The following is a 57,671-nucleotide window of genomic DNA, read 5'->3' on the forward strand; positions in this document are numbered from 1 at the left end:
CTCAGCATATGAAGTTCTACAAACGGCACGTTCAAAAAGATTTGAATTTTTGAATCTGGTACAACTACATCCAACCACAGGGAGAAGACATCAATTAAGAAAGCATTTGGCAGGCATTGGGAATCCGATTTTAGGAGATCAACAATATGGAATTCCAAATTTAATTTTAACTGGGAAAGGCATGTATTTACATGCTGGAATTTTAGAATTTACACATCCTTTTACCAAAGAGCCAATGAGGATTGAAAAAGAGCTCCCAAAAGCCTTTACAAAAATAATATCCTCCAAATAAAACCGTTATCTTTTCATTGAAGAAATTTTGTAAAAACAGAGCACAATGGCTGAATACGAAAAATCAAAACTAAACAGGGTTCAAAGAGGTGCCAACAGAGCAAGTTATGATGTTGAACAAATACATCGCATTGTAGATGCTGGATTTATTGGCTATGTTTCCTATGTATATGAAGGGAAAGCAATTAGCCTTCCAATGGCATACGGCAGAAGAGACAATCGGATTATTCTTCACGGTTCTAATGCCAACAGAATGCTGACTTCGCTTCTAAAAGCCAAAGAAATGAGTATGACTGTGATGCATCTCGATGCCTTAGTTATGGCACGTTCCGGATTTCATCATTCTGTGAATTACCGATCCGCTACCCTCTTTGGCACACCAAAGAAAATTGAAGAAAAAAAGAAAAAAGCGATGCCTTGTTCTGTTTAATGGAACATCTTATGAAAGGACGATGGGATGGAATTCGCGAAATGACTGAAGAAGAAATCGATCGAACTTTAGTCATCGAAATGACCATCAAAACTGCCTCTGCAAAAATTAGAGATGAAGGTGTGGCTGACGAACCCGAAGATTATAATTTGAATATTTGGGCTGGATTAATTCCTATCAAACAGATTGCTGAATACCCTGTTGCTGATCAAGGAAAGCCTCAACGTATGGAGATTCCCAAACACATTCTAGATTATTATGAAGAAAACAAAAAATAACTTCAAAAAAGAATTAAATTCGCCCTTTAACTGAATTCCAGACAAATGAAATCGTTTTTTAAAATCATAGGTACTCTTTTACTCTTGTTGATCTTGGCAGGAGGAATTTTCTTTGCCATAAAAAACGAAGCACTTCCAATTGGAGAACAAGGAATCGAAGCAGATGCTTTGGCTACAAAAATGTTGAAGGCAATGGACGTAGAGGCTTTCAAGTCCACTGAAATTTTGGAATGGAATTTTAGAAATAAACATCATTACAAATGGTTTAAAAACAATGACAGTGTGTTGGTTTCATGGGGGGGAAATAAAGTACTCCTAAACCTCAAAAATCCACATAAAAGCAGTGTTAGTGTCAATACAAAAAAGGAAACTGATTCGGAACTTATTGAAACGGCAACTGCTTACTTTAATAACGATTCTTTTTGGCTGGTAGCCCCTTACAAAGTATTTGATCAAGGGACCGAAAGAAGAATTGTAAAACAAGAAGGAAAAGCGTCTCTTTTAGTAACTTATACTTCTGGAGGAACCACACCGGGAGACTCCTATCTATGGAAATTAGATGAAAATGGAATGCCAATTTCTTTTAAAATGTGGGTTGATATCATTCCAGTAGGAGGAATCGAAGCATCTTGGGATCAACTTAAAATGACCCAATCTGGAATTCAACTTCCCACATCACACACTTTATCATTGTTTGGAATGCAACTAGCTATAGGAGCAATTGCCGCCTACAATCCAAATGCTGATCAACTAGCAAAAGAAGTTTTAAAAGCCATTCATCACGAGGCATATCAAGAAACGACACATTTAGAATGGAGTTTTGGAGGAAGACGTTTCTATAATTGGAACAAAAGAGATCATATCGTCTCAGTACGATGGGACAGTATACAGGTAGTGCTCCATCCCAATGATATTGAAAAAAGCAGTTTGTTTATCAACACAAAAAGCACCCTATCCAAAAAGGAAGAACTCATTACACAAGCAATGCATTATTTTAACAATGATAGCTTTTGGCTGGTGGGACCTCATAAATTATTTGAGAAGGGAATTCAACGAAGTATTCGAAAAGAGAATGAACAAAATGCCTTGTATGTTAAATACACCACAGGAGGATCAACTCCAGGAGATGCATATCTTTGGATCTTGGATGAAAACCACCTTCCAAAAAGTTTTAAAATGTATGTTCCATCCATGAAGATGGAAGGAATTTCTGCAACTTGGGACGATTGGATCAAAACAGAAAGTGGTACGCTATTGCCAACAAATCATTCTTTTGGTAAGGGCAGAATATTGAACATGGGCAACGTAAAAGGAACACGACAATGAACGCAAAAATTATTTCAAACGGGATCTTAAGAGCACTTGCAATTGTAGTAGGAATAGGAATTTTTCTCTATTTACTCTATCAAATTCAATCGGTCATCGTTTATATCATTATTGCAGGAATCTTATCCTTAATTACAAGACCGATGACCTTATTTTTAAGAACAAAATTGCGATTTCCAAATTCTATTGCAGTGATGACGACCATGATCTTTATGCTCGCTTTGTTGGCGGGATTGATTGGGTTATTTATCCCCTTAATCGCAGAACAAGGAGACAGTTTGTCTTTATTACAAGTAGATAGCTTACAAAAAAACATTCAGGATATTTTCAACCAAATTAATTCCTATTTTTCTTCAAAAGGAATTGATGTACTCTCTGAAATTAAAAACATGGACATCCTGACTCAATTCAAAGAAATTCCAAACCTCTTAAATTCGGTTGTTGGTGCTGTAGGTTCGATTAGCGTAGGCCTGTTTTCGGTTTTATTCATTTCGTTTTTCTTTATGAAAGACAGTAAAATATTGAAAAATGGACTTCTTCTTTTAGTTCCAAGTACTACCAAAGGAAGATTTTCCGATTCGTTGGAAACCATTAACAGTTTACTCTCACGCTATTTTATCGGTTTGATTTTACAAATCAGCATCCTCTTTATTTTGTATACCATCATCCTCTTGATTTTCGGAATCAACAATGCTATTGTCATTGCTTTTTTGTGTGCCTTACTCAATTTGATTCCCTATGTTGGACCATTGATTGGTGCTGTTATTATGTTTATCCTATCAATGACCAGCAATATCGGTCAGGACTTTCAAACAGTCATTTTACCCACAACTACCTATGTGATGATCGGATATTTCATTGCTCAAATAATTGATAATTTTGTAAGTCAACCCAAAATTTTCTCTAAAGCTACCAAAGCACATCCTTTAGAAATTTTCTTGGTAATCATCATTGGAGGTCTTTTATTTGGAATTACCGGAATGATCACTGCAGTCCCAATGTATACAGCATTGAAAGTGATTTTAAAAGAATTTTTATCTGAAAATAATATTGTAAAAACACTCACAAAAGACCTATAACTTTCTTTGAATCCAGCAATTCTCCATCCAGAAGTACAGCAATTTATTTCAGAAAATACTGACTCTGAAATTACAAATCTAATTTTAAAAGGGAGTCCTTTTCCAGAAATTACAATTCAAGAATTGGCAAATCAGATTCTAGCCAAACAGAAAGCTGAAAAGAAACTTCCCACTTGGTTTGCTCACAATACTATTTATTATCCTGCGAAAATCAGCATAGAGCAAACTTCATCAGAAATTGCTGCTCGCTATAAATTAGAACTAGTCTCTGGGAAATCAATCATCGATCTTACTGGAGGTTTTGGAGTTGATACCTTCTACTTTTCAAAGCTATTTTCAAAGGTTGTTCATTGTGAAATCAATAGTGATCTTTCTGAAATTGTAGCACACAATTATCAACAATTAGGCATTAACAATGTGGAGTTTTTTTCGGGAAACGGGATGAACTATTTAAAACAAGTGCATCAAAAATTTGATTGTATTTATATCGATCCTTCCCGAAGAGACGATGTCAAAGGAAAGGTTTTTTTATTAAAAGATTGTTTGCCTTATGTACCCCCAAAAATTGATTTTTTGTTTGAAAAAGCTACGCAAATACTGATCAAAACCTCACCAATATTAGACATTAGTAATACGATCAATGATTTAAAAAACGTAGAAAAAGTAAGGGTATTTGCACTTAATAACGAGGTGAAAGAATTACTTTTTGTTTTGAAAAAAGACTATGTTGGCAAAATCTTGATTGAGGCAGTCAACGTTCAAAAAGAAGCAATTCAAAAAATAGAATTCGTTCATCAATCCGATACAACGTCCAGCTATGCCCCACCCCTCTCATTCGTTTACGAGCCCAATGCTGCCATCTTAAAATCTGGAGGTTTTCATGAAGTTGGGCAGCAATTTCAGCTTCAAAAATTACATCAACATTCGCATTTATATACCTCCGACAGCTTGGTTTACTTTCTGGAAGAGCTTTTTCTGTAACGCATTGCATTCCCTATGACAAAAAGAAAATCAGAAAATTGCTTCCTAATCAAAAAGCAAACGTTACCATTCGGAATTTCCCAAAAAGTGTTGCTCAAATTCGTAAAGAAACACGCATCAAAGAAGGAGGAACAGATTTCCTATTCTTCACTACTGATTGCAATAACAAGCACATTGTTCTTTTTTGTAAAAAAGTATAACCTTCCAGAACTTTGCCCAATTTTCATACTAATACAAGGACATTTTTAGTAAGTTTGTAGTAAATCCATTTCAGTAAAGATGCAGATCCTCAATTATCAAGGTTTACAAATCATCCAAAATTCTCATTACAAAAAGGAGGACGCCTTAGTGATTGAAGCAGCACTTCAAATCAACATCAACAATACTCCCTATACAGTGGTGATGCGAACACCAGACAACGACTTAGAACTTGTTAGGGGCTTATTGTATGCCGAAGATATTTACAAAAAAAGTACTCCTTTTATATTTGAAGTCGTTGAAGAAAAAGATAACTTTGAAAGCGTCGTAAACATTACCGTTCCTAAAGATCAACTCGGAAAAGGATATCTAAACAAACGAACCTTACTCTCGGTTTCTTCGTGCGGAATTTGTGGAAAAAAAGAACTAAAAGATCTGAATGTTTCAGGAGAAAAAATCAATCTTCCCGATGCAGTCCTAACTCAAAACATTCAAGCTATGTTTGGAATTTTGCATCAACATCAAGAGGCATTTAAAAGCTCTGGAGGAAGTCATGCCGCTGCACTTTTCAACCGAAAGAATGAGCTTTTGAGCATCAAAGAAGATATTGGACGACACAATGCAGTGGATAAAGTAGTGGGGGATTTATTACTCAAAGATCAATTGCAAGACGCTACTTTTATGTTGGTAAGTGGGCGGGTTTCTTATGAAATCGTTTCCAAGGCCTTTATAGCGAAAATCCCAATCATAGTAGCAGTATCAGCCTGTTCTTCCCTTGCTGTTGACTTTGCTAAAGAATTTGGAATTTGTTTAATCGGATTTGCCAGAGGAGAAAAAATGACCCTCTATGCCAACCCAAATTATCTGACAAAGTAATCATGGAAGACAAACCACAGGCACAAACCCCCACGACCCTGACTGGCATTGAATTGACAAAAATTCCCAGCTCAGCAGTGGGAGTCAAAGCTATTGCATCGGCACTATCGCATATCTCAAATGAGGTGGGCTTGATTAAGGGAATTGGTTTGCTCAAAAATATCAATCAAAAAAATGGATTTGATTGTCCAGGTGCGCCTTACCAGATCCAGATGCAAAGCGAGCCTTTCTCGCTGAATATTGCGAAAATGGTGCAAAAGCAATAGCAGAAGAAGCTACTAAAAACAAAGTTTCTCCTTTATTTTTCGCAACACATTCGGTAAAAGAACTTTCCAAATTATCTGATTATGAAATCGGAAAAAGTGGACGAATTACCCACCCCATGTATTTGCCACAAGGAAAAGATCATTACGAAGAAATTTCATGGAAAACAGCCTTTGAATTGATTGGAAAAGAACTAAATCAATTAGAGACTCCCGATGAAGCGATCTTTTACACCTCTGGAAGAACCAGCAATGAGGCGGCTTTTTTATATCAGCTGTTTGTTCGAGAATTTGGGACCAATAATTTACCTGACTGTTCAAACATGTGTCATGAATCCAGTGGAGCAGCACTTACAGAAACGTTAGGAATTGGAAAAGGATCAGTGACCCTAGATGACTTCAATCATGCAGACTTGGTCATTGTGATCGGTCAAAATCCTGGGACAAATCACCCACGTATGCTGAGCGCTTTGAGTGAAACAAAACTCAAAGGCGGAAAAATCATAACCATTAACCCCCTACCAGAAGTTGGGTTACTCAATTTTAAAGACCCACAAAATCCCTTGAAGTGGGTTGGCAAAGGACAAGATTTGACAGATCTTTATCTCCAAGTAAAAATCAATGGAGATGTAGCCCTGTTAAAAATCATTCTCAAATTGATGAAAGCCAAGGAGGAGGAAAACCCTAAGAGTGTTTTTAACCACGACTTTATCAACGAAAAAACAGAGGGAATAGCAGATTTTCTTTCTGATTTGGACAACTATACGATAGAAGACTTGATAGCTCAAACTGGTTTAAATTTGTCTGCTATTGAAAAAGCAACCGAGTTAATTATTCAGAATGAACGAATTATTGTCTGTTGGGCAATGGGATTGACCCAACATAAAAATTCTGTAGACAATATTCGAGAGATTGTAAATTTACTTCTTCTTAAAGGAAGTATTGGAAAAAAAGGTGCTGGAACCTGTCCTGTTCGAGGCCATTCCAACGTTCAAGGAGATAGAACTATGGGGATATGGGAGAAACCCTCTGAAGCATTTTTAGACCGATTAGAAAAAGAATTTTCTTTTAAAGCCCCTCGAAAACACGGTTTTGATGTGGTAGGAGCCATCGAAGCGATGCAGCAACAAAAAGCCAAAGTCTTTATCGGACTCGGAGGCAATTTTATTTCGGCAACTCCAGATACCGAATTTACAGTCAGGGCTATGCAAAATTGTAGTCTTACGGTGCAAATCTCAACTAAACTAAATCGTAGTCATCTCATTCACGGAAAAAAAGCATTGATCCTCCCCTGCCTAGGTCGTTCTGAGAAAGACATTCAATCCTCGGGAGAACAATTTATTTCAGTAGAAAACTCGATGGGAATTGTGCATCAATCCAAAGGACATTTGACACCGCATTCCACACAGCTGTTAAGTGAACCCACAATTGTTGCCCAAATGGCAGCTGCAACCCTACAACAGTCTGTCACAAATTGGTCTGAACTAAGTTCTAATTACGATTTGATTCGTTCTAAAATAGAAGCTACCATTCCTGGTTTTGAAAATTTCAATCAGCGTATTCGAATTCCAGGCGGTTTCTCTTTGCCAAATAACGCACGAGAAAACGACTTTCGTCCAACAAAAACAGGAAAAGCGAATTTCACACTCAACAAACCCTCTGAAATTCAATTGAAAGCCCATCAGTTTTTGATGATGACCATTCGAACACACGATCAATACAATACTACAATTTATGGATTGGACGACCGCTATCGTGGAGTATTGAATGAGCGTAGAATTATTTTTATGAACCCAAAAGATATGGAACGAGTAGGACTTCAGAAATTAGACAAGGTAGATCTTACCAGTCATTTTAAAGGAGAACAACGACATGCTTTGGGCTTTTTAGTTGTTCCATACAATATACCGAAGCAGTGCACTGCTACCTACTTTCCAGAAACTAATGTTCTAGTACCTCTTCAAAGCAAGGCAGATATCAGCAATACTCCAGCTTCAAAAACAGTGATTATAAGCCTTAAAAAAAGTTAGAATGAAAAGATACTTTTGGATTTTTTTATTGGCTCCAATTGGAATGGTCACCGCGCAAGAAATCCCAACCCAAAAAAACCAAAAAGTATTCGGACAAGTTGATTTTTTGTCGATTCATATGCCTGATACAACCATTCCTGATGAAGCAAATATGGGCTTTACAGGAATTCATTATAACTTAAAAATGAATGATTGGAGCTATGCAGGTGTTGCTATTTACGGCAGTGTTACAGGACAAAGAGGAGGCTTTTTTACTCTTGGCGCCAATCTTGGAATTCAAAAAAACATCTTCAAGAACTTCTTTATAGACAGTGGAATTCACTTTGGAGGTGGGGGTGGTGCAGCTGCACCCGACGGAGGAGGCGCATTTATATTGGGTCATGCCAATTTAGGATATCATTTTCCTTATTTCTCTATCACAGCGGGTTGGAGTGCCATTGATTTCTTTGATGGGGGGTTGATTCAAAATCAGCAATGGAATGCAGCGCTACAGGTCCCTCTTTCCTTTGACTTCGCTTCACATCGACCCCATGAAAAAGAGTATGCCATAAAAGCTTTTCAAGATACTCCTTGGCATCAAAAACCGAAGAAAATAGGACTGCTTTTGCATTTGAACAATTTACGAGTGGATGACAAGGTTGCCAATACAGAAAATGAATATTTGATCGGACAAACCATCCGTTTAGCAGGATTTGAATTTGATGTCTACCTTAATAAAAAATGGTTTGTATTTATAAAAGCAGATGGTGCTTATCACGGAATTCAAGCAGGATACATGGATGTCCTTATGGGTGGTGGTTATGAGTTTTCGATGAATAAAAACCGTACGCATCTTCTTGCCAAATTGGGCTTTGGTGCAGGGGGTGGTGGAGGTGTAGACACCCGAGGAGGTTTTTTACTCTATCCTGATGTATCAATAGAACAAAAAATCTCAAAGGGAATTTCTCTTAGTATTAACAAAGGATACCTCTTTACCCCTGACCGACATTTTTTTACTTCAACCTATGGAGTTGGGTTAAAGTATACTGCCCATGTAAATGGTTCTCAATCCAAAACAAAAACCTATACATCTGGAAAATTCAAAGGCTTTGAATTTTCGCTAAGCCAAGAGCTGTATTGGAATGCAAAAAGAGGTAGCAATCCTACTGAAAATTTACAACAAATATCCATGCAACTTAATGTAGAATTGAATCAGCACCTTTATATCGCGGGGCAAACCTCTTTTGCAAATTTTGGAAATGCAGGGGCTTATGCTGAGGGAATTGTTGGATTTGGTGTAAAAGTGACTCCATTCCCAGCACTTCAAACAAGTTTTTTCTCGCAAATTTTGACGGGTGCAGCTGGAGGTGGAGACATCAAAACCAAACAGGGATTGATTGTAAAGAGCAGTTTTGGAATCGATCAACCTCTTGGTGATACACTCTCATTTCAGCTGTCTGCAGGCTTTGTAAAATCTTTGGGTGGTGGACTCAACAGCCCACTACTAAATGTAGGTCTCAAGTACCGTTTTTCGTATTTACAATTGAAATAGTTCAGTGTGTACTCCTTCAACAGCAAGCATTGATTGAAACCAGTATCATACAACAAGCTACACAAAGCTATAAGTGATCATCTCAAAATTCACTTGGATTTTCTTGGAGCTCCTTAATTTAAAGGAAAGGGATTTTTTTATTGTTTAGTGTAATCGAAAAAAATAATTGGCTACTTGGGCAAAATATTTTTTTCATATTTATTGTGGATCATTATAATTGATAATCCAAAGAGAACAGCTGCAACGATTAAAATAGTACTTACTATTCCACTTACTCCAAAGGACATTCGGATTAAAATCGTTGAAACTATAAATCCAGAATTTCTAATTATTTTATGAAATTTATTTGTGTAAAAAAAGGAGATCAACAAGAGAACGACATCTACCAATATTAAAACTGTAAAAAATTCGTCAAAAAAGAGGTTATTAATTGTTTCAAAACTAGGTAAATTATTAGAGGTAAAAGAAATATCGGAAGCCCAATTAAAAAGAGTAACTACAGCCATTATAAAAAATATGGGAACAAGAACGATCGCAATTATCTTCTTTCTGCTAACAAATCGCTCAATTCTTGATTTACTCTCATCGGATGGTAGGGACTTCATGGCCCCTCGTTTTTCAAACTGATAAATAAGGTAGAAAAGAATGATTGAAGCCAAAATATCATAGGTAAATTGTAAATCTCCTTTAATCTCGAACCAATCTGATGACAATTCAATAGCAGATAAATCTTTAAATAATTTTCGAATAATTATGAGTGCTATAATTTCGTACTGTTTGGTAATGTAAGTAGTAAATGACTTCGGTAAATAATAAATTAATAAATAAACTTCATAAATAAGGATAAATGAAAATGGGGTGTAAATTGCCGATATTGGATTTTTAAATAAATCTGAGGCTAAATGAAAATTTAGAATATTAAATTTTGCTAAGGTAGATGAACATTAAGTGGATGAAAAATCCAAATAGTGCAACATAGAGTATTGTTTTTTCAATTCGCCTTTTGGCATTCTCAGATAGAAAAAATTGAAACAGTGTATTTGATAAATTCATATGCTAATTATTCTGATACCTCTAACCTAACATTGTTGTGGAAATTAGTTGTGTTATTAAACACTAAAGTTAACAAATTAAAACTGAACAGAAGAAACTCACGAGTTTGCATAAACAAAATAAAGACAAACAATAAGCGTTTAGTGGCGTCCGTTCAATTTTTTTTCTATGTTTATGCACTCCTTTGATGCATTCTTTTCTCTTTCATACAGAGGATGTTCTCCGATTTGTCAATAAAGGTAAATATTCAGTTCAAACATTCGAATTTCATCGAAAGGGTTAGAACCATATTAAATGATGGATCTATGAAACCTACAGATTTTTGGAAGTGAGAAATGTGATCTTATTTTTAAGAGAAATTCAAACTAGAAGAAGCCATTTGAAACCTGAGTTTTACCCAACAAAAAAGCCTCACATTTCTGTGAAGCTTTAAGTGAGCCCTGCAGGATTCGAACCTGCGACCGCCTCCTTAGAAGGGAGGTGCTCTATCCAGCTGAGCTAAGAGCCCGTAATTTTAGAGTTGTTACGACCAACTGTGTCGGGGTGGCAGGATTCGAACCTGCGACCTCCTCGTCCCAAACGAGGCGCGATGACCGGGCTACGCTACACCCCGAGTGCAATTTTCTTAGCGGAGAGACAGGGACTCGAACCCTGGCGACAGTTACCCGTCGACAGATTAGCAATCTGCTCCATTACCACTCTGGCACCTCTCCTTTTGACATCAAAAACAAGTTTGATATTAAAAATTGCGAGTGCAAATGTAGTATTACAATTGCACTTTTGCAAGGTTAATTTAATATATTTCGTATTTTTTTATTCGGGATATTCCACCCTCAAATGATAGATATTCAGTAACTTTTTCTTTATCACCTTCTTAATGATTTCAATCTCTCTAAAAGTAATGTCAGAATTTAAAAATTGACCATCATTCATCTGTTTATCGATAATTTTATTGATCAATTCATCTATTAACAAAGCCGAAGGTATTTTGATACTTTTTGAAGCAGCTTCTGAAGCATCACACATCATTAGAATTGCCGTTTCTTTCGAAAATGGAATGGGTCCTTTGTATTGAAATTTGGTCATATCTACATCTGGATTTTGTTCTTTCTCCTTCATATAAAAATAATAGGTAGTACTCGTTCCGTGATGGGTTCGTATAAAATCGATAATTCGATCTGGAATATTGTATTTTTTTGCCAATTCAATCCCCTTAATCACATGATCCGTGATGATTTTAGAACTATCCACTGGAGACAAATCACTATGTGGATTGACAGCTGTAGTTTGGTTTTCTGTAAAATACAAAGGGTTGAGTATTTTACCAATATCGTGATACAAAGCTCCTGTCCGAACCAACATCGAATTTGCACCGATTTCGTTGGCAGCAGCTTCAGCTAAATTTGCCACTTGCATTGAATGCTGGAAAGTTCCGGGTGCCTTTTCATTCAATTCTCGTAAAAGTTTACTGTTAGTGTTTGAAAGCTCTAGCAAGGTAACATCTGAAACCAATCCAAAAACCTTTTCGTAGACGTAGATAAAAAAGATGGATAAAAAAGATAAAACCCCGTTGGCAGCAAACATCATAAAATAATTTCCGTTTATTTGCGAAGCATCTCCTTCTTTGATAATAGAAAAGGCAAAATAGGTTAGCATGTAGATCAGGGTAATTTGCCCCACAGAAATAAACAAGTTGGCTCTTTTGTACAATTCTGAAACGGTAAGAATGGTTACTATCCCTGCAATAATATGTAAGTAAATAAACTCGAAACTATTGGGAACAATAAAGCCCAAGAGCAAAATGGTTAATACATGAGTAAACAAGCCCAAACGTGCATCAAAAAATGCTTTTAAAACAATTGGCAATACACTCAATGGCACCACATATAAAAAATCTGAATTGTATTTAATTACCAAAGTCTGAATAAAAATCATGAAAAAAACATTCAGATAAATAAAGGTGACCTTATTATTATTGTTAAATATTTCAATTCGATATTTATGCAAAAAAAGGAGCAACATTAACAATGCCAAAGAGACCAAGATAGTGTATCCGAACACAATCCAATTGTAATAAGAAGCTGTCCAAACTTTGGATTCAAATTCACTTTTTAATGAATTCAATATGGCTAGCTTTTCTCCCTCCACCAAATCTCCTTTCATGATGATCAGTTTCCCCTTAGACACCATTCCTTTGGTATAAGAAATGGCATCCATTTCGGTTTGTGTCATTTTTTTGGTAAAAACCTCATCAAAAGAAATATTAGGCTGTATAATTTCTGATAAAATATCTAAAACATTGTTTTTTACAGTACTATTTTGATCATCTTCTAATTCTTTTTTAATTTCTAAAAAGACACGATTGGAATTTAGGAAGCTCTTGTAGGGAACATCAGAGATTTGATTGTTCTTCTTGAGAATTACCATGCTATTCTCGTCTGTAACAACGCCTTCACTGGTCACTTCTAAAAAACCGTTGGCATATACATTTTGAATAATTTTTTCTCCTTTGTTTTTATAAAAACTAAGAACCGAATTGCTGATAGAATCTCTTATTGCGAGAGCAAGCATGCGATTATCAAATCGCCTCAATACCTCATCTTCGATTGTCGAATTACTTAAAAAATAAATCTTGGAATTGGTAAGAACCTGTTTCTTTTCCTGTTCAATTTCTGCTTTTGTTTTCTGAATTGCAAAATCAAAAGTCGCATACAGGTTTTCGTATTTCCATACTTTCCCATTGTTAAATTCATATTTAAACTGCCCCCCTTTTGGAAACAAGTACACAATTGCAAATGTGGTTACTAAAAACAGTAGTACTTTGTAGATTACTGTATTATTTTGATAAATTTTATTTATAAAATTTTGCATAGAAAAGAAATTTCAACAACAAACTTACTGTAAAAAAATCAAGCTTTAAAATTCACTGGGGCATATAAAAGTTAAATTCATTAAAAATGGTTATTTTAGCAGTAGTAAATATCCAAAAAATGTCTTGTTCATGAAAGAAGTAGTTATTGTCTCTGTAGCGAGAACTCCTATCGGTAGCTTTATGGGGAGTTTAGCTTCAATACCGGCAACAGAATTAGGTACTATAGCTATTAAAGGAGCTTTAGAAAAAATTCAATTAGACCCCAATTTAGTGGACGAAGTATTTATGGGAAATGTTGTTTCTGCAGGCTTAGGACAGGCTCCTGCAAGACAAGCAGCTCTAGGTGCAGGAATTCCCAATACAGTACCCTGCACTACAGTTAATAAAGTTTGCTCTTCTGGGATGAAGTCCATAATGCTAGCAGCACAAGCAATTGCAATTGGAGATGCTGACGTTGTTATTGCTGGAGGAATGGAGAACATGAGTCAGATACCCCATTATCAACATGCAAGAAATGGCAACAAATTTGGCCCCATTACCTTAGAGGATGGCTTGCAAAAAGACGGATTGGTAGACGCTTACGAAAAAGTAGCCATGGGGGTTTGCGCCGATGAATGCGCAACTAAATATGGATTTTCTAGGACTGATCAAGATGCTTATGCAATTCAATCATACAAACGCGCTGCTGCTGCTTGGGAAGCAGGAAAGTTTGCAGAGGAAATTGTTCCCGTGGAAATCCCACAACGTCGTGGAGCTCCAATTCTTTTTTCGGAAGATGAAGAATATAAAAATGTACACATGGAAAAAATTCCAGCATTGCGTGCTGCCTTTACAAAAGACGGTACTGTTACAGCTGCAAACGCTTCGACAATCAATGACGGTGGCGCTGCACTAGTATTAATGTCAGCAGAGAAGGCAAGCGAATTGAAGCTATCCCCTATTGCAAAAATCAGAAGTTATGCAGACGCTGCACAAGAACCAAAATGGTTTACGACAGCACCTTCAAAAGCAATTCCAAAAGCCCTTGAAAAAGCAAATCTTTCGATAGAAGAAGTTGATTTTTTTGAATTGAACGAAGCTTTTTCTGTTGTAGGTTTAGCAAATATGAAAATCTTAGAAATTACAGCTGATCGAGTAAATGTAAATGGAGGAGCCGTTTCTTTAGGACATCCTTTGGGAGTTTCTGGTGCAAGAATTGTAATTGCTCTCACCTCAATTTTGAAACAAAACAACGCCACTATTGGTGTTGCTGGAATTTGTAATGGTGGCGGTGGCGCAAGCGCAATCATTATTGAAAGACAATAAATATTACACTCATTAATACACGCCATTTGTTATACGGAATTTGTAATTTAAGCACAGTACCGCTTCGTCTGGAAGCCGCTGATCCATCAGAAATGGTGAACCAAATTTTATTTGGTGAACATTTTGAGATATTGGAGCAAGATAAAAAGTGGAGTAAAATTAGACTTTTCCACGATCATTACGAAGGCTATGTCGATAATAAGCAATTTGAACAAATTACAGAAGAAGTATTTAGACAACTCTCTGAAACAATGCATCAGTATTCAGGCGAATTTGTGGACTTTATCACCGATTCAAAAAATGAATTGACCACCATCCCTATCGGATCTTGTTTGCCTTTTTTTGAAAACAATTTTTTACAAATCAACGATACTCAATTTTCGTACGAAGGACGTGTTCTTAACAAACAATTACCCAAAGAAGAGCTTATTCAAAAAGCCTTTCTCTTTTTGAATGCTCCCTACTTATGGGGAGGAAGAACGCCTTTCGGAATTGACTGTTCGGGTTTTACACAAATGGTCTATAGACTCTGTGGACATTCTTTATTAAGAGACGCAAAAGAACAAGCATCTCAAGGAGAGGTGCTGAGTTTTATCGAAGAAAGTGAAGCGGGAGATTTGGCATTTTTTGACAACGAAGAAGGAAACATTACTCATGTTGGAATCATCATGAACGATTATCATATTATTCATGCTCACGGAAAAGTTCGTATAGACACCTTAGACCATAGTGGCATCTACAATGTAGACCTTCAAAAGCACACACACAAACTAAGAGTTATTAAAAAAATTATATAGACAAAAAAAAACCGAAACAATTGTTTCGGTTTTTTTTATCTCTAGGAGCTACTATTTCATTTCATTGTACAACGCTCTATACTCTTTCGATTTCTCATCCATTTCTAAAGTGTCATAGATGTTTAAAAGGGTTTTTACAGTATCGATAGATCTTTTGATTTGGTCTGCTTTTTCCAAGTAAGGCATTGCAGTTCTACAAACTTCTCTTTGCTTCTCCTCTAACTCATCGTATTTCTTAAAGTCATTCAAATTTGCATTCATTTCTTCAATGATTGCAACTCTTTCATTTAAGATAGAATAAGCAAGATTTAAATAAGCGTCTCTATATTCAGGATCTAATTCAATTGCCTTTTTATAATATCCTTCAGCAATTTTATTCTTTTTCTGGTTATAATTCACAACTCCTAAGTTGAAAAACAAGTTTGGGTTGGTTGGATCCATCTCGACTGCTTGCTCCATTAATTCTCCAAATAAATCCATTTTTTCCAATTTAATATACAATTCAGCTTCTGCTAACAGTAAATTTAAATCTTCTGGATTATCAGCTCTTGCTTCTTTAATAGCAATAATCGCTTCATCAACTTTCCCCTGATCTTTTAAAATCAAGGCGATGTTCTTAACAATAGTAGCTCTCTTTGACTCTGATACTTGATCTTCTGGATTGGTATAAGTTCCTAATTTCACAAAAAGATCTCTTTGACTTTTAGAACCAATATTTTCTACACCTCCAGTTTCCACATTGGTGGCTAAATATTCGGTAGTAATTCCTGTGTACCCACTATCTTTCAACTCTTTGTAATAAACCAACGCAGTATCAAAGTCTCTAGCTTGTGTAGCACTCACTGCTGCATTAAACATAAAAGCCGTATCAATTGGATTCAACTTGTAGGTTAAGTAAAAAAGCTTTGCTGCATTTCCATAATCTTGATCCGTATTGTATAATTGCAAGGCTTTTTCTGAAACTTCCGTTCTCAATTGATCTAAAATTGGTCTTGCTTTACTAGAGTATCTTTGTTTTCCGATTTCATCCTCGTAAGCAAAAAGTGTGCTAAAAGCATCAGCTGCTGCTGTATAATCCTTTTGTCCTGCATAAGCCTGCGCTTTGAAGAAATAAAATTTAGCTGTACTTTTTGCATCCATATTCCCCAACAAAGCTTCGGCAGCAGTAATAGCAGTTAGTGCATCTGCATACTGTTCTTTTTTAATGGCTTTTTCAGCTGCTTTTAATTCATTTTTTTGAGCGAAAACTCCTATCGACATCAATGCGAACGATAACGCTATAATTTGTTTTTTCATGATCTTAATTGTTAAATTCTATTTTTCTACTATTCTTGATTTTCGGTTGAATCATTTTCGGTTGAATCCTCTTCAATTTTTATGCCATCTTCATTTTGTGTTTCAGATAGCTCATCAGCATCCTCTTCAACATCTTCTTCATGCGCTACTTTGGCTACGGCAGCAATACTGTCTGAATCTTTAATATTAATCAACCGCACCCCTTGTGTTGCACGTCCCATTACTCTTAAATCTTCTACAGCCATTCTGATCGTTAACCCCGATTTATTGATGATCATCAAATCGTTGGAATCATCTACGTTTTTAATTGCTACTAAATTACCCGTTTTTTCTGATATATTTAAAGTTTTTACACCTTTTCCTCCTCGATTGGTAATTCTGTAATCTTCTAGTTTAGAGCGTTTTCCGTATCCTTTTTCTGAAACAACTAAGATGTTACTCTCCATGTCGTTTACGGCAACCATTCCAATCAATTCATCTTCTTCATTTTGTAAAGTAATTCCTCGAACACCAGATGCTGTTCTTCCCATTGGACGGGTTTTGGCCTCTTCAAAACGAATTGTTTTACCAGATTTCAAAGCCAACATCACTTGACTATCTCCTGTGGTCAATTTTGCTTCTAGCAGTTCATCACCATCCTTGATTGTAATTGCATTGATACCGTTTGTTCTTGGACGAGAATATTGTTCTAAAGAAGTCTTTTTAACTTGACCTTTCTTGGTTGCCATAATTACATAATGACTATTGATGTATTCTTCGTCTTTCAAATCTTGGGTTACTAAGAAAGCTTTAACCTTATCATCTTGCTCGATATTGATTAAGTTTTGCATAGCACGTCCTTTGGTGTTCTTTCCTCCTTCTGGAATTTCGTAAACTCGCATCCAAAATACTTTCCCTTTTTGCGTAAAGAACATCATGTATTGGTGATTCGTTCCAACAAACAAGTGCTCTAAGAAATCTTCATTTCTAGTAGTTGCACCTTTTTGACCTCTACCTCCTCTATTCTGAACTTTATATTCATCAAGATTCGTTCGCTTTAAGTACCCTGCATTCGAAATGGTAACCACTACTTTCGTATCAGGAATCATGTCTTCAATTCGCATGTCTCCTCCAGCGTATTCAATCACGGATCTTCGCTCATCACCGTATTTATCTTTGATCAATAATAATTCATCCTTGATAATTTGGTAACGTCTAGGCTCATTCTCTAAAATGTCTTTTAAATTTGCAATCGTAGCAATAATATCATCGTATTCTGCACGTAACTTGTCTTGCTCCAGACCAGTTAACTGACGCAAACGCATTTCGACAATTGCTTTGGCTTGAATTTCTGTCAATTCAAAACGGGCAATCAACGCTTCTCTTGCTTCATCTGCATTTCCACAAGCTCTTATAATTTTAATCACTTCATCAATATTGTCTGACGCAATAATTAATCCCTCTAAAATATGAGCTCTTGCTTCTGCTTTTTTCAATTCAAATTCAGTTCTACGAACGACAACTTCATGCCTGTGCTCTACGAAATAATGAATTAGTTGCTTTAAGTTTAATTGTTCTGGACGTCCTTTGACTAAGGCGATATTGTTTACGCTAAACGACGTTTGCAATTGAGTGTACTTGTATAATTTATTGAGAACGATATTAGGAATGGCATCTCTTTTTAAAATGTACACAATACGCATTCCATTTCGATCCGATTCGTCACGTATATTTGCAATTCCTTCTAATTTCTTTTCATTGACCAATTCCGCAGTTTTCTTAATCATTTCTGCTTTGTTGACCTGATAAGGGATTTCTGTAACAATGATACACTCTCTTCCCTTCACTTCCTCAATAATGGCTTTAGCACGCATTACAATACGTCCACGGCCAGTATGAAATGCGTCTCTTACTCCATCGTAGCCATAGATCGTTCCTCCAGTAGGAAAATCGGGAGCAGTGATGTGTTGCATGAGTTCATCAATATCAATATCTCTGTTTTCAATGTAGGCTATGGTTCCATTGATAACTTCTGTTAAATTGTGTGGCGCCATGTTGGTAGCCATCCCAACTGCAATCCCAGAAGCACCATTGACCAATAAATTTGGAATTCGAGTAGGTAATACGGTTGGTTCCTGTAAAGTATCATCAAAATTAAGTTGATGATCAACGGTGTCTTTTTCAATATCCGCCAACATATCCTCCGATATCTTCTGCATTCGGACTTCCGTATAACGCATAGCTGCAGGAGAATCTCCATCTACAGAACCAAAGTTCCCTTGACCATCGACCATCATATATCGTACGCTCCAGTTTTGAGCCATACGCACCATCGAATCGTAAACAGATGTATCTCCATGAGGGTGATACTTTCCTAAAACTTCCCCAACAATTCTTGCTGATTTCTTATACGATCCAGTTGCTTTAATTCCCAACTCATGCATTCCAAACAAAACTCTTCTGTGAACAGGTTTTAAACCGTCTCTTACATCGGGTAAGGCTCTTGAAACTATCACTGACATCGAGTAATCGATGTATGCAGATTTCATCTGCTCTTCAATGTTAATAGGAATTAACTTTTCTCCGTCTGCCATATCTAATCTATATAATTTTTAATCCTTTTTTTTAAACAAGGCAAGATACTATTTTTGATACTATCTACAAAGGTTTAAGTCTTTCTAATCAGGAAGAGTTATCAACATTTTTTAATAATTTTTAACCGTCTTTTATCTTACTGATTTTCAGCCTTTTTTAGCCCTTTTAAACAAGAAAATCCGATAGATTTTTGTGCTTCCTCATTTTTTTGTATTTTTCTACTAAATTTCCTCCAAAAAAAGGATTAAATTTACATGAATAAAGAAAGAATATATGGACGACAATTTTTCACCAAAGGTTAGAGATGTAATTACATTCAGCAAAGAAGAAGCGATACGCTTAGGGAACGATTTTATCGGTACAGAACATCTTCTCCTAGGACTGATTCGGAAAAAAGATGGGAAAGCGGTAGAAATTTTAACCTCTTTCGATGTCGACTTTATTCTGTTGCGAAAAAAACTAGAACAATTAAATCCTGCTGAGCCAACATTGTTGCCTCGCGAGGGTAAGAAAAATCTTCACCTAACTAGACAAGCCGAAAAAGCCCTTAAAACTACTTTTTTAGAGGCCAAATTATATCAAAGTGAATCGATCGATACTGCACATTTATTGTTATGCATATTGCGTAATGAAAATGACCCTGCTACAAAGTTACTTCATAAATACCATGTCAATTATGATGGAGCAAAAGCCTTGTACAAAGAATTGCATGTAAAGAAAGATCTTCCACAAAATCCGATTGCAGAAACTCCATCAGATGACGAATTTGAATCAGAAAAACCAAATCCGTTTGAACAACAAGCTTCTAAAGGAAGCGCACATAAAAAGTCGAAAACACCAGTGTTGGATAATTTTGGAAGAGATTTAACTGCGCTTGCCGAATTAGGAAAACTAGATCCTGTTGTTGGGCGTCAAAAAGAAATTGAACGGGTTTCACAAATCTTGAGTAGAAGAAAGAAAAACAATCCGATGTTGATTGGTGAACCTGGAGTTGGGAAATCTGCCATTGCAGAAGGTTTGGCATTACGTATTATAGAACGCAAAGTGTCTCGAATTTTATTTGACAAACGTTTGGTCTCTTTAGACCTTGCAAGTTTGGTTGCAGGAACAAAATACCGTGGTCAATTTGAAGAGCGTATGAAAGCTTTAATGAATGAGTTGGAGAAAAACGATGACATCATTTTATTTATTGATGAAATTCATACGATTGTAGGTGCAGGTGGAGCTACCGGTTCTTTAGATGCATCGAACATGCTGAAACCAGCACTTGCCAGAGGAGAAATCCAATGTATAGGTGCTACGACCCTAGATGAATTTAGAACGAATATCGAAAAAGATGGCGCATTGGAGAGACGTTTTCAAAAGGTTATTGTAGAGCCAACTTCAGTAGAAGAAACCATTCAGATTTTACAAAACATCAAAAACAAATACGAAGAACATCACCATGTCAATTATACAGACAACGCATTGGAAGCCTGTGTTAAATTGACCAATAGATATATGACCGACCGATACTTACCAGACAAGGCTATTGATGCTTTGGATGAAGCAGGGTCAAGAATACACATCACCAATATTGTGGTTCCACAACAAGTAATAGAACTTGAAACTCAATTAGAAACTATTCGTACCAACAAAACTAAAGCAGTAAACGGTCAGAAATATGAAGAGGCTGCCAAGTTACGAGATGACGAGAAAAATATAGAAGCAGCACTCAATTCTGCTCAAAAACAGTGGGAAGATGACTCGAAACTCAATCGGGAAATTGTTACTGAAGACAATGTCGCTGAAGTGGTTTCAATGATGACTGGAATACCTGTCAACAGAGTAGCTGAAGCAGAGAACAATCGTCTACACGACTTACCAAACTTGATCAAAGGAAAAGTTATAGGTCAAAATGAAGCCGTAACCAAAGTTGTAAAAGCCATTCAACGAAATAGAGTAGGTCTTAAAGATCCAAACAAACCAATTGGTTCTTTTATTTTCTTGGGACAAACGGGAGTTGGAAAAACACAGCTCGCAAAAGTATTGGCACGTGAACTGTTTGACTCAGAAGACTCTTTGATTCGAATTGACATGAGTGAATACATGGAGAAATTTGCTATTTCACGTTTAATCGGAGCACCTCCGGGATATGTTGGTTATGAAGAAGGCGGACAATTGACCGAGAAAGTTCGAAGAAAACCTTATTCTGTAATTTTATTGGATGAAATCGAAAAGGCACATCCTGATGTATTCAATATGTTATTGCAAATTTTAGATGATGGACACATCACCGATAGTTTAGGAAGAAAAATTGACTTTAGAAACACCATTATCATTATGACATCCAATATTGGAGCTCGTCAACTAAAAGATTTTGGCGGTGGTGTTGGCTTTGGAACTTCTTCCAAAAAAGAACAAGCAGAAGCGCACGAAAAATCAGTCATCGAAGGTGCCTTGAAAAAATCGTTTGCACCCGAATTTTTAAATCGAATTGATGATGTGATTATTTTCAATACCTTAGAAAGAGAAGACATTCACGCCATCATCGATATAGAATTGGGCAAGCTACTTCACAGAATCTCTGATTTAGGCTACACTTTGAATCTAAGCGACAAAGCCAAAGATTACATAGCAGACAAAGGTTTTGATAAAAAATACGGTGCAAGACCTCTTAAAAGAGCCATTCAAAAATACATTGAAGATGCCTTGGCAGAAGAAATTGTAAATTCTAAACTCTCGGAAGGAGATACCATTGCAATGGATTTAGACGAGGCCAAAAGCGAACTCACAATCAAAATTAAGAAAGGAAAGAAGAAAGAAGAAACTCGAACAGAAACAGAATCTTAATTCTACAAATACAATCCCAAACATTCGTTTGGGATTTTTTTTTCACTTCTACCCAAACAACTCTTTATTATCAATCTCTAAAGAATCGATAAATTTAGTCGCACTAACGATATCATAGTGGAGTATTCGATCTTCTTCTACAATCGAAACTTCTTCTCGAAACGAACGCACTATCGAAGCCAGAAAAGGAGATGTTTTTCCACTACCAAAACTCAAGGCTTGAGAAGCAGTAAACAATTCGATGGCTAAAATGGTTTGTAAATTATCGACAACCTTTTTACATTTTGTCGCTGCATTTGCCCCCATTGAAACATGATCTTCCTGTCCATTGCTCGACTCGATAGAATCTACACTTGCAGGAGTTGCATATTGTTTGTTTTGGCTGACAATACTGGCAGCTGTATATTGAGGTATCATAAATCCTGAATTCAATCCTGGGTTTGCTATTAGAAAAGGCGGTAAATGTCGATGTCCAGAAACCAGCTGATAGGTTCTTCTTTCAGAGATATTTCCCAATTCAGAGATGGCAATTGCCAAAAAATCCAATCCCAAAGCTAATGGTTGCCCATGAAAATTCCCCCCAGAAATAATCTCGTCTTCATCGACAAAAATATTCGGATTGTCAGTTACCGAATTGATTTCCGTCAAAAAAGTCTTGGTCACAAACCGAATGGTGTCTTTGGTTGCACCGTGGACTTGCGGCATGCATCGAAAAGAATATGGGTCTTGTACGTGTTGTTTTTCTTGACAAATCAATTTACTATCTTCCAGAAAATGGCTTATTCTTTCGGCAGTTTTAATTTGTCCATGATGAGGTCTTGCAAAGTGAATCAATTCGTTAAAAGGCTCTATTCTTCCATCAAAGCCTTCCAAAGAAATGGTTCCGATAAGATCTGCCAAATAGGATAATTTATGTGATTTCAGCAAACAATGAATTCCAATGGCAGACATAAATTGTGTCCCGTTCAACAATGCCAAACCTTCTTTAGATTGCAGGTTGATGCCCTCCCAAGAAAACATTTCCATCAATTGTTTTCCTGCTATTTTTTGACCATGATACATGACCTCTCCCAAGCCAATCAAAGGTAATGACAGGTGTGCCAATGGCGACAAATCGCCAGAAGCCCCTAAAGATCCTTGAGAATAGACAATCGGAAAAATATCGTGGTTGTAAAAATCAATCAAACGATTGATGGTTGCCAATTGCACCCCCGAATGTCCATAGCTTAACGATTGAATTTTAAAAAGTAACATCAGCTTTACTACTTCGCTATTCACTTCTTCTCCCGTTCCACAAGCATGGCTCATGACTAAATTTTCTTGGAGTTTTTGAAGGTTTCTTCCATCAATTTTTACATTGTACAAAGCACCAAAGCCAGTATTGATTCCATAAATTGGTTTTGAAATCAATTTCATTTTTTCATTCAAATAGAATCTGCACTTTTCAATTTTCTGAATCGCCGTTTCAGATAAAGCCAATTTTGCATTCGTAGAAATAATTTCGTGAATTTTAGCTAAATCGAGTGGGTTATTATCAATATAATGGAATGTGCTCATAAATAGTTGATTATTTTATCAAATTTGCAAATTTGCATCTGTATATGCAAATGAATTTAACTATTTTTCTTAAACAGAATATTCTATATTTGCATTTAAAATAAATAAGACCAATGAAACAAATCGGAATCCTGCTTTTTAGCATCAGTATTTTTACAGCTTGTTCACAGAATCATCCCAAAAACTATGCAACAATTGCTGGAAAATTGGAAAACAACACCGATTCCTTAATCACCATTGGAGGCAGATCGGGCGTACTTAAAACCCTAAGGATTGACGCAGAAGGTCGCTTTAAGGACACCCTCGTTGTTGAAAATGGCAATATCTACACTTTTCAAACCAGTCCAACAAAAAGAGCTCCCCTTTATCTTAAAAATGGTTTTGACATCTACATTAGTGGAGATTCAGAAAAATTTATGGAAAGCTTTACGTATGAAGGAACGGGTGCTGACAATAGCAATTACGTTTTAGCACAAATTGCATTGACAAAAAAGCTTGGCGATCCCAATTTGATTTTAAAATTAGATGCCCTTTCTTTTGAAAAAAAAATAACAGATTTACAAAATGACTTAGATCATACTTTGGCTGCATATAAAGATTTAGACAGTGCTTTAGTAGCTGATGCAAAAGCACAAAATACTCAAATAATAGACTATTTTCAGAATGCCTATGCTGCCCAATTAGAGAATGTTGCTGGTACACCCTCCCCCACTTTTACAGACTATATTGACTATTCAGGAGGAACAAAATCATTAGAATCTTTCAAAGGAAAGTATGTATACATTGACGTTTGGGCAATATGGTGTGGACCTTGTATTCAACAGATTCCTTTTTTACATCAGCTAGAAGAAGACTATCAAGACAAGAATATTGCATTTGTGAGTATTTCTACCGATGAGGCCAGAAGAAATGGAGGATCATGGGAAGCAGCAGAAAAGAAATGGCGCAATTTCATTCAAAAAAGAGAAATGACAGGCATTCAGCTTTGGTCTGGAAAAGATATTTCTTTTCAAAAAGCATATAAAATTAATGGGATTCCACGGTTTATATTGATCGATCCAAAGGGAGTAATTGTAGATCCCAATGCTCCTAGACCTTCTGACCCAAGATTGAGGGACTTATTGAGTTCCTTGGGGATATAAAAGACAACACGAAACCTTTCTCACAGACCTTTTACTGATACTGAATCAAGTTCAGGATGACCATAAAAAGGCTTTCAAATTCATTTCACCTATAGCCCTCTGAGATGTGAAATGTCCATAAAAACAAAAATGCTCTTGAAAAATTCAAGAGCATTTTTTATAGTATTAAACTGAGTTTTACTTAATCGCTGGGTTTAAGTAATCTGGTAAGTTTGGATTTGCTGAATCTGAAAAATCATTGGAAGGGTTTCCATCTCCATTTGCATCTTCCTTAATGGTCAACACACCGTCTCCATCATCATCGGTATCTAAATAGTTTGGATTAGAATTTCCATCAGTATCGTCATTTCTTGGGTCACCATCTCCATCTGGATCTTCTTCCGATGAAGGAACTCCATCGTTATCGTGATCAGTATCTTTTACAAAATCGTACAAATCGATGTAAAAAATCAAATTTTCATTTGGTAAAATTGCTCCCGAGTAAGTATTTCTATACGCCAATCCAGAAGGAATGAATAAAATTCCTTTCCCTCCATTTTCATAGGTAATTGGGCCATTACTTGTTACATTATCTCCATTTTTAAAATTCACTAAACCATGCGACCAACCCCTAATAACAGCGTTTAAAGTAAACCATATCGGAATTTGTTTTCCATCAAAAGAGGGAGATATACTATCTGTTTTACTAATTCTAAACCCTTTATATTTGACAAAAACAGAATCCATTGTGGTTGGAAAGCCTTTATCCACAGTGGGGTTTCCAATATTATTTTCATAATAATACAATTTGTAGTCAATTTCATTTTCAGTAACATTCAAGGTTTTTAATTTCTCATCTCGTGATAGCGGTAATGCACCATCAACTAGAGTTTTTAAAGAATCCACATCGGCATCATAATAATGCTTTGAAAAAAAAGAATTTAGGGAATCATTATCAATTAAAGCTTGTGCTTCATGATCAAAATCATCAACAGGAATTGAATTTGTATTATTTCCACAAGCAGCCACTATGGCAATTACTATAAGAAGGGCAAAAATATATTTAAATTTATTCATTTATTCATGCTAATTTTAGTGCCGCAATTTAGCATTTTTATACCTTTGTAAAAAGGCAAAAGTACTTTTTTAACTTTTTTTATGAGAATTGACAAATATTTATGGTGTATACGCGTTTACAAGACTAGAAACATAGCTACTGTAGCGTGTAAAAAAGGGCATGTAAAGATAAATGCCGCAAACATAAAACCCTCTAAAGAAATCTTTGGGAATGAACTTCTTTTGGTACGGAAAAATCAAATAAACTATCAATATAAAGTTTTAGATTTACCGGAAAGTCGAGTTGGCGCCAAAATTGTTGACCTCTATCGAAAAGATGTCACTCCAAAAGAAGCTTTCGAGAAAAACGAAATGCTTAAATTTGCGAAAGACCACTATCGAAAAAGAGGGACTGGAAGACCCACTAAAAAAGATCGACGGGATATAGAAGATTATACGGACGAAGATATTGAAACTCAAAATGACTGATACAAAAAACATTATTTTAACCACTCAGCAAGTGGCCCAAAAGACTCGTAGAATTGCATATCAAATTTTAGAGAGTAATTCAACCGAAAAAGAGGTAATCATTGTCGGTATTGTTGGAAATGGCTACATTTTCGCTGAAAAGCTCGTGGAAGAACTCAACAAAATTTCGGAGATCAAAACGACGCTTTGCAAGGTTTTTATCGATAAGAAAAAACTTTTAGCTCCTGTAACAACTTCATTGAATGAAGAAGCTTACAAAAACAAATCCATTGTATTGGTCGATGATGTACTCAACTCTGGTGCAACGTTGATCTATGGTGTAAAACACTTTTTAAACGTTCCTTTAAAGCGATTTAAAACGGCAGTATTGGTCAATAGAAACCACAAAAAATATCCTGTAAAGGCTGACTTTAAAGGAATTTCTTTATCGACATCGATTAAAGAACATGTAATTGTAGAGTTTGATCAAAAAGAAGCCATTGCGTTTTTAATGTAAAAGCATTCTAATTTCGGTAATAATAGCGTCTATTTTTTTATGATCAATGACTACCTTGTGATGGGCTTGCTCATAAAAGAAGCGTCTTTCAAACAAATGTTTGGCAACATACTCAGTCAACTTTTCATCTCCCAATTCTTTAACCAAAGGGCGTTTGTCTTTTCCGGCAATTAATCGTTCTACGATTGTAGGAATACTCGCTTGCAAATACATGGCTGTAATGTGATCCGACTTTAAAATCAACTCCATATTGTTTGCATAACAAGGAGTCCCTCCACCCAGCGAAAGCACAAATTGCTCTTCTGTATGTATCAATTCCTTCAAATAGCGATGTTCAATGTTCCGAAAATAAATTTCTCCTTTTTCTTTAAAAATAGTGGTTATGCTACTGTTTTCTTTAAATTCGATATACTCGTCTAAATCGATAAAAGGAACAAACAACTTTTCGGAAAGTAATTTTCCAATGGTTGACTTTCCAGAAGCCATATAGCCCAATAAAACTAATTTCATGAATTTGTATTTTCTGCAAATATCGATAAAAAAACACCAAATTTATAGGGGTAAGTTTTAAGAATGATATTATATTTGCACTCGATTTAGGAAGAACCCGATTATGGTAGCTCAGTTGGTAGAGCATCTCCCTTTTAAGGAGAGGGTCGCAGGTTCGAGCCCCAGCCCGGTCACCATACAAAGTAAAGCGATAGCTTCACTTTTTATTTTTAGTAAATTAGCGCACGTGGCGGAATTGGTAGACGCGCCAGCTTGAGGGGCTGGTGAATGCAAGTTCGTGGAAGTTCGAATCTTCTCGTGCGCACTTTTACATCTCTTCATTTTTGATCTTTTTTACCCCTTCGTATTAAAAACAAAGTTATTTCTCTAGTTCCCCTACAATTTCTTACAATTCAAAAAATTCCGGAAACACAACTAGTAGCATAGCTTTTAGAAGAAAACCCTAGGCCGTGAATTCTTATGGAATCAGACTCTAAAACAACACACTAAAGAGTTAAAGAAACCTACTAACAACCATAGTCCTAAGATTTTACAAAAAATCTTTTTCATCAGAAAGTCCCCTACCCCTATATTTCAATCATTTTTTTGACGTATGAGTAAAAATTTATTGGTTTTATTGAATTGTTTTAAAAAAATAGAATTAATTTGCTTTTGTTATAAAAATGAGATATTTAACAATAGTAATTTTAGTCCTGCTGACAACAAATAGTTTTGGACAATCGAAAAAGGATATTATGGAACAAAGACTGACAATTATAACTTTAGGGGTTTCGAACTTAAAAAAGTCTACTGATTTTTATGAAACAAAGTTTGGTTGGAAAAAATCTGTATCAAGTAATCAGTACATTTCATTCTTCACCTTAAACGGAATTCAACTCGCTCTTTATGACAGAAAAGAATTAGCCGAAGATGCAACTGTAAACTCTGACGGAAATGGATTTAAGGGCTTTACTTTAGCATACAATACCAAATCCGAAAAAGAAGTTGACCAACTCATTGAGGAATTAAGAATCAATGGAGTTGAAATAGTAAAAGAACCTCAAAAAGTGAATTGGGGAGGATATAGTAGCTACATATCGGACTTGGATGGGAATTTATGGGAAATTGCCTGTAACCCATTCCTCGGAATTGACGAAAAAGGAAATGTTAAAGAATGACCAGCTGCTAACAATGGTAACCGGTGTACAAGCCTAGAAAAAAAGTAAAAACCCTTGCTTTTTAAACCGATCTTCGGGATGCCATACAAAAAAAAGAGTGTGCTATATTGTTTTTTGAGGGGTCAATACTTTTTTATCAATTACATCCGTAAAAGACGATAAAAATTCTCTTGGGGCACCCGTTCACTCAACTGAAAATTAGCAAACAGCTTTTCTTAATAGGCCTTTTTTCCTTGCAACCTTAAATTTAACAAAAATATTTTTTGATCAATCTAGATTTATCTATTTTTGGATAAACAATTGTTTGACAAGTACACAGACTAATAACACATTAAAAAAGTGTTATAGCCAGACGCGTTTTAATTAATTTGAAATGAACGAAAAAGAATACATGTTAAAAGGCTGGCAAAGAATACTATTATTAATTATTCCATACTTGTTTATTGTAGGAACATTTCAACTAATTGGAGCATTTATTGCAGGAGTAGATATTACAAATCTTGAACCTAAAAAAACATCAACTCAAGAACTAACAATTAGTATTTTTGATTTATTTGGGACTTTTTTTGTTCTCTGGCTATTTATGAAATTTGTAGACAAAGAACACTTTACTAAACTTGGATTTCAAACAAAGAATAGATTAAAGGGATTTATTATTGGAATTCTTATCGGTTTATTAATTATGTCTTTAGGGTATTTTATATTAATAGACCTTAAAGAAATATTTTTCATAAGAATACATTTCAACTATAAAGAACTATTAATTTCTATATTATTATATACGATTGTTGCATTAGTTGAGGAAACTCTTTTTCGTGGCTATATTTTAAAAAACTTAATGAATTCATTTTATAAATATATAGCCCTTAGTCATTTCTTCAATTTTGTTCTCTTTAATGCATGGCTTTAATCCGAATATTGATTTATTCTCTTTATTTAATTTGTTTTTAGCAGGAATAGTTCTTGGTCTATCGTATATCCATACTAAAAATTTATGGTTTCCGATTGCAATGCATTTAAGTTGGAACTTGTTTCAAACTCTTCTGGGTTTTAATGTTAGTGGACAAGACACATATTCATTGATAGAATTTGGCAAGAATGAAGGAAATTTAATAAACGGTGGAGCTTTTGGGTTTGAAGGTTCATACTTATCAATAATCGCACAAATAATAACTATAATTGGAATTGGAATATATTATAATAGAAAAAAAACAACCAATACACCTCCCCGATAGCCCAATCGCATGCACTGTAAACAGTCTCTTTTTACACATTTTTTTATTCGTAGCAACGCATCCACTGCCTACTCCTCGCCTACTTAGAAACCGGATAAGCATAAACTATCGAATTCGAATTAAATTTCCTAAATTACCTGCTTTAATTAAGATACACAACCACTAGCAATACAAATGAAATACAGACCAATAGGAAATAGTGGCTTGATCACTTCCAATCTAACATTAGGAACAATGATTTTTGGTGAACAATTAGGTCGATCAACTTCAGAAAAGGACGCGATTGAAATGATCAATTACTATCTCGAAATGGGTGGAAATCATATAGACACCGCAAATGTTTATGCCGAAGGACGTTCAGAAGAAATTATTGGAAAGGCACTACAAGGAAACCGTAAGAAAACGATTATTTCTACCAAAGTCAGATTTAGCATGTCATCAGATGTCAATGCGGAAGGTCTGTCTAGAACCCATATCATACAGAGTGTTGAAGACAGTTTAACTCGGCTAAAAACCGATTATATCGACATGCTCTATTTGCACAGTTTTGACCCCATCACCCCAATTGAAGAAACCCTTAGAGTACTAGAACATTTGATTGATAGTGGAAAAGTACGGTATATTGGAGTTTCAAACTTTAAGGCTTGGCAAGTAATGAAAGCCCAAGGACTGACAAAATACCTCAACACCAATCCTTTTATCAGTGCACAATATCAGTACAGTTTGGTGAAAAGAGATGTAGAGTATGAATTTTTCGATTTGTTAGAATCAGAAGGTTTGGGACTTTTGGCATGGGGCCCTCTAGGGGGCGGATTCTTATCTGGAAAATATTCCAAAGCAACTCCTACATCGGGAAGAATTTCGATGACTTCCGAAGATACCGAAGAATCTTGGGAACGAAGAAATAATGATAAAAACTGGAAAATTATGGGAGCTATAGATGCCTTAACCTTAAAATACAATGCTACCCACTCTCAAATAGCCATTGCCTATGGATTTTATCGAGAAAAGTAATTGCTTCTGTCGTTTTAGGCGCTAGAACCCTCGACCAACTCAAAGACAATATGGGCGCAAACAACATTCTCCTTACTGCTGATGAATTAGATGTATTGACCCAATTAAGCAAACTCCCAGAAGTTTATCCCTATCGATTTATTGATGCATATGGGAATAGAGCCATTTAATACACATCCCTAAATGATTGTTTTCTAAACAATCGTTTCCATCACAAATCACCCCTATTCATTTTGTTTAGAGGATTTTTTTTTGCCATAAACCTAAATACTTATTTAATATTTTTTTTATTTTATTAAAAATAGTATTAACTTGCATTGATTATTTAAGGAGCTCCAAAAGGATTACATATTGGATAGAATTCACTGAAGAATGAACTCAATAAAATTATAAAAAACAAATGGAGTCCAGATACCATCGAAAACGGGGTGATACCGGCAACCGTTTTATAAATCCTCTAAAAAAAATAATTAGTACTAAAAATGTAGTTTAAATATTTACTGAGGAAGAGCTTTTTAAGAATAGTGAGCACTAAGGACTTTTTTTGTCAGCTGCCCAATAGATCCATAGATTTTTAATAAAAGTAAAATGACTGAAATTGAAATTTTAACCAACCAAACTGAAAATGCATTTGAGTGGACGAACAAGCTTATTGCTAGTGTACCCTATGATAGGTGGCACATCATAGCAAACGGAATCGAGTCAAATTTTAGTTGGCAGATAGGTCATCAAATAATTAGCATTTACTACCACACGATTATGTCAGTGGTTGGTCATATTTCTGAAATAATCGAAAAACTAGATTTGCGTTTGTACACAAAAAGATATGGGTATGATACTGCTGCAAAAGATTTGATCGATAAAACGAATCCTAAGCAATTAAAGGAGGATTTGAAATACATGCAAGGACAATCCTTGAGGGTAATAAAATCATTATCCCAGAATGAGTTGCAGCAAGCCGTTGAATCCACAAAAATCCCTCATCCTGTTGCCAAAACAAAATTTGAGGCAATAGATTGGAACATAAAACACACCATGTGGCATTGCGGACAAATTGCGATTTTGAAAAGAATTGTGGACCAACCGTATAATTACGGACTGAAATCATGAAATTCTCAAATCAAACCAATAAGAACCTACTCTAAACGATCTTTCTTCAACAACTCAGGGAATTTCTTTTTAAACCGGTTCAATCTCGGAATAGAAACTGCCTTTACATAGCCCTGATTGGGGTTGCGCTTTTCAAAGTCTTGATGATAGTCTTCAGCCTTATAAAATTGAGAAAACTGAGTGACCTCTGTCGCTATTTTTTTGGAATAGTTTGCATTCAATTCAAGAATAGCAGCCTCAATAATTTTTTTCTCTTCAGGAGTTTTATAAAATGCAATGGAACGGTATTGGGTTCCATAATCTGGGTGTTGCCCGTTTACGGTTGTATGATCGTGAGAGCCAAAAAACACTTGAATCAAGGTTGCAAACGAAACTTTTTGAGGGTTGTAATATACCGCAACCGCTTCTGCATGCCCTGTTTTTCCAGTTCCAATCGACGCATAGGTTGGGTTTTTGGTAAAACCACCTGCATAGCCAGAAACGGCCTCTGCAACACCTTCTACGCTTTCAAAAATAGCTTCTACACACCAAAAACAACCACTGGCAAAATAAGCGACTTCTGTCCCTTGGTCAATATGATCGGTCGGTACTGCTGTTTTTTTGCTTTCAGTAAAACTAAAACATGCCATGATAAAAAGGGTACAACTGGCAAAAAAGGTTGCTTTTATAAATTTCATTTTTTTATTCTTTAAAGGGTTTTTCAATCACTCCATTGGGCTTTCCAAACTAGTACTCCTACAGTTCTAAGCAATAGCCACTTCATACAATTGTTTACAACTTTAGCATTTTGTTCAAAACCATTCTTGTAAAAAATGAAGTAGAGCCCTACATTTGTTTCACAAAGATAACCAATATCCATGGAGCATTTTATAGTTTCTGCGCGTAAATATCGTCCTCAAGTTTTTGAGGATGTTGTTGGGCAACAAGCCATTACGAACACTTTAGAAAATTCCATCAAGAATAATCATTTAGCTCAGGCCTTATTATTTACAGGTCCTAGGGGTGTTGGAAAGACTTCTTGTGCTAGAATCTTAGCCAAGCAAATCAATCAGCAAGATGTTGAATTGGCCGATGACGAAGATTTTGCCTTTAATATTTTTGAATTGGATGCAGCGTCCAACAATTCTGTAGATGACATTAGAAGTTTAACCGATAAGGTTCGTATTCCGCCTCAAACGGGTAAGTACAAGGTGTACATCATCGATGAGGTACACATGCTTACATCATCTGCCTTTAATGCCTTTTTAAAGACTTTAGAAGAACCTCCTGCACATGTCATTTTTATTTTAGCAACAACCGAAAAACACAAAATAATTCCGACCATTTTATCGCGTTGTCAAATTTTTGACTTTAAACGAATTGGAGTGTTGGATGCAAAAAATTATCTAAAAATAATCTGCGAAAAAGAAAACATAACTGCTGAAGACGATGCATTGCACATCATCGCTCAAAAAGCAGATGGCGCCATGCGAGATGCCCTGTCTATTTTTGACCGTGTGGTGAGTTATTCAGGAAAAAATTTAACCCGAGAAGCCGTTACCGAAAACTTAAATGTTTTGGACTACGATACCTATTTTTCGATGACTGATTTGTTGTTGGAAAACAAAATACCCGAGGTTTTAAATGCGTTCAACACCATTTTAGGAAAAGGATTTGAAGGACATCATTTTATCAATGGATTGGCCAGTCATTTTAGAGATCTTTTGGTTGCCAAAGACAAAGCTACCATCGCCTTATTGGAAGTAGGTGACAATGCCAAAAAGAAGTATTTGCAACAAGCTATCAAAGCTTCCATTCCTTTTTTGTTACAAGCAATAGACAAAGCCAACGATTGTGATTTAAAATTCAAAGTCAGTAAAAACCAACGCTTGTTGACTGAATTGACTTTAATGCAAATTGCCTCTATCACTTTTGATGGAGAAAAAAAAAATCAGCTAACTACATAATTCCAGCGACTTTTTTTCAGGCACTTTCACCCGCCAAAAAAACAGCTTCGGCACCTGCTATCATTGCAAAATCGGCAATTGAAAACCCTATAAAAATCATACCACCTGTTGCAGAACCCGCAACTAAGAAAATTGAAAACCCTGTATTGCAACATGTACAAAGACGCTCCTCTTCGCTTTCACTAAAAAGTATACACGAAAAAAAAGAGGTTCAAAAAACCTTTGTAGAAGAGAACTTCGACAACCACCCAAAAGACGGGTTTGACGAAAAAAAACTACAAAAACTGTGGAAAGAGTATGTGGCTCTTTTAAATGAAAAAGGAGAGCGCAGTATGGCATCTATTGTCGCTACAGACACTCCAAGACTGAAAGAAGATTTTGTAATTAGCTTCACCGTTCCAAATAAATTAATGCAAGATCAATTTAAAAAAGGAAGGCCTAAATTATTGCAATTTTTACGAGAGAAATTAAATAATTATGGAATTAAAATTCATGTTATTTTAAACGAAACTGTTGAAAAGAAATTCGCTTACACGCCACAAGAGAAGTTCAATAAGTTGAAAGAACAAAATCCTCTTTTAGAGAAATTGCGTCAGGCTTTCGAATTGGATTTGTAAATTCTAAATACCTTTTCCTAAATATATTAAAGTACAATCTTCTTTAGATTTTCCAGATTTTTCAAACTCAGGAATCAAATACAAATTTCCCTCTTTTTTTACAAACAACAATACCGATCGCAATTCGTTGAACAATTTCGAAAGCATGGACTGATATTCTTCTTCAGAATGAATGGCAACTTCATAAATTTTAGGATTGTCACGAAATGCTTCACTCAAATTGATATAATCATCTTTGGGAGAAAAAAATTGATCTTTAAACTCAGAATTTCCCGAGCGAATTTCTTTGGAAGTTGCCAATCGATACGAACCATGCTCACCAAAAGCATTCGAAAACCGACTGATAGCATACTCGTTTACAGCTTCACTCCCCGTCATGGCAATCAAATATCCAACGTCGTTCAATTCGATATTATCTGTCAAATCATCATCATAGATATTCACTAAAAAAGCTTCTAATTCTTCTTTTTTTGCTTCCTCTACAAAGCTTTTATTAGAATCGATTAAAACAACCCGTTTGTTATTTTGAGTTAAATATTTAGCAATCAATCTTGCTGGACTTGAAGCACCCACAAATAATATGGCATTCGAACTTTTAAGAAACACACCTACCATCTTTGCAAATAATCGAGCTGTAGTCGCATTCAACAAAACAGTTCCCAATACAATCATAAAGACCAATGGAGTGATGTATTCTGCCCCAGGAACTCCTTCTTTCAGGAGCTTACTCCCAAATAAGGAAGCAATCCCAGCAGCGACAATTCCTCGAGGTCCAACCCAGCTAATAAAGAGTTTTTCATTGAATTTCAAGTTGGACTTGTGGGTACTTAGAAACACTGCCAAGGGTCTGATAACAAAAACAACCAGAATAAAAAGTACAGCCGTCTTCCAATTGTAGAGAAGTAATAAATCTTCAATATTGATATTTGCAGCAAGTAAAATAAATAAGATTGAGATGAGCAAGACACTCAATGACTCTTTAAAATAGAGTAATTCTTTAAGGCTTTTGAGTTTTCCATTTCCCAAGACCATCCCCATTACAACAACTGCCAATAGACCCGATTCGTGTGCGAAGATTTCAGCTTCTACAAAAACCAACAAAACGGTTGATAAAGAAACTACATTTAACAAGTAATGTGGGATGAGTTTTTTGTTTATGGCATAAGCCAAAGCATGTGCAAAAGTAAACCCAAAACTCGTTCCAAATAAAAGAATTTTTCCAAATTCCATCAAAGCTGTTTTAGTAAAACCTCCACCTCCACCAACACTGATAAATTCAAATACCAATACGGCCACCAAGGCTCCAATGGGATCTATGAGGATTCCTTCCCATTTCAACACCGCAGAAACATCTTTTTTTAGAGGAATATTTCTTAAAATAGGTGTGATTACCGTAGGACCGGTAACGATGATCAAGCCTGAAAACAGGAACGAAAGCTCCCAACTTAATCCAAAAATAAAGTGGGCTGCAATTCCTGCTCCAAAAAAAGTAACCGCTGCTCCTAGGGTAATTAACTTGGTAATTACGGGGCCTACATTTTTTATTTCTGCACGTTTTAAGGTCAAACCACCTTCAAAAAGAATAATGCTAATGGCAAGAGATACAAAATAATACAAGGCATCACAAGGGAACAACCCTTTTTCACCATTCCAAATGGGTTCTATCCATTTTGTACCATCGTCGCTTAAGTAAGCTGCTGCAATGGGACCGACCAAAAGACCGATCAAAATTAAGGGAAGAATAGCAGGGATTTTAAATTTCCAAGCAACCCACTGTGCCAATATGCCCAAAATAATAATTCCTGCAAGTTCTAACATAAACCTTCCTAATTTATACAGTAAATTTAAGGATGTTTCTCAACCTTAAAAAATTAATTTTATAGTTTTTTTCATTCTTCCAAAGTTTACTACCTTGTGCGTTAGACCAATCTTAAATTAAATACTTGAATACACTAGATAAAATTCTTATTGGTATTGCCTTTTCTCCCAACCTAAAATCAAATGTATTTGAAGCCGTTCGTATGGCTAACATGTTTGATGCTCAATTAATTTGCGTTCATGTGGGTGCTGAAAGTATTCAAAAAAAGAAGACCTATTAAAATTATTAAATGCTGCTGAACCTTTAAAAAAGACTTTCAAAATTATCTGGCAAACAGGAAAACCTGTCGATGTGATTTTAAAAACTTGTACCGATGAGCAGATCGACCTACTTATTTTGGGCGCTTTACAGCAAGAAAATATCCTTAAATATTATGTGGGGTCTATTGCAAGAGAACTCACTCGCAAAGCCCCCTGTTCTGTACTATTGATGATAAAGCCCTCGGTTGTTAGAGTTGCCTGCAAAAATATTGTAGTCAATGGTTTGCACGATACAAAAACTGCAAAAACAATTGAAATGGCATTTTATTTTTCAAAACAACTGAATTGTAAAAAAGTGACCATTGTTGAGGAAGTCAGTCAGTCTGAATTGCACGTTGATGTTCATGACGATCGAACCCTTCGGAAATCGACCATTGTAAAAGAACGAATCACAAACAGAGAAGATCTTCGAGTCAAAAACATCTTAAAAGACATCGATTCTAAGGGGATTACGGTAAAAATGCAAAGTATTTTTGGACGAAGAGGCTATTCTATTGGACACTATGCCAAAGTAAAACGCGCCGATTTACTGGTGATGAATGCCCCAGAAAAAATACGGTTTATCGACCGAATTTTTCCTCACGATATTGAGTATATTCTCTCAGAACTTCCCACCGATGTTTTAATTGTAAAATAAATGAATCAAAAAAATACTTTCAAAACATTTTTGGGTCAAATTCCTAAAAACCTATTTTCTGGTTTTGTGGTTTCTCTAATTGCCCTTCCGTTGGGTTTAGGCTTGGCACTCGCATCTGGAGCACCTCCAATCTCTGGAGTTATTGCTGCTATTGTAGGTGGAATTGTCGTTGCTCTTTTAGGAGGTTCTAACGTAACCATCACTGGACTAGGAAATGGACTAGTGGTTGTAATTTTGGCTGCCATCACAACACTTGGGAACGGAAATATGTATCAAGGATATTTGTTTACCCTAGCTGCCATTGTACTCTCAGGAATCATCATGATTCTTCTTGGATTCCTACGATTGGGATCCTTGGGAGACTTCTTTCCTGCTTCTGCTATTCAAGGAATGTTGGCTGCTATCGGAATTGGAATATTCGCAAAACAGTTTCATGTAATGCTTGGTAATTTAGACGCCAAAGGAAGCATTGTCGAATTATTACTTCAAATTCCTGAAGGGATTTACCATTTTGTACAAACGGATAATACCAGTATTTTTTATGCAGGTCTTATCGGAGTTCTTAGTTTGCTGATTATGACTTTTTACAGTAAAATTCGAAACCGGTATTTTCAACTGATCCCTGCTCCTATGTGGATTGTGGTGATCAGTGTTGGAATGTATTACTACTTTGAAATGTTTAGTCCGGTGCACTACCCTATCGAAAAAGAATTATTAATTGAATTGCCTAACGATATTTTATCCAATTTTGCCTTTCCTGATTTTGGAATGCTCTCTGAATTGAGCTTTATCAATGCCGTAATATCCATCACCTTAATAGCCAGTATTGAAAGTTTATTAAGCATCAAAGCCGTAGATAAATTGGATCCCTTAAAACGACGTTCGAATGTAAATAAAGACATTCGAGCTTTAGGAATTGCAACTGTAATAAGTGGTTTTTTGGGTGGATTAAATGTCGTTACAGTCATTGCACGAAGCTCTGTCAATGTTCACAATAAAGGGAGTAACAGATCTGCAAACTTTTTTCATGCGGGATTCTTACTTCTTTTTGTGCTATTGTTTGCCTCTGAATTACGGAAGATTCCATTGCCAGCCTTGGCAGCAATCTTGGTCTATACAGGCTATAAATTGGCATCTCCAGAAAACTTGCAAAAAGTATTTCGAATCGGCTCTGAACAATTAATCATTTTCTTAGTTACCTTATCTGTAACCATTACAACCAGTTTGATTACTGGAATCTTGGTGGGAATTATAATTACATTGATCATTCACATCATCATCAATAAAAATGTGATGTTATTTCTCAAAAATGTCTTAAAACCAAACGTGTTGATGTTTACAGAAGACGGAAAATATTATGTAAGTGTAAAAAACTTCTCTTCATTTTTGAATTACACAAAATTAAAATCCAAACTCAACCAAATTCCAGAAACTCAAGAAACCATTGTCGATTTTTCATTATGTGATTTTGTAGATCATTCAGTGATGGAAAATATGAGTAGCTACGCAGAATCCTTTGCCAGAAAAGGCGGTCATTTTGAAGTTATCGGTTTGGACGATTCAAAATCGGGAAGTGAACATCCCTTTGCATTGCGTAAAATTTTACCAAAACAAATCGTTCCTAAACAAGGCGTTTTGACCAAAAGGCAAAAATCCATTCAACAAATTAGTGAAGAAATGCATTACAATTACGATGCTTTCTCGGATTTGGAAATGGAGGAATTGCCTCAATTTGGATACTTTAAAACCCGAAAAATTGACAAAATATCGAATGTATTGTCCAATGAAGATTGTACTCTATTTGATGTACAATTTTCAGAAGGAGAACTCATCGCAAAACAAGTCATTAAAATGACAATGTTGCACATTCACCCTCAAAAAGAGGTACCGAGTTTTACATTGGACAAAGAAGGAATTTTTGAATACCTCTATCATTTTGCAGGGTTTAAGGATATTAATATTGTTGGGCATCCCGATTTTAGCAAACGCTTTTTTTTATTGGGAAAAAACGAAGAAAAAATTAGAGCATTTTTTACAGATGAATTAATTTTGTTTTTAGAAAGTAACAAACAATATCATATAGAAGCTTCTAAAGTTGGTTTGCTAATTTTTAGCAGCGAACGTTTGGCAAGTGTTAAAGAAATGAAAGCTCTCGCCTATTTTGGATCGAGTTTGCGTAAAATCATCAAAAAATGTTAGGATTACAATTTGAAACTGCTACTTCATGGGCAGATATAGCCAAAGTGAATTTAGAACAGATCTTAACCGATCACGCTTTTTTAGAGCAAAAAGCAGCCTCCAATGCGGTATCGATCATCATCAATTATTCTGAGGAAACTGAGTTGGTTAAAGAAATGAGCAATATTGCCATCGAAGAAATGCAACATTTTAAAATGGTACACTTACTCATGGTAAAAAGAGGAATGGTTTTAGGTAGAGAACAAAAAAACGATTATGCAATTCGATTGCAAAAATTTTTCCCAAAAACAAAAGACCGAACCAATGCCCTAGTGCAACGACTTCTTATTGCTGCATTAATTGAAGCCAGAAGCTGTGAACGTTTTAAAGTATTTTCTGAAAACATGGAAGACGAAGAATTGTCAAAATTCTATACGAATTTGATGATCTCTGAGGCCAACCATTATACTACATTTTTAAAATTTGCAAGAGCCTATCAAGATCGAGAAATTGTCGATGAAAAATGGAATGCCTTGGTTGCTTTTGAAGCGGAAATGATGAAAGAACGAGGTTCTGAAGCAAAAATTCATGGATAGCATCCAGGCAAAAGCCTTCCTTTTTTTACTTTCAAATTATATTCACTTTCAAACTCCTTAAAAAATGTTCTCCAAAGCAGCATCTGAACAATTACGAAAAGAATTTTGGACTAGTTTTGGGAAATCATTTCCTAGAAAGTGGTTGTTATACAATACCAAAATAAAAGGGATTTCTTTTAAATTTCAAGCAGATACAAAAACAGCCTGTGTGTGTTTAGATTTTGAAAATCCAGACGAGGTAGCCAATATTCTGTATTATGATCAAGTACTGTCCTTAAAAAATATCTTAATAGCAGAACACCTTCCTGAAGTGATTTTTGATGACGAATATGTGTTAGATAACGGAAAAATCATTCAACGTATTTATATCCCTTTTGAAGAGAAATTCAGTATTCACAATAAAAATACTTGGCAAAAATGCTTTGAATTCTATGTAAAAACCATGACCGAATTTGAGTTGTTCTACAATGAATACGAGGATATTATTAAAAATATTTAACCCTTTCAAAGAAGATTGGGTCACAACTCTGTTTTGTTGCCCTTATCACTTTCCATAACCAAAATTACATCCGTATCTTTGTCGAATGATTCAAAATGACACTATTATCGCTTTAGCAACCCCGGCAGGTATGGGCGCAATTTCTGTGATTCGCCTTTCTGGTGAAAACGCCATTCAAATTGTAGATGCGCATTTTAAATCAATCAAAAAAAATAAGTCTTTAAAAAACGAAAAAACCCATACCATTCATTTAGGGCACATCATTCAAAAGGGAACGATTCTAGATGAAGTGTTGGTTTCGGTCTTTAAAAACCCTCGCTCGTATACAGGTGAAAATGTTGTTGAAATCTCCTGTCATGGCTCTACTTTTATTCAGCAAGAAATCATTCAGCTCTTTCTAAAAAGTGGGTGTAGAATGGCAGATAATGGAGAATTTACCATGCGCGCATTTTTGAATGGAAAAATGGATTTATCCCAAGCAGAAGCAGTTGCTGATGTAATTGCGTCCAACTCAGCTGCGAGCCACCAAATGGCCATACAGCAAATGCGTGGAGGAATTACCAACGAACTCAAAGAATTGCGAGCACAGTTGTTAGATTTTGCCGCACTGATTGAATTGGAACTTGATTTTTCTGGAGAAGATGTAGAATTTGCCGACAGAACACGGTTCAAAGAATTGGTTACAAAAATCTCTTTTGTATTGAAACGATTGATCGATTCCTTTGCTTTTGGTAATGCCATGAAAAACGGAATTCCGGTTGCAATTATTGGCGAACCCAATGTTGGGAAATCAACCTTATTGAATACACTTCTAAACGAAGAAAAAGCCATTGTTTCAGAGATAGCAGGGACCACAAGAGATGCTATTGAAGATGAACTTATTATCGAAGGGGTTGCTTTTCGTTTTATAGACACTGCTGGGATTAGAGAAACCCAAGATGTGGTCGAAAGTATTGGAATTCAGAAAGCCTATGAAAAAGCAGACAATGCACAACTGATATTGTTCTTAATAGACTCTAATAAATTTGCCTACGCTAGTGCAGAATTTTTAGAAGAAATTAAGATTATCAAAGACCGTTTCCCTGACAAACGCTTATTGGTCCTTGCTAACAAAACCGATACCTTGTCTTGTCATGATAGTGCTCTTTTAGAATCTGAAATTGAACATTTAATTTTACTTTCAGCAAAAAACAAAACAGGCATCGATGCATTAAAGGCTGAACTGACTTCCTTAGTCAATACCGGTGCGTTGAGTAATAATGAAACCATTGTAACCAATTCACGTCATTTTGAAGCTCTGAACAACGCCTTAACAGCCATCTCCTCTGTGCAACAAGGTATTGATTTAGAAATCTCTACCGATTTATTTTCGATAGACATCAGAGAATGTTTGCGTCACCTTGGAAATATCACCGGGGAATACGATGTAGACAAAGACATTCTAGGACATATTTTCTCTAATTTTTGTATCGGAAAGTAATTCTGTAAGCCCTCAAATAAAACAATACAGCGCACTCATTTTGGTGAGGTACCCTGGAGGTCGGATTGAAAAGAAGTATTTACTTTTTGAGGTCTTATACAAAAGTTGCCATTGTTAGCAGCTTTATTTATTTCATTTTTTTTACCATAGATCTAATTGGAATTACAGTAAAATGAAGTTGAAATTCGAGAAAGATAATCGCTTAGAATAGCGTTTTGGGACAAAACAAAAGCATACTTATTTTCAGAAATTAAAAACAAGTATGCTCTGTAGTTATTTCTGGGTCTTAAAAACTTCAGAATGATTTTTAAAGCACTTAAATTCGATCATATATCCATTTGGATCTTTTACAAAGAACGATAAATGCTCACCAACACTCTCCTTCATATAAGTAGTTTGTAGGGTCGCTCCAATATCCAATTGCAAGAGTCTGCTGTACAACTTTCCAAAATCGTCAATTGTAATAATGATGCCAAAATGAAAAGAGGGTAAAATTTGATCTCCTAAACGGTAGTTTTTAAAGTCAAAATTAAAATCTCCAGACTTAGTAAAAGTGATTTGATTTCCGAATAAATCGACATCAATCCACGTATTGGTATTTCTCCCAATGGGTGTTTCTAAAATTTTTGAATAAAAAACTTTCGTGTTTTCAATATCCCTACACGGAAGTGATAAGTGAAAATTTGACTCCATAATTATATCAATGTAAGTTTCTCTAATCTGAAAATGACGAGGTCATCATCGTCTAAATCATCAAAAATTTCTGAATAGACAATCTCAAAAGTTTTGTTTTTAAACGCATTGGATTTTAAATCAAATGCTTCCAGCACTTTTGGGTTAATTTGGTCAAAATCGATGATGTCTTCATTTTCCAAATGAAATACATATCCTCCATGTAAATACCCAACAAATTGACCACTAATGGTAATGGAGGTTGGTTTACTATACTTATTCATCCTATTTTTAATTAAAAATCATCAAAATCACTCTCGTCAAAAAAAACATCTTCATCGGAATAATCTTCCATAGCCTTCTCTAACTCATTACTAATTTTTACCAAAAAAATCGTGTCTTCTGTTCTTACCTCAACTGCGCTAATAGTTTCCGATTTTGAGTTTTGAAATTTTATAATATCAGTATAATCGTATCCATCGGGATACTTTTCAATTAACAAATCTAAAATATCTGCCGTCAGTTTAGAATAATTAACAATAACTCTTTTCATAGCTACATTTTTAAAAGATACGCGAAAATAAGAGGTGCTACAATGGTTGCATCACTTTCTATGATAAACTTTGGGGTGTCTATTCCTAATTTCCCCCATGTAATTTTTTCGTTGGGAACAGCGCCAGAATACGACCCATAACTGGTAGTTGAATCCGAAATTTGGCAAAAATAGCTCCAAAAAGGAGTATCATCTCTCTCCATATCTTGATATAACATCGGCACTACACATATTGGAAAATCTCCCGCAATTCCTCCACCAATTTGGAAGAACCCAATTCCAGTTTTAGAATTTTCTGTGTACCAATCTGCCAAAAAGGTCATGTACTCGATTCCCGATTTCATTGTGGAAGCGTTTAAGGTTCCTTTTAAAACATAGGATGCAAAGATATTCCCTAGTGTCGAATCTTCCCATCCTGGAACTACCATCGGTAGGTTTTTTTGAGCCGCTGCATACATCCAAGAATCTTTTAAATCAATCTCGTAGTATTCTTCTAAAACTCCTGACAATAATAATTTGTACATAAATTCGTGTGGAAAAAATCGCTCCCCACTATCTTGTGCATCTTTCCATATTTTGAAAATATGTTTTTGCAAACGTCGGAATGCTTCTTCTTCAGGTATGCAAGTATCTGTAACTCTATTGAGTCCTTTCAATAATAAATCCCACTCGTCTTGAGGTGTCAAATCTCTGTAATTTGGCACTCTTTTGTAGTGAGAATGCGCTACTAAATTCATAATATCCTCTTCCAAATTTGCTCCAGTACAAGAAATAATATGCACTTTATCTTGACGTATCATTTCTGCAAAAATCTTTCCAATTTCTGCTGTACTCATAGCACCTGCCAAAGAAACTAACATTTTAGATCCTTGTTCTAATTGCGTTTCATACCCCTTTGCTGCATCTACTAATGCAGCTGCATTAAAGTGTAAAAAATATTTTTCAATAAAATTTGTAATTGGTCTCTCCATTTTAATTGGTTTTTTTAGGAAGCTTTTTCACTTCAAATATATCAGTTCTTCTATCTCTTAAATTTCGTACGCTTCCAAATTGATTCAAGTCTTTCAACAAATCTAAATCTACGTCGGCAATCAAAATCATCTCTGTATTTGTGGTTGCCTCTGCTTTAATTCCATTTGCTGGAAAAGAAAAATCACAAGGGGTAAACACCATGGATTGGGCAAATTGAATGTCCATATTATTTAGTTTTGGTAAGTTCCCCACACTCCCTGCAATGGCTACATAACATTCGTTTTCTATCGCTCTTGCTTGCGCACAATGTCGCACTCTAGAATATCCATTTTGAGTATCTGTTAAAAACGGGATGAACAAGATATCCATTCCTTCATCTGCCAAAATTCTACTTAATTCTGGAAATTCTGAATCATAACAAATTAACACCCCAATTTTTCCACAATCAGTATCAAAGGTTTTCAATTCATCTCCTCCTTGCATTCCCCAAACTTTTGCTTCATCTGGGGTTACATGGAGTTTTTCGTATTTGTCAACGGTTCCATCACGTCTACATAGATAACCAACATTGTAGAGCATCCCATCTTTTAATTCCGGCATACTTCCCGAAATAATATTGATGTTATAACTAATGGCTAATTCAGAAAATTTCTGAACGATGATGGGGGTGTATTTTGCCAACTCTCGGATTGCCTCTGATTCGGGTAAATGATTATTATCAGCCATCAAAGGAGCGTTAAAAAATTCTGGAAACAATGCAAAATCTGAACGATATGCAGAAACTGCATCAATAAAATACTCTGCCTGTTCCATTAATTCTTCCAAATCCTTATACAAGCGCATTTGCCACTGAATTAGCCCCAAACGAACTACTTTCTTTTTAATCGCCGCCTTCTCAGTTTTCTTTTTATAATAGACATTGTCCCACTCTAATAAAACAGCAAAATCGTTGGAATCTTGATCTCCTTCCAAATAACCCTTCATCACTTTGGAAGGGTGAAAATCATTCGAAATTTGAAAATTTAAAACAGGATCATGAATTTCTTTACGCTTTACTTTTTCTATATACTCTCTTGGCGAAAACTGTTCAGCATATTTATGAAAATTTGGAATTCTTCCCCCAAAGGCAATTCCTCTTAAGTTTAATTTTTCACACAGTTCTTTTCGATAGTCGTACAATCTTCGACCCAATCGCAAACCTCTGTATTCTGATTTTATAAAAACATCTATACCGTATAAGACATCTCCGATATTGCTATGAGTATTGAACGTATAGTTTCCCGTTATTTCTTTGTAGGTATGATGGTCGTCAAACTTATCATAATCTACCCTCAACGATAATGCACAACCTGCCAATTCATTATTAATTTTTATGACAATTTGTCCCTCTGGAAATTTTGAAATAAGGGTTTGTATTTGTGCTTCTTCCCAATATGTATTTTGCATATTGGAGTAGGCCTCAATCATCGCTTGTTTTAGCTCTTGATAATCTTGGATCGTTAAATAATGTAATTCAATATTTTCAATATTCTCGATTTTCATATCCGTTAAAAATCAACTTCGTTATCATTGTCTTTGAACTTTGACAACTTGCTGAAAGGAGTGTTTTCTACATTCCCATAATCTTCTTCATCTTCTTGATCTGAAGAAAACTTATAACTCAACATTTTATAATACAGCTTGGCAGCTAAAAAATCTGATGATTTATCTTGAGGATTGGGGCACAATTCCACGATATCAAACCCAACTACATTTCGTTCTGTAAAGACTTTTCTCAAAAACGCTAAGGTTTCGTAATAAAACAATCCTCCTAGCTCTGGTGTCCCTGTAGAAGGCATGATTGAAGGATCTAAAGCATCTAAATCGAAGGTGATAAATACATTTCCAGTAAGTTGATCTAATACATCATCCATCCAATATTCATTGACAGCCATGTCATGAGCAAAAAAGACTTTCTCTTTATTCATTACACGAGTTTCAGAAATATCCATACTTCGGATACCTACTTGAACCAAATTTGTATTTTGATTGGCTTCATACACTGCGCAAGCATGATTGTATGGAGAACCTTCATATTCTTTTCTTAAATCTGCATGGGCATCGATATGAAGTACCGTCAGATTTTGAAAGCAGTCATTAAAGGCTCGAATCGTTCCGATAGAAATGGAATGCTCTCCACCGAAAATGGTTACAAATTTATTTTTGTTAATGTATTTTTTAGTCGTTTCATGAACTGCATTCACCATAGCTTCTGGAGAAGCATTCTCATAAATAGCTTCTGCTAAATACACCCCTTCTTTGTAGACCTCACTGTCTGTTTCAATATCGTACAATTCCATATTTTCTGAAGCCTTCAAAAATGCTTCTGGTCCACGGTCTGCTCCTTTTTGCTAAGGTGCTTGTTTCGTCGTAAGGAACTCTTAATAATACAATTTTAGACGTTTCTAACTGTGCATTAACTTCTGGAATCCCTGCAAATGTTCTATTGTTTTTCATAACCTAATATTGAGAGTAATTCTTCACTTTTTTGTTGTCCTTTAAATAATTGGGTTGTCATTTTTCCTTTTTTATCTCGCTGAATTAAGATGTGTTTTGGATGGGGAATCAAACAGTGTTGAAGCCCTCCAAAACCCCCAATAGTTTCTTGGTAGGCACCCGTATTGAAAAAACCGATGTATAGCGGTTTTTCTTTTTCATAATTCGGAAGATAAATTGCATTGGTATGCTGTTCAGAATTATAATAATCATCACTGTCACAGGTCAGACCTCCCAACAAAACACGTTCATATTGTTTGTTCCACTTATTTATGGGGAGCATAATAAAGCGTTTGTTGATTGCCCAAGAGTCAGGTAAGGTGGTAATGAACGAAGAATTGATCATGTTCCACTTTTCGCGATCATTTTGTTTTTTCTGGTACAACACCTCATAAACTGCACCTCCAGATTCTCCTACCGTAAAACTCCCAAATTCTGTAAAAATATCTGGAACGGGTACTTCTGCTTCCTCACAAGCTACTTTAATTTGATTGATAATTTCATCAATCATATATTGATAATCGAAGTCAAACGCCAATGAGTTTTTAATCGGAAATCCGCCGCCAATATTCAAACTATCCAATGAAGGACACACCTTCTTAAGCCTAATGTATACATTCATACACTTTAGCAATTCATTCCAATAATAGGCATTGTCATTGATCCCTGTATTGATGAAAAAGTGTAGCATTTTTAATTCTACCTGCGGGTTTTGAGCAATCTCACGTTCATAAAATGCTACAATATTCTTATAACCAATTCCTAATCGAGAAGTATAAAACTCAAATTTTGGTTCTTCTTCTGAAGCAATTCTGATGCCTACTTTAAATTTGCTTGTGGTTTCATCGAGAAGCAAGTTGAGTTCTTCGTAATTGTCTATAATCGGAATACAGTTGGTATGTCCGCCGTCAATTAAACTCACGATATTGGCGATGTATTGATCTCGTTTAAAACCATTACAAAGCACATAAGTATCCTCTTTTATCTTACCTTCTTTTTTTAAATTTTTTATGATATCGATATCAAAAGCCGAAGAAGTTTCTAAATGAATATCGTTCTGCAAAGCTTCTTCTAAAACATATTTAAAATGAGAGCTTTTGGTGCAATACGCATAATGATATTTTCCTTGATAATCTTGTGCAGTCATAGCGGTTTCAAACCATTTTTTTGCACGTTGAATATTTTCTGAAATTTTTGGTAAATAAGTAAATTTTAAAGGCGTTCCATATTGCTCAACCAATGAAGTAAGGTCGATATCGTGAAAAAATAAGTTGCCATTTTCTACTTGAAATTCTTCTTGAGGGAAGTCAAACGTTTGTTCTATTAAATCTTTGTATTTAGTGTTCATTTTATTTTATTAAAAAATTATAAAAAAACCAAAATGCTATCTGATAACTTGGTTTTACATAACCTAAAATAAAATAACAACTATACGCGGATTTTTAATAACACACCTTGGAGGATGTGATTCTGAAGTATATATAATGAAAGTAAATTGGAAGAAAACCTAATTTTTCTGTTGCACTTCTTAAATGCGATACCTCTTTTTATCTTCCATAAAAAGTCGTTTCCAGAATAAGTGAAATTGAACATTTAACCTATCATAAGTGCTTCAAAAATAGTTTTTTTTTAAATATGACAAACAAAAAAATAACGAATGCCATCATTTTTTTCAAAAAACTCATAAAAACCCTAATAGACATTGCTATTCGCAATTTCTGAAAAAGTAAATTTATGCTGAAATATTGTCTAAAAACGGCTAATTTTAGTATTAATTTTAATTAAAAAACAAGATTTTACATGTTCAAAAAGCATTTAAAGAGCTTACAAATTAAAAAAAACTTATTTTATGAAAGTTGTTTCTCTTTATCTCTTTGAATAGCTGATAGTTATCAAATAAGATTTTAACTTTTGATCAACTCATTTTCTAATTCTTCAAGTGATTTTCCTTTGGTTTCTGGAAGTATTTTTACCAAAACAAAGAATCCCCCAAGCGCTATAATTCCAAAGAGAAAGAAGGTCGTTGCATTTCCAAGATTAGACAGTTCCCAAGGAAAAATCAATTGGACTACAGAACTAATAAAAGAATTCACAAAAGCTATCATCCCAATTGCCAAACCTCTATATTTTAGGGGATATAACTCCGAAAGCAAGACCCACATTACAGGGCCTAGTGAAAAGGCAAAGCAGGCAATAAAACCTAAAATTCCAATCAATATCAAGGTTGCATTGATTGTTGTGGCAGCTTCTAAAATAGCACCATCATTTTTGCTGTAAATTTTATTTCCTAAAACCGATTTGACATCGTTCTTAAATGCAATATCACTCTGGTATACTTTTCCTGCAAAGGGTGCTAACTTTTCTGAATTTTGAAAATCAAACTGATTGATATTTTCATCACTCAATTGATAGGTTGCTTGATTAAAACCATAAGCACATAATAATAAACTGATAGCAATCCCTGCTGTACCTACTAAAAGTAAGGGTCTTCTCCCCGTTCTATCTATTAAATACATCGCAATAAAGGTGAAAATTAAAGTAACTGTACTCAATAAAATTCCTGAAGAAAATGCAGCATCTGTCCCAATTCCTGTTTGTTTAAATATTGAGGTTGCATAAAAATATACGGCATTGATTCCAGTGATTTGTTGTAAAACCCCGACAATAAGTCCAACGACTACCACAAATCGCAAGGATGGCTTCAAAATATCAATGATTTTTAATGCAGCTTTGTTCTTATTTGCGTGAACACTTTTTTCAATAGAAGCAATTTCCAATTCTCCTTTTGCAGTCCCGTGAATTTTATGCAATACTTTTTTTGCTGCTTCTTGTTCCTTCATCAAATACAACCAACGGGGACTTTTTGGAACAAAAAACAAGAGGATAAAATAAAACAATGCAGGAAATAACTCGACACCCAACATCCATCTCCAAACGTTTTCGTCTGTAAGAAAAGTACTGTCAACGGTATTGTATTTGTTGAAAAAATAATTACTTAAAAACGCAGCAAAAAAACCAAGCACTATATTCAATTGTTGAATCGCCACTAACTTTCCTCTATTCTCTGCTGATGAAATTTCTGCAATATACATAGGAGCTAGCACCAAGGCTGCTCCAAAAGCCAAACCACCAATCATTCTTGCGATGTACAACATTTCGTAAGAAACGGCCACTGCAGAAAACCCCGCAGAAAGAGCATAGAGAAATGCCACAAAAAGTAATAATTTCTTTCTTCCAACTTTATCACTCAACCTGCCTGAAAACAGCATCGCAATCATGGCCGCAAAGGAAGGAGAACTCACCACCCATCCTGATTGGATGTCATTTAAATCAAACTCAGGTCCTGCATACGACATCACCCCAGAAATAATTCCTGCGTCAAAACCAAATAGGAAACCTCCTAGTGCTACGATAAAACTTATAAACAGGGTGTAGTTTTTATGATTCTTCATGTATTTTTAAATTTGTGGGTAAAAAATTGAAAAACAATATTACCGCTTTTATTTTTAATTGATGTAATAAATGCGTTCGAAGAAAAAGGAATGCATGCAATTACCAGAATACAATCATATCAAAGTTTTGACTATTTTTGTGCAACGTGAAGCTTTCACAAGAACAAAAATATCAATTCGATCGTTATAGAAATTATGAAGAAAATACCCAATTACATACAGTTGATTCTGAAAAATATTTTCTGCTTATTTTTATTTGTTTTTTTACTTCGATGTCTGTTTTATTTTTTTGGAATTGACCTTCAAGATGCATCACCTGAAGAAGTGAAAAGAGCATTCTTTTTAGGAATTCGATTTGATGTAAAACTCGCTGTTCTTTCATTTTTTCCACTTTCAATGCTGATTTTAATTTCCAATCATCGTTTTTTTGAAAAAACTATTTTCAAGAAAATAAACAGCATATATTCAACTGCAGTCTACCTCATACTTCTTCTTTTTTATGTTTTTGATTTTGGATACCATGAATATTTGGGAATTCGATTGGATGCAAGTTCACTTCGTTTTTTAAGTAATTTTAAAATTTCTGCTCAAGTATTGTATGAAAGTTATCCTGTATTCAAAGGCCTTTTTGGTCTTCTTATTTTTGGAATCCTCATCCATAGGTTTTCAAAGTATCTGTATTCTTCCAACAAAAGAAATGCTGCTCTGCTTTCAAAAAAAGTAAAAGCACTGTATTTTGCAACTACATTTCTACTCCTTTGTTTTGGAGTTTTCAATAGCATTACACACTATCCTTTGCGTTGGAGTGAAGCCTTTTTCTCGAAGAATAATAAAGTCAATCAGTTTGGTTTGAATCCTGTTTTGTACTTTTTCGACAGTTTTGCTTTTAGAAGTGAAGGAGTGGTAATGGAAGACTTTAACAAGTACTACCCAGTCTTAGCTAAGCACCTCAACATACCAACAGAAAAGGTGTTGTTTGAGAAAAAAGTAGCATTCGCCAATCCTTTTAAAGAAAAGCCTAATGTGATTTTTGTAATGCTAGAGTCTACAGGAACTGCTACGATGAGTGCTTATGGAAATCCATTACACAGTACACCAAAAATGGATTCGATTCTTAAAGAGAGTTTGAGTTTTTCTAAATTTTACGTTCATAAACCAGGTACAGCTGCGAGTGTTTTTTCAAGTATTACTGGACTGCCAGACATTGACGATGTAAAAACAGTTTCTAGAAATCCGTTAGCCATCGATCAACGAATTATTTTTGACCAATATACTGGCTATCAAAAACGTTATTTTTTAGGAGGAAGTGCCAATTGGGCAAATATTAGAGGAGTTTTTCAATCGAATATTGAAGGCTTGCAAATCTTTGAAGAAGGTAGTTTTGAAGAAGAAATTAGAGCCGATGTTTGGGGAATTGACGATTACGATTTGTTTAAAGAATCGGACAAAGAACTTCAAAAATTACATCAAAATAAGCAACCCTTTGTGGCGTATATTCAAACGGCAACCAATCACATGCCTTTTACTGTACCCGATCAAAAAGAGGAATTTCGACGCATTTTAGAACACGAAATTACCGATGAAATCTTATTAAAAGGTGGATTTCGATCTTTGGGACAATTGAATGGTATTCGTTATTTAGATTTTAATGTCGCTCGGTTTTTAAAAAGAGCTCAAAAATCTGGCTATTACAACAATACTATTTTTGTCTTTTTTGGAGACCATCAAGGAGGAATGAAAAAGTTGAATTTTATACATAATAATGAAGATGCTTTAGAAATTCAAAGACATCATGTCCCCTTTTTTATTCATGCTCCTAAATATGTAAATACTGAAGTGTTGGATAAGTATGCGAAATTGATTGACATCTTCCCTACAGCAACCAGTATTGCAAAAATGGACTATACCAACTATACCCTAGGAAGAAACTTATTGGATACTAGCTATACAGATACCGCTGCTTTTGTATATCAAGATAGTAAAGGAGAAAGGGCAGTTGGGCTTATTAAAAACGGATACTATTTAGAAAAAACCAATAGTTCAAAAAAACTAAGCTTGTATCGTTTAAGCGATACGGGTGTTTTTGACGTAAAAGACAAATATCCATTGATTACACAAAGAATGGATAGCCTTTTATCTGGCTATTACCACAGTACAAAATATTTGTACTTTAACAACAAAAAGTTATCCAAATAGTTTTTGATCGACCTTTCTGTACAATAAAAAGTAGAGCCTTCCCAACACAATTCCTGTAAGAATCCCCAACGAGATGTCTATAGGGAAATGCACTCCCAAATACAATCTACTATAAGAAAAAAGCAGAGGAAAAACACACATCAGATACATATATTTGAAGTGATCTTTCAATAACAAAATTGTAAATACGGTAAAAAAGGTTGAAGTTGTAGCATGTCCAGAAAGGAAACTAAAACTTTGAGGTCTGATAAAGGTTCTTAATAGGCTTTGGATAGCAATATCATTGTTTGGCCGCAATCTTTCAGTTGAATCCTTAATTAAATTCACAAACTGATCTGAAAATGCAACCAATAGAATCATACAAAAAATGATGAAACCTCCTCGTTTCCAACCCTTGGATTTTATAACCAAAAAGAAGACAAAAATGAACAATGGGGCCCAGTGTAATTGATTGGTAATTGCCAACCAAAAAGGGTCCCATTGTTCAGTTCCTAAATTGTTCAAAAAGACTAATAATTCTTTGTCTTTTTGGATGATGATGTCTATCAAATTATGCTCCTACTTTTAAAATTTCTATCTCAAAGATGATATCTGCTTTGGGTGGAAATGGACCACCTCCCTTTTCGCCATAAGCGATATAATACGGTATGAAAAGCCGCGCCTTTTCACCTTCTCGCAATTGTAACAAACCTTCTTTAAATCCTGTGATCAAGGGCTTATCAGCATCATCGAGCTGAAAAACGAAAGGTTTCCCTCCTTCATCTAAGGTCGATTGCAAACGTTTTCCATTGGCTAAATACAACGTATAATGAATCGTAATGGGTTTATTGGCAACTACTTTTGGACCTGAAGTCTTCTTCAATTTTAACACTTTTAGTCCAGAAGTTGATGGAAATACTTGATCTGCCCCCATTTTGGTATAGGTCGCTTTTTTGTCGATTAAAAACTGATTGTATCTCGCCACCTCAGCTTCTTTCGCAGCTTGCATTCGCTGTTCTTCAGCTTTCAGAGCAGTTTGCGCTGCGGCAATAAATACTTTAGAGGCATCAAATCGTTTGGCTTTCTTCCCAAGTCGTATGATTTTGACAGACACAATTGTATCCGATTTCACAATGGAATCAACAACCTGTTGCCCTTTGATCACTTTCCCAAAAATACTATGCTTTCCATTTAACCATGGAGTTGCCTTGTGCGTAATGAAAAATTGGCTTCCATTCGTATTAGGTAGTCCAGGGTTTGCCATTGACAAAACACTAAGGTGCATCGTGCTTGTAAATTAAACCACCTACAGAATCCTTCGGAAACTCATCGGCAAACTGGTACCCGGGTTGTCCGCTACCTGTTTCTAGGATATCACCAGCCTGAATCATAAAATCAGAAATAACTCTGTAAAAACGAAGACCGTCATAATATTTTTTTCCCTGTAAGGAATCAGTAACTTTTGGGTGATTTCCTTCAGCTAGCCCCACAAAGTTAGCAACGGTTAGCGGTGTATCTTCTGCATACAATTGTAAAAGAATACTCCCCTTATTGGTGTGCATGTCAGCATAGAGTCCCTCATTTAAATCTTTGTAGGCAGATTTACAAGAGACGAATACAAGCAATCCCAAAAAGGCAACAAAACAATTTTTCACTGTAGTTATTTTACAATCTCTAACAATTCAACCTCAAAAATTAAGGTAGAAAACGGTTTGATTAATTCGCTTTTATTTTGGGCTCCGTATGCTAATTCTTGTGGAATAAAGAATTTGAATTTAGATCCAACATTCATTAGTTGCAAACCTTCGGTCCAGCCTTTTATCACTTGATTCAAAGTAAATGTCGCAGGGGTACCTCTATCAACAGAACTATCAAAGACCTGTCCTTCTATGTTGGTACCGTGATAATGAACTTTAACCTTTGCATAAGGACCAGCGGGTTGCTCCCCTTTTCCTTGCTTGAGTATTTGATACTGCAAGCCACTAGCTGTGGTCTGAATACCAGTCTTGTTTTTATTTTCTTCTAAAAAAGCAATTCCAGCTTTTTTAACTTCTGCAAATTTAACGGCTGCTTCTGCTTCCGATTCTGCAGACTTTGCTTTTCTTCTTGCTTCTTGCATTTTTTGAAAGAACGGATTCAGCACTCCATTGACTGATTGAAGGTCTTCTGGAATTAATAAATCACTTGAAGCCATTCCATTTCTAAAACCTTGTTGGAATAAGTGTACATCTGTCGAATCTAAGTTCTTCTTTATTTTAATTGCCATATCCAATCCTAATGCATAGCTTACAGAATCCATTTCAGTTTTTAAAGAAGAGCTATTTACTTGTTTGTTGCAGGATACTAAACTGAATAGAACCACTGCGAATGCTAAATTTTTAATTGTAATCATTTTCATTTTTTAATTTATTTTTAATAGTGTTACGGTACTTTTTATGGTTTGATTCATCCCAATTTTGTTTCCATCTCCTGAAATTCCAAAAGCATGGTAGGATGGGATGACAAAGATAACAGTTTCTCCAACTTTCATCAACTTTATTCCTTTTTGTAATGCTGAAATAAAATCTTCTTTGTCTACTAGATACTTTTTGAGACCCAGCTCTTCTTTGGTATAGATCGGATTTCCATACAAATCTGAAATTTGATATTCAAAAATAACTTCATCTCCAAGTACTGGAACAGAAGCATTATTGTGGACTTTTTTCTGATAACTATACCAGAACCCACTTTTAGATACCTCATAGATTTGTAAAGAGTCATTGGCGATGTAATCTTCGATTTTTTGGACTTCTATTTCGTTAAGAGCCTTTGAATGATCGACAGTTTCAGAAAGTAAGGTTGTCGATGGTTTTGGGTTCAAAGGTCTTCTTGCTTCATTTTTAGAACAAGCAACAAAAATCAAAATCAATACAAAAAGTCCTTTAGTTTTCATACGAAGCAGCTAACTCTTGTTGATATCTTGGCAATAAAGAGGTGAATTTTGCAATGGTTTCTTCCAACGATACATCTGACTTTCCTCCAGCAGCATTATCGTGCCCTCCACCTTCAAAATGATTTCTTGAAAATTGATTCACAGAAAAATCTCCTTTTGATCTAAATGAGATTTTAACAAGATTCTGTTCCGCATCTTCAATAAATATCGCTGCAAAAATAATTCCTTTAATAGATAAGGCATAATTGACAATCCCTTCGGTATCTCCTTTTTGGAAATCGAAACGGTTTTTCTCTTCAGTACTTAGGGTAATGAATGCCGTGTTGTATTCGGTCATGATCTGCATATTGCTCAATGCTTGCCCTAATAACAACAATCGATTGTAGGAATTAGCATCGTATACGTTATTGTGAATGACATCGTTTTGAGCCCCTTTGTCTATTAAATCTGCTATGATTCGATGGGTAGTACTGGTAGTCGAACGAAAACGAAAAGATCCTGTATCGGTCATAATCCCAGTATACAAACAAGTAGCAATATCGGCATCTATGAGTGCTAGATCGTTGTTCATTTCTATAAATTGATAGACCATTTGACAGGTAGAACATACTTCTACATCTGAATACATATAGGTAACCTCTTCAGGTTGTTGATGATGATCGATCATGGCAAAATCGTTTGGATATGCTTCCAACGTGTTTTGCATGTCAGATCCTACACGGTGGAGGGCATTAAAATCTAACAGAAAAATTAAATCTGAATTCGAGATGGCTCTCTGCGACTGACTGTTCTGCCAATCAAAACGATAGGTACTCTCCGAAATAAGGCAACCAGTGCAAAAAATGAGGATACTCATTCGGGACTACCACAGTAGCAGAATGCCCTTTCTTATTTAAATATTGAGCCAAAGCTAATGTTGATCCAATCGCATCACCATCGGGGTTTCTGTGCCCAATTACAACAATGCTTTTTGGCTTTTCTAAAAACCCCTGTAACGCTTCAAATCCTTTTAAAATCATAGGCAGCTAAGATACAATTTAATTAAAAAATTTATGTAGTTTTGCATCGATTTTGTGAAACATTTCACAAATAGACACAAGTAATTAAAAAGTCAATATGGCAACAAATAGAACATTTACAATGCTAAAACCAGATGCTGTTGAAAACGGGCATACTGGAGCGATTTTAGAAAAAATGAATGCTGCAGGTTTTCGAATTGTAGCATTGAAGAAAACACAAATGACCAAAGCAGATGCTGAAGCTTTTTATGCTGTGCATAACGAACGTCCATTTTTTGGAGAATTAGTAGAATTCATGACACGAGGTCCTATTGTGGCTGCTGTCTTAGAAAAAGAAAATGCAGTTGAAGATTTTAGAACTTTAATTGGTGCCACCAATCCAGCAGACGCTGCAGAAGGAACGATTAGAAAACTGTATGCAACTTCTATGGGAGAAAATGCCGTTCACGGTTCTGACTCTGATGAAAATGCTGCTATTGAAGCTAACTTTCACTTTTCAGGTAGAGAGCAATTTTAAAAAAATTCCACCACAGATAAAAAAAACTCACACCTTTCGTTGTGAGTTTTTTTTTGGAGTAAATTCTCTATCAGATCTATTCTGAACAGGTATTAAAATCATACCCCTCTCTAAAATAGGTTCCATGAAACGCATCGGAAACTGTCGTCCAAACTATCACGTTATTTTGGCATTTAAACGTTGGAGTTAATGTAGAAAAATTCCCAAAATTTAAATCAACCGTAATTTGATTGCCTTCATACCACCAGTCATTACCTACACGTCCGCTATCAATAAGGTCTTGTACTGACTCAAAAATTCCATCTGAGGAATACAAAGTATAGCGTTTGTTTTCTGTAAACTCATACATCACATTTCCTTGAAATCCATCGAGATTCCATCTTCCAATTACCGTTGCTTCGGGAGAATCCGCAGTAACGTCATTTGAGGAACACTGAAAAAGGGTACAACAAAATAAAATTACAAGTATATTTTTCATCGAAATTAGTTAAAAGTAAAAAAATTATATTGGGTAAGTTAAAAAAAAGAGACTCTTTTAAATCAACATCAGTTTTGAAATAATTTCCTCTCCGAACTCTTCATTCATTATTTTAATAATTTTATCTTTTCCATGACTCAACTCTTCACGTAAGACCGAAGAAGTTAGTTGGATGATTAAGGTTTTATTTTGCAAACGAACCGAACTGGTATAGCTTGCAACTCCTTGACCCATTAATTTATTCCAGGTTTCTTCAATCTTCATTTTCTGCATTCCTTTGCTCAAATTATTTTCATTGATAAAACTTTGCATTAAATCTTTTACTGAAAATGAATCGTTTTCTCTTTTTGTCATTTTTTTACTTTTTTTTTGAACCCCATATTCGGATTCCTTTGATAACTTTGCACCTTAACGATGAACTTATGGACTACAATTTAAAAATTTGATAAGGCTTCTGATGCTGTTTTAAAATATTTTCTGTTCGTTCCGAATGGGTATCTGTAATAAAAATTTGACC

General features: G+C 35.3%; 50 protein-coding genes, 4 tRNA genes and 5 pseudogenes (2 of these 59 cut by a window edge). 30 read left to right on the forward strand and 29 right to left on the reverse strand.

What is annotated here, in order from left to right; all coding sequences use genetic code 11:
- From RRF69_RS00285 to RRF69_RS00335, 10 genes and pseudogenes are all read left to right on the forward strand, one after another.
- Positions 1 to 292 carry the 3' end of an RluA family pseudouridine synthase gene (locus RRF69_RS00285; protein ID WP_316940011.1) on the forward strand. It extends 572 nt beyond the left edge of the window, so the window shows 292 of its 864 coding nt (coding positions 573-864); its start codon lies off the left edge, out of view; the stop codon is at positions 290 to 292.
- A gap of 45 nt (positions 293 to 337) precedes the next feature.
- Entirely contained in the window at positions 338 to 721 is a 384-nt protein-coding gene (locus tag RRF69_RS00290; RefSeq protein ID WP_316940013.1) for a pyridoxamine 5'-phosphate oxidase family protein, read from the forward strand.
- 11 nt (positions 722 to 732) lie between these two features.
- Positions 733 to 999, forward strand: coding sequence for a hypothetical protein (locus RRF69_RS00295; protein WP_316940014.1), 267 nt, complete (start codon positions 733 to 735; stop codon positions 997 to 999).
- Positions 1,000 to 1,044: 45 nt separating this feature from the next.
- On the forward strand, positions 1,045 to 2,325 hold the full coding sequence (locus RRF69_RS00300) for a hypothetical protein (protein ID WP_316940015.1): 1,281 nt from the start codon (positions 1,045 to 1,047) through the stop codon (positions 2,323 to 2,325).
- Positions 2,322 to 3,404: an AI-2E family transporter gene (locus RRF69_RS00305; protein ID WP_316940016.1), complete on the forward strand. Its 1,083-nt coding sequence runs from the start codon at positions 2,322 to 2,324 to the stop codon at positions 3,402 to 3,404. The genes RRF69_RS00300 and RRF69_RS00305 overlap by 4 nt, the downstream gene beginning before the upstream one ends.
- A gap of 6 nt (positions 3,405 to 3,410) precedes the next feature.
- On the forward strand, positions 3,411 to 4,385 hold the full coding sequence (locus tag RRF69_RS00310) for a class I SAM-dependent methyltransferase (protein WP_316940017.1): 975 nt from the start codon (positions 3,411 to 3,413) through the stop codon (positions 4,383 to 4,385).
- 38 nt (positions 4,386 to 4,423) lie between these two features.
- The gene (locus RRF69_RS00315) at positions 4,424 to 4,585 is read left to right on the forward strand and encodes a THUMP-like domain-containing protein (RefSeq protein WP_316940018.1); all 162 of its coding nucleotides are present in this window, start codon (positions 4,424 to 4,426) and stop codon (positions 4,583 to 4,585) included.
- A gap of 79 nt (positions 4,586 to 4,664) precedes the next feature.
- On the forward strand, positions 4,665 to 5,459 hold the full coding sequence (gene fdhD / locus RRF69_RS00320) for a formate dehydrogenase accessory sulfurtransferase FdhD (RefSeq protein WP_316940019.1): 795 nt from the start codon (positions 4,665 to 4,667) through the stop codon (positions 5,457 to 5,459).
- A gap of 2 nt (positions 5,460 to 5,461) precedes the next feature.
- Positions 5,462 to 7,752 (forward strand): annotated as a pseudogene (locus tag RRF69_RS00330) (FdhF/YdeP family oxidoreductase).
- A 1-nt stretch (position 7,753) separates the two neighbouring features.
- Positions 7,754 to 9,283, forward strand: a complete 1,530-nt coding sequence (locus RRF69_RS00335; protein ID WP_316940022.1) for a hypothetical protein — start codon at positions 7,754 to 7,756, stop codon at positions 9,281 to 9,283.
- Between the two features lie 170 nt (positions 9,284 to 9,453).
- Here the strand turns inward: RRF69_RS00335 and RRF69_RS00340 are convergent, their stop codons facing one another.
- The 5 genes from RRF69_RS00340 to RRF69_RS00360 all read right to left on the reverse strand — a co-directional run bounded on the left by RRF69_RS00340 (position 9,454) and on the right by RRF69_RS00360 (position 13,207).
- A complete protein-coding gene (locus RRF69_RS00340; RefSeq protein WP_316940023.1) occupies positions 9,454 to 9,888 on the reverse strand; it encodes a hypothetical protein in 435 nt (144 codons plus the stop codon).
- An 882-nt stretch (positions 9,889 to 10,770) separates the two neighbouring features.
- Positions 10,771 to 10,844: transfer RNA gene (locus RRF69_RS00345), tRNA-Arg, on the reverse strand.
- Between the two features lie 30 nt (positions 10,845 to 10,874).
- Positions 10,875 to 10,949 (reverse strand) — tRNA-Pro (locus RRF69_RS00350).
- Positions 10,950 to 10,965: 16 nt separating this feature from the next.
- A tRNA-Ser gene (locus RRF69_RS00355) sits at positions 10,966 to 11,049 on the reverse strand.
- A 100-nt stretch (positions 11,050 to 11,149) separates the two neighbouring features.
- A complete protein-coding gene (locus RRF69_RS00360) occupies positions 11,150 to 13,207 on the reverse strand; it encodes an HDIG domain-containing metalloprotein (RefSeq protein WP_316940024.1) in 2,058 nt (685 codons plus the stop codon).
- Positions 13,208 to 13,337: 130 nt separating this feature from the next.
- On the opposite strand from RRF69_RS00360, the gene RRF69_RS00365 reads away from it, so the two are divergent.
- Both RRF69_RS00365 and RRF69_RS00370 read left to right on the forward strand, forming a co-directional pair.
- Positions 13,338 to 14,513 (forward strand): acetyl-CoA C-acyltransferase, encoded by a 1,176-nt coding sequence (locus RRF69_RS00365; RefSeq protein WP_316940026.1) that lies wholly within the window; start codon positions 13,338 to 13,340, stop codon positions 14,511 to 14,513.
- 26 nt (positions 14,514 to 14,539) lie between these two features.
- On the forward strand, positions 14,540 to 15,310 hold the full coding sequence (locus tag RRF69_RS00370) for a C40 family peptidase (RefSeq protein ID WP_316940027.1): 771 nt from the start codon (positions 14,540 to 14,542) through the stop codon (positions 15,308 to 15,310).
- 51 nt (positions 15,311 to 15,361) lie between these two features.
- Here the strand turns inward: RRF69_RS00370 and RRF69_RS00375 are convergent, their stop codons facing one another.
- Together RRF69_RS00375 and gyrA are read right to left on the reverse strand one after the other, a co-directional pair.
- Positions 15,362 to 16,606, reverse strand: a complete 1,245-nt coding sequence (locus RRF69_RS00375; RefSeq protein WP_316940028.1) for a tetratricopeptide repeat protein — start codon at positions 16,604 to 16,606, stop codon at positions 15,362 to 15,364.
- Positions 16,607 to 16,635: 29 nt separating this feature from the next.
- Positions 16,636 to 19,179, reverse strand: a complete 2,544-nt coding sequence (gene gyrA, locus RRF69_RS00380; protein ID WP_316940029.1) for a DNA gyrase subunit A — start codon at positions 19,177 to 19,179, stop codon at positions 16,636 to 16,638.
- Between the two features lie 274 nt (positions 19,180 to 19,453).
- Between gyrA and RRF69_RS00385 the strand changes: the two genes are divergently transcribed.
- On the forward strand, positions 19,454 to 22,012 hold the full coding sequence (locus RRF69_RS00385) for an ATP-dependent Clp protease ATP-binding subunit (RefSeq protein ID WP_316940030.1): 2,559 nt from the start codon (positions 19,454 to 19,456) through the stop codon (positions 22,010 to 22,012).
- A 48-nt stretch (positions 22,013 to 22,060) separates the two neighbouring features.
- Here RRF69_RS00385 and hutH read toward each other — a convergent pair whose 3' ends face one another.
- Positions 22,061 to 23,569 (reverse strand): histidine ammonia-lyase, encoded by a 1,509-nt coding sequence (hutH, locus tag RRF69_RS00390; protein ID WP_316940031.1) that lies wholly within the window; start codon positions 23,567 to 23,569, stop codon positions 22,061 to 22,063.
- Between the two features lie 113 nt (positions 23,570 to 23,682).
- Between hutH and RRF69_RS00395 the strand changes: the two genes are divergently transcribed.
- A complete protein-coding gene (locus RRF69_RS00395; protein WP_316940033.1) occupies positions 23,683 to 24,711 on the forward strand; it encodes a TlpA disulfide reductase family protein in 1,029 nt (342 codons plus the stop codon).
- Between the two features lie 177 nt (positions 24,712 to 24,888).
- On the opposite strand, the gene RRF69_RS00400 is transcribed toward RRF69_RS00395, so the two are convergent.
- Complete coding sequence (locus RRF69_RS00400; RefSeq protein ID WP_316940034.1) at positions 24,889 to 25,767, reverse strand: FKBP-type peptidyl-prolyl cis-trans isomerase; 879 nt, start codon at positions 25,765 to 25,767, stop codon at positions 24,889 to 24,891.
- A gap of 81 nt (positions 25,768 to 25,848) precedes the next feature.
- Between RRF69_RS00400 and RRF69_RS00405 the strand changes: the two genes are divergently transcribed.
- Together RRF69_RS00405 and RRF69_RS00410 are read left to right on the forward strand one after the other, a co-directional pair.
- A complete protein-coding gene (locus tag RRF69_RS00405; protein WP_316940035.1) occupies positions 25,849 to 26,235 on the forward strand; it encodes an RNA-binding S4 domain-containing protein in 387 nt (128 codons plus the stop codon).
- Complete coding sequence (locus tag RRF69_RS00410; RefSeq protein ID WP_316940036.1) at positions 26,228 to 26,731, forward strand: phosphoribosyltransferase family protein; 504 nt, start codon at positions 26,228 to 26,230, stop codon at positions 26,729 to 26,731. Before RRF69_RS00405 ends, RRF69_RS00410 begins: the two co-directional genes overlap by 8 nt.
- Here RRF69_RS00410 and RRF69_RS00415 read toward each other — a convergent pair.
- The gene (locus RRF69_RS00415) at positions 26,723 to 27,241 is read right to left on the reverse strand and encodes a shikimate kinase (RefSeq protein WP_316940037.1); all 519 of its coding nucleotides are present in this window, start codon (positions 27,239 to 27,241) and stop codon (positions 26,723 to 26,725) included. The two genes, RRF69_RS00410 and RRF69_RS00415, sit on opposite strands and share 9 nt — an antisense overlap.
- 220 nt (positions 27,242 to 27,461) lie before the next feature.
- Between RRF69_RS00415 and RRF69_RS00420 the strand changes: the two genes are divergently transcribed.
- The 5 genes and pseudogenes from RRF69_RS00420 to RRF69_RS00445 all read left to right on the forward strand — a co-directional run bounded on the left by RRF69_RS00420 (position 27,462) and on the right by RRF69_RS00445 (position 31,757).
- Positions 27,462 to 27,545, forward strand: a tRNA-Leu gene (locus tag RRF69_RS00420).
- 358 nt (positions 27,546 to 27,903) lie between these two features.
- Positions 27,904 to 28,398, forward strand: a complete 495-nt coding sequence (locus RRF69_RS00425) for a VOC family protein (RefSeq protein WP_316940038.1) — start codon at positions 27,904 to 27,906, stop codon at positions 28,396 to 28,398.
- Between the two features lie 682 nt (positions 28,399 to 29,080).
- Positions 29,081 to 29,633 (forward strand): annotated as a pseudogene (locus RRF69_RS11720) (CPBP family intramembrane glutamic endopeptidase).
- 174 nt (positions 29,634 to 29,807) lie between these two features.
- Positions 29,808 to 30,647: an aldo/keto reductase gene (locus RRF69_RS00440; RefSeq protein ID WP_316940041.1), complete on the forward strand. Its 840-nt coding sequence runs from the start codon at positions 29,808 to 29,810 to the stop codon at positions 30,645 to 30,647.
- 588 nt (positions 30,648 to 31,235) lie between these two features.
- Positions 31,236 to 31,757 (forward strand): DinB family protein, encoded by a 522-nt coding sequence (locus tag RRF69_RS00445; protein WP_316940042.1) that lies wholly within the window; start codon positions 31,236 to 31,238, stop codon positions 31,755 to 31,757.
- 26 nt (positions 31,758 to 31,783) lie between these two features.
- On the opposite strand, the gene msrA is transcribed toward RRF69_RS00445, so the two are convergent.
- Positions 31,784 to 32,434: a peptide-methionine (S)-S-oxide reductase MsrA gene (gene msrA, locus RRF69_RS00450; protein WP_316940043.1), complete on the reverse strand. Its 651-nt coding sequence runs from the start codon at positions 32,432 to 32,434 to the stop codon at positions 31,784 to 31,786.
- Between the two features lie 180 nt (positions 32,435 to 32,614).
- On the opposite strand from msrA, the pseudogene dnaX reads away from it, so the two are divergent.
- Positions 32,615 to 34,320, forward strand: a pseudogene (dnaX, locus tag RRF69_RS00455) (DNA polymerase III subunit gamma/tau).
- Between the two features lie 3 nt (positions 34,321 to 34,323).
- Here dnaX and RRF69_RS00460 read toward each other — a convergent pair.
- Entirely contained in the window at positions 34,324 to 36,138 is a 1,815-nt protein-coding gene (locus RRF69_RS00460; RefSeq protein WP_316940045.1) for a sodium:proton antiporter, read from the reverse strand.
- Between the two features lie 125 nt (positions 36,139 to 36,263).
- Between RRF69_RS00460 and RRF69_RS00465 the strand changes: the two genes are divergently transcribed.
- From RRF69_RS00465 to mnmE, 6 genes are all read left to right on the forward strand, one after another.
- Positions 36,264 to 36,419: a universal stress protein gene (locus RRF69_RS00465; protein WP_316940046.1), complete on the forward strand. Its 156-nt coding sequence runs from the start codon at positions 36,264 to 36,266 to the stop codon at positions 36,417 to 36,419.
- Between the two features lie 44 nt (positions 36,420 to 36,463).
- On the forward strand, positions 36,464 to 37,096 hold the full coding sequence (locus RRF69_RS00470) for a universal stress protein (protein WP_316941149.1): 633 nt from the start codon (positions 36,464 to 36,466) through the stop codon (positions 37,094 to 37,096).
- Positions 37,097 to 39,295, forward strand: a complete 2,199-nt coding sequence (locus RRF69_RS00475) for a SulP family inorganic anion transporter (RefSeq protein WP_316940047.1) — start codon at positions 37,097 to 37,099, stop codon at positions 39,293 to 39,295.
- The gene (locus RRF69_RS00480) at positions 39,289 to 39,870 is read left to right on the forward strand and encodes a tRNA-(ms[2]io[6]A)-hydroxylase (protein ID WP_316940048.1); all 582 of its coding nucleotides are present in this window, start codon (positions 39,289 to 39,291) and stop codon (positions 39,868 to 39,870) included. The genes RRF69_RS00475 and RRF69_RS00480 overlap by 7 nt, the downstream gene beginning before the upstream one ends.
- A 64-nt stretch (positions 39,871 to 39,934) precedes the next feature.
- Positions 39,935 to 40,369, forward strand: coding sequence for a DUF4268 domain-containing protein (locus tag RRF69_RS00485; protein WP_316940049.1), 435 nt, complete (start codon positions 39,935 to 39,937; stop codon positions 40,367 to 40,369).
- Positions 40,370 to 40,454: 85 nt separating this feature from the next.
- Positions 40,455 to 41,849, forward strand: a complete 1,395-nt coding sequence (gene mnmE / locus RRF69_RS00490) for a tRNA uridine-5-carboxymethylaminomethyl(34) synthesis GTPase MnmE (protein WP_316940050.1) — start codon at positions 40,455 to 40,457, stop codon at positions 41,847 to 41,849.
- Positions 41,850 to 42,122: 273 nt separating this feature from the next.
- Here the strand turns inward: mnmE and RRF69_RS00495 are convergent, their stop codons facing one another.
- The 8 genes and pseudogenes from RRF69_RS00495 to RRF69_RS00530 all read right to left on the reverse strand — a co-directional run bounded on the left by RRF69_RS00495 (position 42,123) and on the right by RRF69_RS00530 (position 50,033).
- On the reverse strand, positions 42,123 to 42,542 hold the full coding sequence (locus tag RRF69_RS00495; protein WP_316940051.1) for a VOC family protein: 420 nt from the start codon (positions 42,540 to 42,542) through the stop codon (positions 42,123 to 42,125).
- A gap of 2 nt (positions 42,543 to 42,544) precedes the next feature.
- Positions 42,545 to 42,805, reverse strand: a complete 261-nt coding sequence (locus tag RRF69_RS00500) for a hypothetical protein (protein WP_316940052.1) — start codon at positions 42,803 to 42,805, stop codon at positions 42,545 to 42,547.
- Positions 42,806 to 42,816: 11 nt separating this feature from the next.
- Positions 42,817 to 43,074: a hypothetical protein gene (locus tag RRF69_RS00505; protein ID WP_316940053.1), complete on the reverse strand. Its 258-nt coding sequence runs from the start codon at positions 43,072 to 43,074 to the stop codon at positions 42,817 to 42,819.
- Between the two features lie 2 nt (positions 43,075 to 43,076).
- On the reverse strand, positions 43,077 to 44,045 hold the full coding sequence (locus tag RRF69_RS00510; RefSeq protein ID WP_316940054.1) for a deoxyhypusine synthase family protein: 969 nt from the start codon (positions 44,043 to 44,045) through the stop codon (positions 43,077 to 43,079).
- A 1-nt stretch (position 44,046) separates the two neighbouring features.
- A complete protein-coding gene (locus RRF69_RS00515) occupies positions 44,047 to 45,588 on the reverse strand; it encodes a carbon-nitrogen hydrolase family protein (protein WP_316940055.1) in 1,542 nt (513 codons plus the stop codon).
- 5 nt (positions 45,589 to 45,593) lie between these two features.
- A pseudogene (gene speB / locus RRF69_RS00520) lies at positions 45,594 to 46,542 on the reverse strand (agmatinase).
- On the reverse strand, positions 46,529 to 47,929 hold the full coding sequence (locus RRF69_RS00525; protein ID WP_316940056.1) for an arginine decarboxylase: 1,401 nt from the start codon (positions 47,927 to 47,929) through the stop codon (positions 46,529 to 46,531). The pseudogene speB and the gene RRF69_RS00525 overlap by 14 nt, the downstream one beginning before the upstream one ends.
- 556 nt (positions 47,930 to 48,485) lie before the next feature.
- On the reverse strand, positions 48,486 to 50,033 hold the full coding sequence (locus tag RRF69_RS00530; RefSeq protein ID WP_316940057.1) for a sugar porter family MFS transporter: 1,548 nt from the start codon (positions 50,031 to 50,033) through the stop codon (positions 48,486 to 48,488).
- A gap of 195 nt (positions 50,034 to 50,228) precedes the next feature.
- On the opposite strand from RRF69_RS00530, the gene RRF69_RS00535 reads away from it, so the two are divergent.
- The gene (locus tag RRF69_RS00535) at positions 50,229 to 52,229 is read left to right on the forward strand and encodes an LTA synthase family protein (protein WP_316940058.1); all 2,001 of its coding nucleotides are present in this window, start codon (positions 50,229 to 50,231) and stop codon (positions 52,227 to 52,229) included.
- Here RRF69_RS00535 and RRF69_RS00540 read toward each other — a convergent pair.
- From RRF69_RS00540 to RRF69_RS00565, 6 genes and pseudogenes are all read right to left on the reverse strand, one after another.
- Positions 52,218 to 52,778, reverse strand: a complete 561-nt coding sequence (locus RRF69_RS00540; RefSeq protein WP_316940060.1) for a phosphatase PAP2 family protein — start codon at positions 52,776 to 52,778, stop codon at positions 52,218 to 52,220. The genes RRF69_RS00535 and RRF69_RS00540 overlap by 12 nt on opposite strands.
- A gap of 1 nt (position 52,779) precedes the next feature.
- On the reverse strand, positions 52,780 to 53,472 hold the full coding sequence (locus RRF69_RS00545; protein WP_316940061.1) for a peptidylprolyl isomerase: 693 nt from the start codon (positions 53,470 to 53,472) through the stop codon (positions 52,780 to 52,782).
- 10 nt (positions 53,473 to 53,482) lie between these two features.
- Complete coding sequence (locus tag RRF69_RS00550) at positions 53,483 to 53,863, reverse strand: peptidylprolyl isomerase (RefSeq protein WP_316940062.1); 381 nt, start codon at positions 53,861 to 53,863, stop codon at positions 53,483 to 53,485.
- Positions 53,864 to 53,868: 5 nt separating this feature from the next.
- Entirely contained in the window at positions 53,869 to 54,600 is a 732-nt protein-coding gene (locus tag RRF69_RS00555; RefSeq protein ID WP_316940063.1) for an FKBP-type peptidyl-prolyl cis-trans isomerase, read from the reverse strand.
- Between the two features lie 9 nt (positions 54,601 to 54,609).
- Entirely contained in the window at positions 54,610 to 55,140 is a 531-nt protein-coding gene (gene gldI / locus RRF69_RS00560) for a gliding motility-associated peptidyl-prolyl isomerase GldI (RefSeq protein ID WP_316940064.1), read from the reverse strand.
- Positions 55,130 to 56,159 (reverse strand): annotated as a pseudogene (locus tag RRF69_RS00565) (DHH family phosphoesterase). The gene gldI and the pseudogene RRF69_RS00565 overlap by 11 nt, the downstream one beginning before the upstream one ends.
- 97 nt (positions 56,160 to 56,256) lie before the next feature.
- Between RRF69_RS00565 and RRF69_RS00570 the strand changes: the two are divergent.
- A complete protein-coding gene (locus tag RRF69_RS00570) occupies positions 56,257 to 56,676 on the forward strand; it encodes a nucleoside-diphosphate kinase (protein WP_316940065.1) in 420 nt (139 codons plus the stop codon).
- 76 nt (positions 56,677 to 56,752) lie between these two features.
- Here RRF69_RS00570 and RRF69_RS00575 read toward each other — a convergent pair whose 3' ends face one another.
- The 3 genes from RRF69_RS00575 to recF form a co-directional block, all read right to left on the reverse strand.
- Positions 56,753 to 57,154: a hypothetical protein gene (locus RRF69_RS00575; protein WP_316940066.1), complete on the reverse strand. Its 402-nt coding sequence runs from the start codon at positions 57,152 to 57,154 to the stop codon at positions 56,753 to 56,755.
- 57 nt (positions 57,155 to 57,211) lie between these two features.
- Positions 57,212 to 57,508, reverse strand: coding sequence for a DUF721 domain-containing protein (locus RRF69_RS00580; protein ID WP_316940067.1), 297 nt, complete (start codon positions 57,506 to 57,508; stop codon positions 57,212 to 57,214).
- A 73-nt stretch (positions 57,509 to 57,581) separates the two neighbouring features.
- Positions 57,582 to 57,671, reverse strand: partial view of a DNA replication/repair protein RecF gene (gene recF / locus RRF69_RS00585; protein WP_316940069.1) — the end only. The gene runs 990 nt beyond the window's last position; 90 of the gene's 1,080 nt are visible here — the last part of the coding sequence; the start codon falls outside the window, past its right edge; it ends in the stop codon at positions 57,582 to 57,584.

The organism is Polaribacter sp. HL-MS24 (assembly GCF_032758595.1).
Classification (GTDB): domain Bacteria; phylum Bacteroidota; class Bacteroidia; order Flavobacteriales; family Flavobacteriaceae; genus Polaribacter.

Coding starts and splice junctions, on each gene's coding strand:
- RRF69_RS00505 (WP_316940053.1), bottom strand. CDS start 43,074: ATGAAAAGAGTTATTGTTAATTATTCTAAACTGACGGCAGATATTTTA.
- RRF69_RS00510 (WP_316940054.1), bottom strand. CDS start 44,045: ATGGAGAGACCAATTACAAATTTTATTGAAAAATATTTTTTACACTTT.
- RRF69_RS00485 (WP_316940049.1), top strand. CDS start 39,935: ATGTTCTCCAAAGCAGCATCTGAACAATTACGAAAAGAATTTTGGACT.
- RRF69_RS00440 (WP_316940041.1), top strand. CDS start 29,808: ATGAAATACAGACCAATAGGAAATAGTGGCTTGATCACTTCCAATCTA.
- RRF69_RS00445 (WP_316940042.1), top strand. CDS start 31,236: ATGACTGAAATTGAAATTTTAACCAACCAAACTGAAAATGCATTTGAG.
- RRF69_RS00570 (WP_316940065.1), top strand. CDS start 56,257: ATGGCAACAAATAGAACATTTACAATGCTAAAACCAGATGCTGTTGAA.
- RRF69_RS00500 (WP_316940052.1), bottom strand. CDS start 42,805: ATGAATAAGTATAGTAAACCAACCTCCATTACCATTAGTGGTCAATTT.
- msrA (WP_316940043.1), bottom strand. CDS start 32,434: ATGAAATTTATAAAAGCAACCTTTTTTGCCAGTTGTACCCTTTTTATC.
- RRF69_RS00300 (WP_316940015.1), top strand. CDS start 1,045: ATGAAATCGTTTTTTAAAATCATAGGTACTCTTTTACTCTTGTTGATC.
- RRF69_RS00415 (WP_316940037.1), bottom strand. CDS start 27,241: ATGAAATTAGTTTTATTGGGCTATATGGCTTCTGGAAAGTCAACCATT.
- RRF69_RS00555 (WP_316940063.1), bottom strand. CDS start 54,600: ATGATTACAATTAAAAATTTAGCATTCGCAGTGGTTCTATTCAGTTTA.
- RRF69_RS00400 (WP_316940034.1), bottom strand. CDS start 25,767: ATGAATAAATTTAAATATATTTTTGCCCTTCTTATAGTAATTGCCATA.
- RRF69_RS00290 (WP_316940013.1), top strand. CDS start 338: ATGGCTGAATACGAAAAATCAAAACTAAACAGGGTTCAAAGAGGTGCC.
- RRF69_RS00575 (WP_316940066.1), bottom strand. CDS start 57,154: ATGAAAAATATACTTGTAATTTTATTTTGTTGTACCCTTTTTCAGTGT.
- RRF69_RS00525 (WP_316940056.1), bottom strand. CDS start 47,929: ATGAACACTAAATACAAAGATTTAATAGAACAAACGTTTGACTTCCCT.
- RRF69_RS00405 (WP_316940035.1), top strand. CDS start 25,849: ATGAGAATTGACAAATATTTATGGTGTATACGCGTTTACAAGACTAGA.
- gldI (WP_316940064.1), bottom strand. CDS start 55,140: ATGAAAACTAAAGGACTTTTTGTATTGATTTTGATTTTTGTTGCTTGT.
- RRF69_RS00460 (WP_316940045.1), bottom strand. CDS start 36,138: ATGTTAGAACTTGCAGGAATTATTATTTTGGGCATATTGGCACAGTGG.
- RRF69_RS00580 (WP_316940067.1), bottom strand. CDS start 57,508: ATGACAAAAAGAGAAAACGATTCATTTTCAGTAAAAGATTTAATGCAA.
- RRF69_RS00305 (WP_316940016.1), top strand. CDS start 2,322: ATGAACGCAAAAATTATTTCAAACGGGATCTTAAGAGCACTTGCAATT.
- RRF69_RS00295 (WP_316940014.1), top strand. CDS start 733: ATGAAAGGACGATGGGATGGAATTCGCGAAATGACTGAAGAAGAAATC.
- RRF69_RS00335 (WP_316940022.1), top strand. CDS start 7,754: ATGAAAAGATACTTTTGGATTTTTTTATTGGCTCCAATTGGAATGGTC.
- RRF69_RS00365 (WP_316940026.1), top strand. CDS start 13,338: ATGAAAGAAGTAGTTATTGTCTCTGTAGCGAGAACTCCTATCGGTAGC.
- RRF69_RS00385 (WP_316940030.1), top strand. CDS start 19,454: ATGGACGACAATTTTTCACCAAAGGTTAGAGATGTAATTACATTCAGC.
- gyrA (WP_316940029.1), bottom strand. CDS start 19,179: ATGGCAGACGGAGAAAAGTTAATTCCTATTAACATTGAAGAGCAGATG.
- RRF69_RS00480 (WP_316940048.1), top strand. CDS start 39,289: ATGTTAGGATTACAATTTGAAACTGCTACTTCATGGGCAGATATAGCC.
- RRF69_RS00340 (WP_316940023.1), bottom strand. CDS start 9,888: ATGAAGTCCCTACCATCCGATGAGAGTAAATCAAGAATTGAGCGATTT.
- RRF69_RS00475 (WP_316940047.1), top strand. CDS start 37,097: ATGAATCAAAAAAATACTTTCAAAACATTTTTGGGTCAAATTCCTAAA.
- mnmE (WP_316940050.1), top strand. CDS start 40,455: ATGATTCAAAATGACACTATTATCGCTTTAGCAACCCCGGCAGGTATG.
- RRF69_RS00360 (WP_316940024.1), bottom strand. CDS start 13,207: ATGCAAAATTTTATAAATAAAATTTATCAAAATAATACAGTAATCTAC.
- RRF69_RS00425 (WP_316940038.1), top strand. CDS start 27,904: ATGAGATATTTAACAATAGTAATTTTAGTCCTGCTGACAACAAATAGT.
- RRF69_RS00375 (WP_316940028.1), bottom strand. CDS start 16,606: ATGAAAAAACAAATTATAGCGTTATCGTTCGCATTGATGTCGATAGGA.
- RRF69_RS00395 (WP_316940033.1), top strand. CDS start 23,683: ATGAAACAAATCGGAATCCTGCTTTTTAGCATCAGTATTTTTACAGCT.
- RRF69_RS00515 (WP_316940055.1), bottom strand. CDS start 45,588: ATGAAAATCGAGAATATTGAAAATATTGAATTACATTATTTAACGATC.
- RRF69_RS00535 (WP_316940058.1), top strand. CDS start 50,229: ATGAAGAAAATACCCAATTACATACAGTTGATTCTGAAAAATATTTTC.
- RRF69_RS00410 (WP_316940036.1), top strand. CDS start 26,228: ATGACTGATACAAAAAACATTATTTTAACCACTCAGCAAGTGGCCCAA.
- RRF69_RS00530 (WP_316940057.1), bottom strand. CDS start 50,033: ATGAAGAATCATAAAAACTACACCCTGTTTATAAGTTTTATCGTAGCA.
- RRF69_RS00545 (WP_316940061.1), bottom strand. CDS start 53,472: ATGGCAAACCCTGGACTACCTAATACGAATGGAAGCCAATTTTTCATT.
- fdhD (WP_316940019.1), top strand. CDS start 4,665: ATGCAGATCCTCAATTATCAAGGTTTACAAATCATCCAAAATTCTCAT.
- RRF69_RS00495 (WP_316940051.1), bottom strand. CDS start 42,542: ATGGAGTCAAATTTTCACTTATCACTTCCGTGTAGGGATATTGAAAAC.
- hutH (WP_316940031.1), bottom strand. CDS start 23,569: ATGAGCACATTCCATTATATTGATAATAACCCACTCGATTTAGCTAAA.